Genomic DNA, 55,351 nt, shown 5'->3' on the forward strand with positions numbered 1-55,351 from the left:
GCAGCTGAAGGCCGCCCTCGATGCGCGCAAACAGCACACGACCAGCCTGTTCTCGGCCCTGATCGACACCACCATCGAGTTCGAGGCCGCCCCGAACACCTCGACCGAGTCCGCCTTCGACAAGGTGCTGGCCAAGTTCTCGGCCCTGATCGACGGCAAGAAGCCCGAACCGGAACCGAAGCCGCAGAATCCTGCGCAGGGCGCTGACGGCAACGCCGCGCTGATCCAGGGCTTCACCGCCTTGGTCGGCGACATGGCCTCGGCCATGAAGGCCGATCGCGAGGCCATGGCGACCCAGCACCGCGCCGAAATGACCCGCCTTCAGAGCGAGTTCGCCGGCCTCACGGCCCAGATCGAGAACACTCCGTCGGCCGGCTATTCGCAGCGCCCCGCCGCCACGGGCAGCGAAACCGGCAGCCAGCTAGCCGACTGCTGAAGCCACCCGTCCGTCCCTTAACGCCCTCCGGCACCGCCCCTCTGATCATCGCCCGACTGGAAACCCGACATGCGCAACGCCCTCAGCAACGCCGCCCGCCTGCAGTTCAATCAATACCTCGCTCAGCAGGCCACCCTGAATGGCGTTGACCCCGACGTTGTTCGCGCGGGTCAGAGCTTCACCGTCACCCCGTCGGTTCAGCAAACCCTGATCGAGCGCCAGCGGGAATCGTCCGAGTTCCTCACCCGCATCAACATCGTCCCGGTGTCCGAACAGCAGGCCGAGAAGCTGGGCCTCGGCATCGGCTCGACCCTGGCCAGCCGCACCGACACCGATGCGGCCGATCGTGCCACCCAGGACCCGACCACGCTCGACAACGATCTGTACACCTGCAAGCAGACGAACTCGGACACCCACGTCAAATATTCGAAGATCGACCTCTGGGCCAAGTTCAAGGATTTCCAGCTGCGCATGCGCAACCAGGTCATCCAGCAACAGGCCCGCGATCGCATCATGATCGGCTTCAACGGCGCCTCGGCCGCGACCGTCACCAATCGCGTGGCCAACCCGCTGCTGCAGGACGTCAACATCGGCTGGCTGCAACAGATCCGCGCCAACAAGCCGACCCACGTCTTCGCGGAAGGCGCCAAGGAAGAGGATCTGATCATCATCGATCCGACCGCCGGCGTCGGCGACTACCGCAACCTCGACGCCCTGGTGTTCGACGCCGTCCACTCCTTCCTGCCCGCCTGGGCCCAGGGTGACACCGGCCTGGTCGCCATCGTCGGGGGCGGTCTGCTGCACGACAAGTACTTCCCCTTCGTCGATCGCGAGGAGAAGCCGACCGAAAAGCTGGCCCTCGACGTCATTCTGTCCAAGCGCGAGCTCGGTGGCCATGGCGCGGTCAAGGTGCCCTTCGTGCCGGACAACTCCATCCTGATCACCCGCTTCGACAACCTGTCGATCTATGAGCAGGAAAACACCCGTCGCCGGACCATCGTGGACAACGCCAAGCGCGACCGGATCGAGACCTACGAGTCGGTCAACGAGGCCTATGTGGTCGAGGACTACGACTACGCCCTGCTGATTGAGAACATCCAGTTCGGCCTGACGCCGGAGGAATAACCCGCGCGCCATCGTCCTCGCCTCTCATCCACCCAGGAGCCTGATCCGTGAAGTCCGTCGCCACCCTTGCCCGTGAAAAGGCCGAAGCCCGCAAAGCGGCCGAGGCCGAGGCGGCTAATCAGGCGGCCGAAAAGACGCGTGGCCGCAAGAAGGCCCGGCCCGCTCCGTCTGTCCTGGCCGACATGGATCCGCCGCTTCCCCGCGCGGGGCGGCGCCAGCCTTCCCCTGCGGCCCGTCGCAAGCATTTCCTGATCGCGGCCAGCGCCGGTCGCATACTGGCGGCCAGCGGCGTCGATCTGCAGGCCATGGGCGACAATGACAACGGCGCCAATCAGCGCGAGCTGGAAAGCGCGGCCGCGAAGATCATGCTGCAGCTGCAGGAGGACTCGCGTCGCCTCAAGGACATCCAGTCCATCGAGCGCAAGATCGAGCTCAAGGCCGAACTTCTGCCCACCTATGGCGGCTGGATCGACGGCGTGATCAAGGCGGGCAAGGTCGCGCCGGGCCCGCTGGACCAAGTCTTCACCACCCTGATGGCCTGGCGCATCGATGTCGGCGACTTCGAGGGCGCCATGCCCATGGTCGAGCATGCACTGCTGTTCGGTCTCACGATGCCGGATCGCTTCAAGCGCGCGACCCCGTCCTTCGTGGTCGAGCAGATCGCCGACGCCGCCATCCGCGCCTATGAGACCGGCGAGGACGCAGCCCGGAACTTCCCCGCAGCGGTCCTGCCCGAGCTCGAGGATCTGATCGAGCTGGTTGATGCCGACATCCACGACGAGATCACGGCCAAGCTCCACCGGGCGCTCGGCCTGGCGGTTCTGGCCGGCGCCAGAGATGACGATGCCGAGGATCTGACCGCGCGTCAGGGCCAGGCGCTGCGCTGCTACCTGCGCGCGCTTGAGCTCAACGAGCGCGTTGGCGTCAAGAAAGACATCGAGAAGCTGCAGCGCGCCCTGAAAAAGGCCGGTGCCGAAGCCGACACACAGCCTCCGGCTGCCGAGACGTCCGCACAGGACGGCCAAGGCAGCTGACACCTTCGCCCCCCGGCGCTCGGCGGCGGGACCGGCAGACGACGGCGTCCCAATCCGCCGGGCGTCGCGCCGGTCCCCCACCGCCGTAGGCCGGTCCATCTTTCCGCCTCTGGGACGCCATGTCCGGAATCGTCTTCAATCCTCCAAACACTGACGGCACGCCCCCGGTCGAGCCCCCGGAGGCGGATACGGTCGTGTTCGACGGCTGGTGGCCGAATATGAACATCACCGCCGTGCGCGAGGCCATCCGGGTCGACACCAATGTCACTGCCGGCCGCCTGCGGGATGCGGTGTCTCAGGCCATGCTGGACATCGCGACCGCGCTGGCCGACTGGCGCGCGGAGCAGGTCGAGCTGGGCCACGCCGGTCTGCAGGACGTACCGGCGCGCATGCAGATCGACGGCGTCAGTGACTATGTGCTGCGCTTCAATCGCGCGGTCTATTCCGTCGTCGGCGCGGATCTGGCCGAGCGTCAGATCGGCTCGCGCCTGACCTCGGCCGGCGCCGATCGCGCCGAAGAGCTGTCGGCCGACATCTGCATCCACACGCGCAACGTCACCTGGGCTGTCCGGGACTTCCTCGGCCGCACCCGCGTCATCGCCGAGGCGCTCTGATGGCCCGGCTCACATCCGCAATTCGCGTCGAGGCCGAAGCCGGCGAGACCGTCGACGCCTTGGTCTATCGCACCCTGGGCAAAGGATCGCCCGCGGTCGAACAGGTCATGACGGCCAACCCGAACCTCGCGGATCAGGGGCCCTTCCTTACGGCCGGCCAGCGCGTGGTCATCCCTGCCGCCGCCACGACCCCGGCGACCCCGCCCACAATCAACCTGTGGGACTGACATGACCGCCCATCACACCCTTCCGATCAATCCGCCGATCAACTGGTCAAAGGTCGCCTTCCTCTGGGCCGCCTCGATCACGGTCGCGGGCTGGGTCTTCTTCGGTGCCCAGGGCGAGCAGCGCCTCAAGACGCTCGAGGACCGGACCCAGCCCCTCGCCAATGGGGATCTGGTCGCCGTGCAGCGCGACGTGGCGTGGATCCGCGACCGCCTCGAGAGGGACGCATCATGATCCGCCTCAAATCCGGTCAGCTGTTCGGCCTGCTGAAGGCCCTGCCCATGATCCGCTTCGCCCTGATGCTCGGCGGCGGAATGGTGGCCACGGCGCTGGCCGCGCACGTCCAGTGGTGGCTTCAGCACGGGCGCTTTCCCGAGGCCGAAAGCGTCTGGCTGGCCCGCATTCAGGGCGCTACCTGGATGGGCCTGGCCAGCACCTTCATCGTCGCCCTGGTCATGGTCACCCTGGCCTTCGGCCGCGCCGGACGCCTCGGCGTCAAGGCGGGCGGCATCGAACTCGACGTCGACTTCGACAAACCCGAGGAACCGGAATTATGAATCGCATCGCCCTGCTGGTCGTCCACTGCTCAGCCACCCCCGCCAACCGCGACATCGGCGTCGCCGAGATCCGCGCGATGCACACGGCCAGGGGCTGGCGCGACGTCGGCTATCACTATGTCATCCGCCGCGACGGCACTGTCGAAAAGGGGCGCGCCGACAGCGTCATGGGCGCGCACGTGGCCGGCCACAATGCGAACAGCCTGGGCATCTGCATGGTCGGCGGCGTCAAGCCCGACATGACGGTCGAGACCAACTTCACCGCCGAACAGTATGCCGCGCTCGAGCAGCTGCTCGGCACCCTTGCGGCGCGCCATGCCGCGGCCCGCGTCTGCGGACACCGCGACCTGTCCCCTGACCGCAACGGCAACGGCAAGGTCGAGCCGGGCGAGTGGGTCAAGGCCTGCCCGACCTTCGACGTCGCCAGCTGGTGGGCTGGCCGCAAGGGAGCACGCTGATGCCGGATTTCATGGGGGATTGGCTGGGGCTGGCCTTGCTGCTTTGCTGCGCCCTTGTTCTGGTGGCCATCAGTGGTGCCGCAACGGTCTGGTTCGGGTTCGCCTGGGCCTTCATCATCACTGTCGTCGTTGGCGCCCTGATCTATCGCTGGATGCCGATCGGCACCTATGGCGAAGGCGCTCACGTCATCATCATCGCATGGATCCTTCTGGCGATCGGCCTGGTGATCGGCCTCCTGATCGGGCTGGCCCCGTCGTGAAATTCCGCGACGTCTCCCGCTTCACCCCGGTCCACTGGATCCTGATCGCCGGCGCGCTGATCTGCTTTGCCGTGGCCGGCGTCCAGGTCCTGGGCTCGCTCGGCTTCCGCTGGGATCCTTTCAACGCGGCCGAGCACCGGGCCGAGGTGGCCGAGGGCAAGGCGGCCGTCGCCACGGCCGACGCCGGCGCCCGATCGGCCGAGGCCTCGGGGGCCCGCCAGACCACGCGCCTGGTTGAACAGGCGGCCGCTGACCGCGAGGCCGCCGATGCGGTCGCCCATGATTTTGCCCTGCAACGAGAGGCCCAGGCCGATGACTCGATCCCTCTTCCTGACGATGGCGCTGCTTTGCGCGATTCCTGGCAGCGGTTGTGCGACCTTCGCACGTCCGTCTGTGCCGGTCACGGTGACGCCGCCCCGGCGCGAGATGCCGGAAAGCGCGATCCAGCCGTGCCGCCTGCTCGAGCTGCCGAGCAAGCTGTCCGCTGACACCCTCGAGCAGCTGCTGGTCGATCAGGCCGTCGCCCTCGTCCACTGCGACATCGCCCGTCAGACCGCCGTCGACGTCCATGTCGGCGAACATGCCGACGAGGATGAGTGGCTGCGCGCGCTCGGGGTCGAGCCGTGAAAAAGCCGCACGCCATTCGCGCCGCCCTGACTGCGGCCCTCGACCCTCGCCATGGCCTCAAGACGGATCCCTACCGCCTGCAGATGGCGGCGACCAAGCTGGGCCTGTTCGCCTCGGCCCGGCCGGGTCAGGCGTTCGAGTACCGCTACACGCTCGAGATCGCCATGCTGGACTTCGCCGGCGACCCGGCCGAGGTCTCGGTTCCGCTCCTGCTCTGGATCCTGCGCTGGCAACATGACCTGATCTCTAGCCCGGAGGCCACGGCCCGCGGCATGGATCTGACGTTCGAGCTGCTTGACGAGGATAAATACGACATCCACATCGACCTCAGACTGACCGAGGCCTACCGGTTCGAACCCCGCCCGGGCGGCGGCCACGACCTGATTTACCTGGAACCGCCCGAGCCGCTCGCCATGGAAGACGGCCCGCCGCTGCATATCGTCTATCTGGACGACGCGGTGATCGCCCGCTGCGATGAGCATCCCGAGGTCACCTGATGGCCGAGGATCTGGCCCAGCTGCACGAGATCGCCGCCGCCTGCCTGGCCGCGCTTGAGGCGCCGGCGCGCACCCGGCTGCTCAGGCGGATGTCCGGCGACATCCGCCGCGTTCAGCAGCGCCGCATGGCGGCCCAGCGTGCGCCCGATGGATCCAGCTGGCCCAAGCGCAAGCCGCGACGCACCGCCAAGCCCGCGACCCGGCCCGTCCGATTCCTCTATCCATCTGGCGGGTCCGGCCCGCCGCGTCTGGTCGATATGCGCAGCTGGCGCCAGCAAGGCCAGATGATGGTCGGCTTCGACCGTGAGGCCGACGGCCTGCGCACCTTCAAGAAGTCCCGCGTGATCCGCTGGCTGCCGCCCGAGGGGCAGGCTGACACCTCGGTCGATGCCGCCGGCGCTCGCGGCGTAAGGGGCAAGGTGCGCCGCAGGTCCGAGCCCATGTTCCGGGGCCTGCGCTCCAGCCGCTGGCTCAAGGCCGGCGCGGACAGCGAGTCCGCCTGGGTCGAGTTCACCTCGCGCGCGTCCCGCTTCGCCCGGGTCCACCACTATGGCGAACGCGACCAGGTCGCCCCGGACGGCCCCGAGATCGACTATCCGCAGCGCGAGCTGATCGGTTTCGCACCCTCCGACGAGGCGCTGCTGCTCAACGCCTTCATCGATCATGCCGGCGACGCCCTCGGCTGGGGCCGCAGGGCAGGGCGCTAGCCCGCCACGGCCGCCGCGCGGCGGGATGAGGCAGCGACCCGCCCCTCAAGTCGTGAGCGACCGCGTCGCGAACATAGGGGCAAGACAATTTGTCAGCACCGCACGGCACAACAGCCCTTGGTCGCCAGCGAGACGCTCGGGCGGTGACAACGGGGCCCCCGCTCGTGACGTAGAGGTTCCCGACTGTGTCCGTCCTCGCCGGCCAGGCCAGCGGCTCGACCGCCGTCAACCTGTCCAAGCTGCCCTTTCCGAAAGTCGTCGAGGCCCTGTCCTTTGACGCCATCGTGGCCGAGGCCAAGCAGCTGCTGATCGACGCCATGGCCGAGGACAGCCCCGAGGCCGGTGCCGCCATGGCCCAGGTGCTGACCCTGCCGTCCGAGCCTCTGGTCAAGATCATCCAGATTTTCGCCTATCGCGAGCTCGGTCTGCGCCAACGGGTCAACGACGCGGCGCGCGCCGTGACGATTGCCTATGCCGTCGGGTCCGACCTTGATCACCTCGTCGCGCTGCTGGGTGTGGAGCGGCTGGTCATCGTCCCGGAGTCCGTCGACGGCCTGACACCTGCCGTCATGGAAGATGATGACGCGCTGCGCCGGCGCGCCCTGCTGGCGCCCGAGGCCTATTCCGTGGCCGGTCCCGAAGGCGCCTATGTGTCCAAGGCGCTCGACGCCTCCGGCGATGTCCTGGACGCCAGCGCCACCAGCCCGGCCCCGGGTGAGGTTCTGGTCACCGTCCTGTCGCGCCTCGGCAATGGTGTGCCCGACCAGGCCCTTCTGGACACCGTCGAGGCCTATGTCTCGGCCGAAGACGTCCGCCCCTTGACCGATCAGGTGACGGTGGCCGCGGCCGAGGTGCTCACCTTCGAGGTCGATGCTACCCTGACCACCTTCGCAGGGCCGGATGCATCCGTCGTCATCGCGGAGGCCCTGGCCCGACTGGATGCCTATCTGGCCGCATGTTTCCGGCTCGGCCGCGACGTCACGCGCTCCGGGATCATCGCCGCGCTATCGCCCGAAGGCGTCCAGGACGTCGACCTGGTGTCACCCGCCGCCAATGTCGTCGTGACCCGCACCCAGGCGGCCCGCTGCACGTCGATCGACGTCACCCATGCCGGTCTCGGGGAATAGCCATGCCCCTGGTCCGAGACAGCCAGTGCCTGGCGCCTGAGAACTCCACTGCGCTCGAGCTGGCGCTCGAGCGCCTGACGCGCCGCCTTGAGGACGTGCCGGTCCCGCTACGGGATCTGTGGCGGCCTGACACCTGCCCGATCGAGCTCCTGCCCTGGCTGGCCTATGCCCTGTCGATCGACAGCTGGAATCCAACCTGGTCCGAGAGCGTCAAGCGCAACGTGGTGGCGGCTGCCATCGAGATCCAGCGCAAGAAGGGCACTGCCGCCTCGGTGCGTCAGGTCGTTGCGGCCTTCGGCGGCCAGATTGCCTTGCGCGAATGGTGGCAGCTGGACCCGCCCGGCGAGCCCTACACCTTCGACCTGGTCCTGACCCTGAACGGGGAGGGCGGTCAGCCGGCCACGGCCCGCTTCGTCGAGGAGGTCATCGATGAGGTGATCCGGACCAAGCCCGTTCGCGCCCACTTCACCTTCACCCAGGGCCTCGCGGCCCAGGGCGGTCTCGGCCTGGCCGCCGCCGCGCGCGCCGCCGACTTCTACCGCCTGCAGCTTGAGGCCGCCTGATGCCTGGATTGCCGATCACCATCACCAATGTCGGGCGCGCTGCCCTGATCAATGCCCAGAACACCGGGACCAATGCGCTGACGATCAGCGAGGTGGCCCTGACGTCGGCCAATATGACGGGCGCAAACTTCGCGGCCATGACGGCGCTGCCAAGCGAGCTCAAGCGGCTGACGACCTTCGCCGGCGACGTCGTCGCGGATGACACCCTGCACCTGACGATCCGTGATGAAACGATCCAGTCCTACAGCATGCGCGGCTTCGGCCTGATCCTTTCGGACGGCACGCTGTTCGCTGTCTACGGCCAGGCGGCGCCGATCGTCCAGAAGTCCTCGGCCTCGATCATGCTGCTCGCTGTGGATGTGGTGCTGGCCAGCCTGACTACGGCCATGATCGAGTTCGGTGATACGGACTTCGTCAATCCGCCGGCGACGGTCGATCGACCGGGTGTGATCGAGGTCGCCGATCAGGCCGAGGTGGACGCCGGAATTCGGGGCGACGTCGCTGTCCCTCCGTCGCGGCTCAAGGTACTGCTGGCGGCCCTGCTCGGCGGCAAGGCAGACTCGGCGCACAGCCACGACGCTGGCCATGTCACGACGGGCACCTTCAACGTCCTGCGGATCCCCGATCTGGCCATGGCCAAGATCACCGGGTTGGCGACCGCGCTTGCGGAGAAGGCCAGCTTGGCGGGGGCGACCTTCACGGGGACTGTCTCGATTGCAGTGGCATCGGGCGGACGCTTGGATATCAGGGGCAATGTTGGCTCCGGTCGCGAGATCAACTTCAAGACCGACGCCCTTGATCGGTGGCGCATTCGGGCCAACGGCTCGGCCGAGAGTGGCGCGAACAACGGCACCCTGCTCGAGTTCATGCGCTTTGCCGACAATGGCAGCTACCTGGGCATCCCCCTCGCCATCATTCGCGCGACGGGTCAGGTTGCGTTTGAGACGGTGCCCCGCGTCGGCACTCAGCAGCTCTGGTTCGAAGGCAACTTCGACCCCAACAGCAAGGCGGCGGCGATCCACTCCCACGACTGGGCCCAGGTCACGGGCAAGCCGGTCCTGCTGCAGTTCGTCAGCTCCCTCGCGGCCTCGGGCTCCGACCTCAACCTGTGTATCACGCCCGGCTTCTATCGCCAGCCGCTCGACGCCGGCGCAACGGACGGCGCCAACTATCCGGTCGGCGCGGCCGGGATGATCGAGGTGTTGGCTCATGGGAATGTGGTCGAGCAGCGCTACACCCGGCCCTCCAGCGGCGACGTCTTTCATCGCGGGTCGATCGGCGGGGCATGGTCGGCCTGGCGCAAGTTCTGGGACAGCGGCAACTTCGATCCGGCGTCCAAGGCCAATGCAGCTCACAGCCATGCGGGTGAGGATATCACCTCGGGGACGGTGCCGCTGGCGCGGATGCCCAGCCTGCCGGCCAGCCAGACGACCAGCGGCGTCTTCGATGCCGCGCGGATTCCGGCGCTGGCCATGTCGGCCATCACCGGCCTGGTCGCCGCACTGGCGGGCAAGTCCGACACGGGGCACATCCACTCGGGCGCGGACATCACCTCGGGCACGGTGCCGCTGGCGCGGCTGCCCAGCCTGCCAGCCAGCCAGACGACCAGCGGCGTCTTCGATGCCGCGCGGATTCCGGCGCTGGCCATGTCGGCCATCACCGGCCTGGTCGCCGCGCTGGCGGGCAAGTCCGACACGGGGCACGTCCACTCGGGCGCGGACATCACCTCGGGCACGGTGCCGCTGGCGCGGCTCCCCAACCTCCCGGCCAGCCAGACGACCAGCGGCGTCTTCGATGCCGCCCGGATCCCGGCGCTGGCCATGTCGGCCATCACCGGCCTGGTCGCCGCACTGGCGGGCAAGTCCGACACGGGGCACGTCCACTCGGGCGCGGACATCACCTCGGGCACGGTGCCGCTGGCGCGGCTCCCCAGCCTTCCGGCCAGTCAGACGAACAGCGGCACCTTTGACGCCGCCCGGATTCCGGCCCTCGACGCGAGCAAGGTCAGCACCGGCGCCTTCGACCCGGCGCGTATTCCGTCGCTGGACGCATCCAAGGTTGGCTCTGGCGTCTTCGACGTCGCGCGCATCCCAAACCTGTCGACGTCCAAGATCTCGGACCTGCTCGATCTCGTCTGGCCCGCGAACGAACTGCATCTCTTCGATCAGGCGGCGGTACCGGCCGGGGTGCGCTGCCTCGTCGCCAATGGCGCGGTTGTGTCGCGCACCACCTATGCCCGGCTGTTCGCCGCCATCGGCACCCGCTACGGCGCCGGCGACGGCGCGACCACCTTCCAGATCCCCGACTGGCGCGGCCTCTTTTTCCGCGCCCTCGACAACGGTCGCGGTCTCGACCCCGGCCGCGCGCTCGGCACCGGCACCTATCAGGCCAGCCAGAACCTGTCGCACCGTCACTCAGTGCCGACCCGAAGCTCCAACGGCACGGATGAGGGCTACGTCGAGGACACCGACTCCGGCGGCGTCATCCGGACGGTGTTCACGGCATATGAGGGTGGCAGCGAAGCGCGCCCGATCAACGAGGCCCTTCTGGCCTGTATCTCCTACTGAGGCGCGCCATGCTGATCTATCACTATGACCCCGCGACGGGCCTCTACAGAGGGGCAGGGATGGCCGAAGCCGACCCTATGGAGCTCGAGCTGGCGCGCCAGGCCGCCTCCGCGCCACTCGCAGCTGCCGCCCACGATACCTACGCGGCCGCTTACCAGCAGGCGCTGTCGGACTTTGCAGACGCCCCGCGCACAACGCTCGACCAACTGGCCCAGGCCGAACAGGATCTGGACGCCGCCATCGGTCAGGCCATGCAGATCCGCGACGCCGCTCTGGTCGACGCCTCCGCCGCCGCCGCCCGGGTGAGACCCGAGCACTGGCTGATCCCGGCCAACGCCACCACGGTAGCACCGCCTGCCTTCAGCTTCGACGAGGAGGCCGTCTTCGAGGATGGCGTCTGGAATGTCCGCCCGGCCGCTACCGGCGATGATGATCCCGACATCGAGCCCGACGAGGTCGTGCTGGCGCAGGCGGTCAGGTCCGACAGGGCCCGCCGCATCACCCGGGTCCGCTGGCTCATCGACCGGCACCGGGACGAGGTGGCGCTAGGCATCACGACCACACTGACGGCCGAGGACTATCAGACCGTGCTGCGCTACATCCAGGACCTGCGTGACGTGCCTGAGCAGAGCGGCTTTCCGCACACGATCAGCTGGCCCGAGATGGATGAAAGCCTGACCGCCATCGGCTGACCGCCTTTTGTGCCGTGCGGTGCTGACAACACCACGGCCCTGCGAACCGTCGCGGCCTGCGCCATCGTCCGCAGCCTATGACCCGGCCCGCCAGCACCCGTCAGGACTCCGATCCCGATCGCACGATCGGCGCGCTTTTGCGTGTCGGCACGGTCCAGTCCGTCGACCTCGAGGCCGGCAAGGTCATCGTCGCCATGGGCGACCAGACCACCCCGCCGATAGACTGGCTGATGCCGGTCGGCGACACCACGCTCTGGATCCCGCCGACCGTGGGTCAGCAGGTCCTGGTCCTCGCGCCCGAAGGCGACATCGAGCAGGCCATGGCGCTGAACGGCCTGCCGTCCTCGGCTTTCGCACCGCTGTTCCTCGGGCTGGTCAATGCCATCCGCTTCAAGGATGGAGCCCAGGTCGCCTATGACCCGGAGGCCGAGCGCCTCGAGGTCAACACTCCGGGCAGCGTGAGCATCACCGCGCCGGGCGGCGTCACCATCGTCGGCGATACCACCATCACCGGCAATGTCTCGATCGACGGCGACACCGCGATCACCGGCAACACCGTGGTCGACAAGAAGGTGACCGCCACCGAAGACGTCGTGGTCGCCGTTCCCGGCGCACCCAAGAGCCTCAAGGCGCACGTCCACACCGGCGGCACGATCTCCGGCAAGACGGGAGCGCCCGTATGACCGGGATGTCCCGCTTCACTGGTCAGGCCATCGACAGCCGCAGCACCGAGCACCTGGAGCAGTCGATCAGCGACATCCTGACCACGCCCGAGCGCAGCCGCGTCATGCTGCGGCCCTATGGCTCGCGGCTTCCCGATCTGGTCGACCAGCCAGACAACCCTCGCACCCGTCTGGCCATCTATGCCGCGACGGCCATGGCCCTGTTGCGCTGGGAGCCGCGCGTGCGCCTGACCCGCGTGACACTCGAGCGTCCACGGCCCGGCGCGCTTTACCTCCGGATCCTCGGCAAGCGCGTGGATCTGCCCCGGCCCCAGGGCTTCGACTTCGCCTATCCGCTGTCCCCCTCCCAATCCGCCGTCTGATCGCCCGCTTCTCAGCAAGGAAACCCCATGGCCCTGACCCCTCGCCCCCACGGTGTTACCCTCACCGCCGCCGCCCTCGGCGCGGTCGCCCTGATCGTCAATCCCCTGTCCGTCTGGGGCATTGTCGCCACCGCGCCTGATGCGGTCGGCCTTGACCTCAACACGCCCATCCTCGTCCAGGACCTGGAGGCGACGATTGCCGCGGCCGGCGCGGCGGGCACTGCTTCACGCGCCCTGCGTGCCATCGCCGACTTTGGCCGCTCGACCGGCGTCCTGATCCTAGTCGAGGAAGGGGAGGGCGTCGATCCCGAGGACATCGCCGCAGATCAGGCCGCCAATGTCATCGGTGGCCTTCAGGCCCTGCTCTTGGCCGAGCAGACCGTGGCCGTCCGCCCTCGCATCCTGGCCGCCCCGGGTTTGGATGATGCCGCCGTCACCGCCGCCATGGGCGTCGTCGCCACCCAGCTGAGGGCCATGGCCTATGCTCGCGCCGTCGGTGCCACCCCGGCCGAGATCCACACCTACCGCCAGACCTATTCGACCCGCGAACTGATGCTGATCGACGGCGACTTCGACGCCTTCGACGCCCTGGCCGAGGCCGAGGTGGTCAGCTTCGCCACCGCTCGCGCGGTTGGCGCGCGCGCCTGGCTGGACCGCGAGGTCGGCTATCACAAGACGATCTCCAATGTGGCCGTGCCGGGCGTACTCGGCCTGACCAATCCCCGCACCTGGGATCTGCAGTCGGCCGACACCGAGATCGGCCTGATCAACGGGGCCGACGTCACCGGCCTGATCCGCCGCAATGGCTTCCGCTTCTGGGGCAACCGCACCTGTTCGGATGATCCGCGCTACGCCTTCGAGAGCGCCGTCCGCACGGACCAGGTGCTGCGCGACACCATCGCCGAGGGCGTCTTCCCCTACATCGACCAGCCGCTCCGCCAATCCCTGGCGATCGACATCATCGAGAGCCTGAATGCGCTGGGCCGTCGCGAGGTCCTGGCCGGTCGCCTGATCGGGTTCGAGGCCTTCGTCGCCGAGAGCAACACGCCCGAGATGCTGGCCGCCGGCAAGCTGCGGATCGGCTACCGCTTCACGCCCTGCGCCCCGCTCGAGGAGCTCGGCATCGGGCCGGAGATCACGGACGAATTCTACGCCGACTTCGCCGAACTGGCCGGCGCCGCCTGATCCCCCTCGAAACCCTGAGCCCAAAACTGAGCACAGCCTAAACGCCCCTCGCGCCCCTTCATCCAGGAACACCCGCCATGCAACTGCCCCGTCAGCTCAAGGACATGAACGTCTTCAACGCCACCGGCTCCTTCGCCGGTCAGGCGGGGAAGTTCACCCGGCCGAAGCTGGTCATCAAGACCGAGGACTATCGCGGCGCCGGCATGCTGGGCACCGTTAAGCTGGACATGGGGCTGGAAGGCCTCGAGGTCGAGCACGAATACGGCGGCGACATGCCCGAGCTGAACCGCGAATTCGGTTCGACCGACATCGATGGCAGCCAGCTGCGCTTCGCCGGGGCCTATCAGAACGATGCGACCGGTCGCTATGACGATGTCCAGATCGTGGTGCGCGGCCGCCATATCGAGATCGATTCCGGCACGGACGAGGTCGGCGCCACATCGGGCACCAAGTACAAGACCGCCTGCACCTATTACAAACAGACCCGCAACGGCCGCGTCGAGTTCGAGATCGACATGATCGCCGGCACCTTCATCGTCGACGGCGTCGACCGCCGCGCCGAGCTGCGCCGCATCATCAACTGATGACGGCCGGGCGCTCCCTTCCCCCGATCGCGGTCGCGCTCCAGCGCCAGCGCCAGGATGACCTTGCCCGTCGTCAGGCCGCCGATCGTCACTTCGACCGCTTCCAGGCCGCGCTCACGCGGCGAACTCGCCGGGATCCTTCCAATGACCAAAGCCTCTGACATTCCGCCCGCCCCGCCGCTGGATGCCGAGAAGGCCGCCGACAAGCCCCGCTCGGGCGTGGACAAGAGCGGCCGCCCCTGGGCCCTGGTGACGCTCGACAATCCCGTTGAGCGCGGCGGCGAAAAGATCGTCGACGTGACCGTCCGCAAGCCGAAGGGGGGCGACCTTCGCGGCGCCAAGCTGACGGACCTCTACTCGGCCGACGTGGTGGCCATGTCGATCGTCCTGCCGCGCATCACCGAGCCGATGATCCACCGCCAGGAGTTCATGGACATGGACGGAGAGGACATCGCCCAGCTGGCGGGTGAGGTGATCAATTTTTTGCTGACGAAGTCGCAGCGTCGGGAAGCCTCCCTGGCCGAGTAGAGGACGCCTTCGCGGACATCATGTTCGTGACCCATGGCTGGACCCGGGCCGACCTGATGGCGCTGGATCTGGCCGAACTGGCCGAGGAACGCGACCGCGCGATCGCCCTGTGGAATCGGGTCAACGGCCCCAAGGAAGCCTGACCGGTGGACAAGAACCTTCGCCTCAACCTGATCTTCAAAGCCGCAGGAAACGCTAAGAGTTTTCTCAGCGGCGTGAAGGGCGAGAGCGACCGGACGTCCAGGGCTTTGGGTGCGGCCCGTGAGCGCGTCAGCGATCTGCAGAAGAGCGTCCGGAACATCGCCGCCTACAAGCGCCTGCAGGGTGAGCTCGGCCAGACGCGGTCGCGCCTGGCCGAGGCACAGAAGGAAGCCCAACGGCTGGGTCAGGCGCATGCTGCAGCTGACAGGCCGACCCGCCAGCTGACCCGCGCCATGGAGCTCGCCCGGGGCAAGGTCCGGGATCTGCAGGAGCAGGAGCAGCGCCGGCGGCGCGGCCTGCAGGATCTCCGGGGATCATTGGCAGAGGCCGGGATATCTACCAAGAACCTCAGCGGCCACGAAATGCGGCTCGCCCGCGAGCTGCGCGAGGCCAATGGTGAGCTGCGCGAACAGGCGCGACAGCTCGAGGTCGTGGCTGCCCGACAGCAGCGCCTGGACCGGGCCCGCACGCGCTACGACAACACCCAGCAGCTGGCCGGCACGATGCAGGGTGCCGGCATGTCGTCGATGGCCGCAGGCGGTGCGCTGGCAGCCCCCCTGTTCATGGGTGGCCAGGCGGCGATGTCATTCGAAGACGGCATGCTGGATGTGGCCAAGGTCGTCGACTTTGAGACGCCGCTTCAGTTCCGACAAATGTCGAATGATATCCTAGACCTGGCCACGCATATTCCGATTGCGTCAGAGGGGCTGACCCAGATTGTCGCGGCTGCAGGGCAGGCGGGCATCGCCCGGCGCGAGCTCCTCCCGTTCGCCGATGACGCGGCCAAGATGGGCATCGCCTTCGACACGACCGCTGACCAGGCCGGCACCATGATGGCCACATGGCGCACCGCCTTCCGCATGACCCAGCCCGAGGTCCGGGGGCTCGCCGACCAGATCAACTACCTGGGCAACACCGGGCCCGCCAATGCGATGCAGATCTCTGACATCGTCACCCGCATCGGCCCGCTGGGTGAAGTCGCCGGCATGGCGGCCGGCGAGATCGCGGCTCTCGGCTCTACGATTGCTGGCATGGGGGTCAGCGAAGAGATTGCCGCAACCGGGATCAAGAACACGGTGCTGGCCTTGACCAAGGGCGAAGCGGCGACCCGCATGCAACGGCAGGCTTGGAAGGCGCTGGGCCTCGACGCGGTGGCGGTCTCGAAACAGATGCAGGTCGATGCCGGCGGCACCATTTTGGATGTCCTGACGCGGGTCTCCAAGCTCGCGCCCGATCGCCAGAGCGCGATCCTGACCCAGCTCTTCGGATCGGAATCGGTGGGCGCCATCGCGCCCATGCTTACCAATCTGGAGCTCCTCGAGGAGAACCTCGGCAAGGTCGCCGACAGCAGCCTCTATGCGGGCTCGATGCAAAAGGAGTTCGAGTCCCGGGCCGCGGCCGCGTCAAACGCGGTCCAGCTGGGCAAGGAGGGTATCAAGGCGCTTGGTGTCGAGATCGGGAGCGCCTTCCTGCCCCAGATCAAGGCTGGGGCGCTGGCACTCCGTGACGGCGCGAACCGTGTGCGGGCGTTTGCCCAGCAGCATCCGGGAGCCGTAAAGGTCATTGGCACCTTGCTCGCGGTCCTGGCCGCCGGCCTGATCGTCTTCGGCGGCCTCGCCATGGCTGTCGCAGCCGTGCTCGGCCCGTTCGCGCTGCTGCAGCTGACCCTGACGCAAACGGCGGTCCTGTTCGGGCCGGTCCTCACCGGGCTGAAACTGATGACCATGGGGGTCTGGCGGTTCACCGCCGCCCTGCTGGCGAACCCCATGGTGCTGATCGCCACTCTCATCATCGCTGCGGTCGCGGCCGTGGCCTATGTGATCTATCGGAACTGGGGCAGGATCGGGCCGTGGCTCAAGGGTCTTTGGGACGGCATCACCCGTACGGTCAGTGGCGGGCTGGGCCTGATCAAGTCCTATATCCTGAACTTCACCCCGCTCGGCTTGGTCATTCGGAACTGGCAGCCGATCGTCGCCTTCGTTCGCGCCCTGTGGAACCTGACTGGCCAAGCCGTCGGCCTCGGCCTCGACTACGCCAAATACCTGCTCGTCCGGTTCTCGCCCATGCCGTGGGTCCGAAAGGCCTGGTCCGGCGTCACCGGCTTCCTCGGCGGCGTCTGGGGCGGAGCCAGGAAGGTTGTCGGCAAAGGCCTGGCGCTGATTGGCGACGGCCTGATGCGGTTCACGCCTCTCGGCTTCATCGTCCGCAATTGGGATCCGATCACCCGGTTCCTGCAGGCGGCTTGGGACCAGTACAGGAGCGCCGTCCAGACGGGCCTCGATGCTATCGGCGGATTGCTGATGCGGTTCGCGCCGCTGGCCTTCATCATCAACAACTGGGGCCCCATCTCCGGCTTCGTCATTGGCCTGTGGGGCAGGGTAAAGGGCGCTGTCAGCACGGGCCTGAGTGCCGTTGGTGCGCTGATCCGAGCCTTCAATCCGCTCGACGCTTTCAAGGCCACCTTCGCCAGCGTGTGGACCTGGCTGTCTGACCTCCCGGGAAAGCTGGCCAAGGCCGGCGCCGACGCAATGAGCGGCTTTGCACGAGGCATCCGGGGCAAGCGGGCGGAGGTTCAGGCCGCAACGGCGGAAGTGGCACGCGTGCCCGAGGCCACTACCCGGCGCGTGACGCAGACCCGCTCACCGTCGCGAGTCATGATGAACGTCGGCCGGGACGTCATGTCCGGCTTCACCCTCGGCCTCGGCCAGAACGGGCGCGGCCCGGCCTCGGTCATGGCCGGCGCCGCAGCCGCGCTGATCGCGGCGGGATCCGTGACCATGCCGGGCGTCCGGCCGGGGATCATCGATGGGTCCGAGCGGGACGGCGCCGCGGCATTCTCCCCCCGGGCCGCGGCCGACGGATCGGGCCTGGCGCGCCCGGTGTTCGATGCGGGGCCCCGGCTGGAAGCGCGTGCGGCCGCCACACAGGCCGCTTCTGGACCGGGATCCGCGGGGCTGACGATCGGCACGCTTCACATGACCATCATCCAGAAGCCGGGCGAGGACGCCGAGGCGCTGGCTCGCCGCGTGGCCGAGCTGCTCCGTAAGCCCGACCTATCGAGCCTCTCGGATGATTCCGACAGCTATGGAGAGGCCTGATGTCTGACACGGCCATGCTGATGTCGCTCGGGATGTTCGGATTCTCGATCGACAGCGCCCTGTTCGACCAGATGCGCCGGCGCAGATCCTGGCGTCATCCGACCAACGAGCGGGTCAATGCCCGCCCGGCCGGTCAGTTCGCGGGCCCGGGTGACGACATGATTGAACTGTCGGGCATCCTCGCCCCCGGCCAGATCGGCCGCAAGGATGCGCTCGAGGAGCTGGCGGCCATGGCCGACACGGGTCAGGCCTGGACCCTCGTGGACGGGGAGGGCTTCGTCTATGGCGCCTTCGTCATCGAGGGCCTCGATGAGGGCAAGCGGAACTTCATGGCGGGCGGCATCGCCCTGCAGACGGACTTCAGCCTGCAGCTGCGCCGCATGGACGACACCGAAGGCGAAGAAGCCCCGGCTGAGGCTACCTCGTGACCCAGGCGCCCGGGTATATCCACCGCCAGGCCGCCTACGACCTGGTGGTCGACGGCAACAGCATCAGCGGCGACGTCTATCCTCGCCTGATCAGTCTGGGCCTGTCAGAGCGAAGGGGCACAGATGCCGACGAGCTCGAGCTGGTCCTGGACGATTCAGACGGGCGGGTCGCCATCCCGTCACCCGGTGCGGAGATCTCGCTCAAGCTCGGCTGGCGAGACCTGGCCGATGGCGGCACCACCAGCCTGATCGACAAGGGCACCTTCAAGGTGGATGGCCGGCGCCACACGGGAACGCCCGACCGCCTGATCATCAAGGCCCGGTCAGCCGACCTTACGCGGGCCTTTCGAACCCGCCGCACCCAGACCTGGACCGATGCCACCCTCGGCCAGGTGCTGGCCGACGTTGCCGGCAGAAATGGCCTTCAGTCGCGCGTGGGGGCCGACAAGGCCGCGCTGACCATTTCTCATCTCGATCAGGACCGTGAGAGCGACAGCGCCTTCCTCGCGCGTCTGGGGCGCCTCCACGACGCCGTGGCCACCGTCAAGGCCGGCCATCTGCTGTTCGCGGCCGTCGGCTCCGGAGAGACCGCCGGTGGCACGCCCATTCCCCCCGCCACCCTGACCCGCCGCGACGGCGACCGTCACGATTGGGAAGCTCCGGAGCGGGAGAACTATTCGGGCGTCATCGCCGTCTGGCAGGACCGCGCGGCGGCGACCCGGCGCGAAGTCCTCGTCGGCTCGGCCAGCAACCCCAAACGGCTCGGCCGCGTCTACGGATCACAGGCCTCGGCCAAGCGCGCGGCGGAGACCAATTTCAAGCGACAGGGCCGCAAGGGTGCGACCTTCAACCTGTCGCTCGCCCGCGGCCGGCCCGATCTCTACCCCGAGCAGAAACTGACCCTGTCAGGATGGAAGCCCCAGATCGACGCGGCCGACTGGCTGATCGTCGAAGCGCGCCACACCCTGTCCGGCAACGGTGGCCTCACCACGTCGCTGCAGCTCGAGCTCGGCGGCTCGCCCTCGTCCTCGGGCTGAACAGCCCCGACTGCATAACTCACGGTTCTTTTACACTGATGTTTGGGAAGATTTCTGCTATGACATCCACAGGGGCAAAGTCGGGGTCATCCATGCAAGACACGGCCACTACGGCTGCCTCAAGTTCTGGTCGGTTCAGTTCTTCCCACCAGCCGGACGCCTTCAAGGAACCGGGCCGCCGCTTCGGCGGTCACATCCGCACCAAATGTCCTCACTGCCGGGCCCAGGCCAAGGTGCGAAGCAGCAAGGTCATCACGCCGCTCTACAAGGAGCTGCGATTCCAGTGCTCGGACATGGAGTGCGGCCACACCTTTGTCGCCAGCCTGACGATCGACCGCACGATCGTGGCGTCGGCCCGGCCTAATCCGACAATCCGTCTCCCGGTCGGCAACCCCCGGCCGACGACGCCGGCGAACGATCTCTGAGACCGCAGAGCTACCGATTCCGGAACATCCGGGCGACAAAAGTTGGAATGGGGATCAGGAGCGAGTTGGAATGGCCTCTCGCCCAAAAAGGCGGGCGCGCCACTTATTCCTGATTTTGCTGAGGAAAAAGTGGCGCGAGTGACGGGGCTCGAACCCGCGACCTCCGGCGTGACAGGCCGGCACTCTAACCAACTGAGCTACACCCGCGTTTCCCGTTCAGGCGTCGCCGCCCGAAGGAGGGCGTCGTTTAGGCGGGGCCTCGACCGACGTCAAGCGGGTCGAGGCCCCATTTTTTTCATCAACCCGCAGGAACGCTCTGGACCGGAGGTTCCGATGTCGCCGCTGCCTCTGCCGGAGCGGACGGACCGGTCAGGGCCTCGGGCTGTGCGGCCTCGATTGGCGGCGGCGGCTGGTACCGCACGCTTTCGCCGGGCCCCAAGGGAATCTGGAAGGCCGCCCACAGTCCCGTCAGAATCGCCCCTGTCACCGAGAAGGCGATCGAATAGGGCAACATGACAGCCATCAGGCTGCCGAGACCGAACTCCTTCACCCATCGCTGGGCGAAGGTCAGAATCAGCGGGAAGTAGACCATCAGCGGCGTGATGATGTTGGTGGTCGAATCGCCCATCCGGTAGGCGGCGGTGGTCATATAGGGGCTGACACCGACGAGCATCAGCATCGGCACCAGAATGGGCGCGAGGAAGGCCCACTTGGCCGAGGCCGAGCCGACGAAAATGTTGACGAGTGCGGCCACTACCACGATCGACACCAGCAGGATGAACAACTGCATTGCCCCGATCGGCTCGGTGGAGCCTGCCTCGATGCCCGACAGCAGCCGGATCTGCTCGGCGCCCGCCACGGCCATGATGGGGCCGAGGCCCGACCAGTTGAACAGGGCGACAAAGTGGGCGGCGACAAAGGCCAGCACGATATAGGGGCCCATGTCGGCCATGGCCTGTGAGGTCATGCGGACGATGTCACGATGGCTCCTGATGGTCTTGGCCGCGATCCCGTAGGCCGTACCCGTCAGCAGGAACATCAGGAAGAAGGCCGCGACCAGCGAATGGTAGAAGGGCTGAAGCCGCGCGGCCTGGGTTTCGCCTTCGGGATCGATGAGGGGCGCCGAGGGCGACAGGACCAGCCAGGCGAACAGGCCGATGACCAGCAGGGCCGCAAGGCCGGCCCAGACGAGGCCCGCACGCTCACGGCTCTCAAGCGGCTTTTCGGCGTCCTCGATGGGCGCACCGGCAATCGGGGTCCAGGTACCGAGGCGCGGCTCGACGATCTTGTCGGTCACCCACCAGCCGACCGGCACGAACAGCAGGGTCATGCCCGCGATGAACCACCAGTTGCCGGCGATGTTGATCGAGAAGGACGGATCGACCAGCTGCGCCGCCGGCTCGGTCAGGCCCAGCAGCAGCGCATCCAGCTGACCGGGGAAGATGTTGGCCGAGAAACCGCCGGACACCCCGGCAAAGCCCGCCGCGATCCCGGCGATCGGGTGACGCCCGGCAGCGGCATAAATGGCCGCCGCCAGCGGGATCAGGACCACATAGGCCGCATCGGCCGCGTGGTTGGCGACGATCGCCACGAAGATCACGATCGGCGTCAGCAATGCCCGGGGAGCTTTGGACACGCCGGCCTTCATCGCCGACGAGAACAGGCCGGTCCGCTCGGCCACGCCCGCGCCCAGCATGACCACGAGCACATACCCCAACGGGGCAAAGCCGGTCAGGGTCTTCGGCATGTCTTCGAACAGGCGACGAAGATTCTCTCCGGAGAACAGACTCTGTGCCGCGATCACATCGCCTGTGATCGGATTCAGCGCCTGCCAGCCCTGGGCCGAGGCGAAGACGCTGAAGCCCATCAGCCCCAGGATGAGCCAGACGAAAATGAAGACGGGGTCGGGCAGGCGATTGCCTGCCTTTTCCACCCCGTTCAGCAACCAGTTGCCGATACCCATGTGCGAGATTCCCTCAGCTATGCCCCAACCTTGAGCGGAGACCTTGGCAAAGGCCGGGAACCCTGTCGATTCCCCAGTGTGAACTGCGAACCGTTCTCAAGAAAAACCTTTTGCCGCATGGGTTTGAACCCGGGACGGCTTGGGTCTAGAAAGCGCCGAATCCGCCGTCTCCCCGGTGCGCGAGGCCTCATCTGATGAATGCATTCCTGCTCGAATATCTGCCGGTCGTGATTTTCCTCGCGATCGGGGCGGTGATCGGCATCCTGTTCATGGTCGGAGCCTGGGCGCTTGCCCCGTCCAATCCGGACTCCGAGAAGCTTTCCGCCTATGAGTGCGGGTTCAACGCCTTCGACGATGCACGCATGAAGTTCGACGTGCGCTTCTATCTGGTGTCGATCCTGTTCATCATTTTCGACCTCGAGGTCGCCTTCCTGTTCCCGTGGGCGGTGTCGATGTTCGATCTGTCGACGGGCGGAATGGTCTTCGCCTTCTGGTCGATGATGGTGTTCCTGGGCGTGCTGACCGTCGGCTTTATCTACGAGTGGAAACGAGGAGCCCTGGAATGGGAGTGATCGTCACCCCGGACGGCCGTCCCGCCAGCACCGCGTTTGGCCAGGGCGCCCGATCGACGGTTCAGGGCTATGACCCCAAGATCCACGACAAATTCTTTGAGGCCGTGAACACCGAGGTCGGCAAGGAGGGGTTCATGACCGCCTCGCTGGATGACGTCATCACCTGGGCGCGCACCGGCTCGCTGATGTGGATGACCTTCGGCCTGGCCTGCTGCGCCGTGGAGATGATGCAGGCCTCGATGCCGCGCTTCGACATGGAGCGCTTCGGCATGGCCCCGCGCGCCAGCCCGCGTCAATCGGACCTGATGATCGTGGCTGGCACACTGACCAACAAGATGGCCCCGGCGTTGCGCAAGGTCTACGACCAGATGCCTGACCCGCGCTATGTCCTGTCGATGGGCAGCTGCGCCAACGGCGGCGGGTATTATCACTATAGTTACAGTGTTGTACGCGGTTGTGACCGGATCGTGCCGGTGGACGTTTACGTGCCGGGGTGCCCGCCGACGGCGGAGGCGCTGCTCTACGGCCTGCTGCAGCTGCAGAAGAAGATCCGTCGCACGGGGACCATCGACCGATGAGCGCTCTGGAAGCCCTGACCGCCATTGAGACGGCGCTGACCCCGCTGGGCACCGAAATGGTCGCCGAGCTGGGCGTCGAGGCCTGGGTCGCGCACGGCGAGCTGAACCTGGTCGCAGACCGGGACGGGATCGTCGAGACGCTGGCAGTCCTGCGCGACCGTTTCGGCTTTCAGCAACTGATCGACCTGTGCGGCGTGGACTATCCGGACCGCGAGGCGCGGTTCGAGGTGGTCTATCACCTGCTGTCGATGACCCGGAACGCGCGCATCCGCCTCAAGGTCGCCACGGACGAGACCACGCCCGTGCCCAGCGTCACGTCGGTCTTCCCCTGCGCCGACTGGTTCGAGCGCGAGGCGTTCGACATGTACGGCATTCTGTTCTCGGGCCACCCGGACCTGCGCCGCATCCTGACGGACTATGGGTTTCAGGGGCACCCGCTGCGCAAAGACTTCCCCATGACGGGCTATGTCGAGGTCCGCTATGACGAGGCCGAGAAGCGGGTGGTCTATGAGCCCGTCAAGCTGAACCAGGAGTTCCGCAACTTTGACTTCCTGTCACCGTGGGAAGGGGCCGATTATCCGGCGCCGGTCCTGCCGGGCGACGAGAAGGCAGTGGCCGGGGACAAGGCATGACTCTCATGACCCGCACCGCCATCCGGTCAGCTTCATCCTTCTTTCTGGTGACGTTTTCGACCGCTTTCCTGTTCACGCTGGGCGCCCGGCTGACCGGCTGGTTCACGCGTGCGCCGGAGATCCCGCAGGGCCAGCTGCAGGCGCTGGGCGTGTCGATCATGATCGCGGTGGTGTGCCTGGCGGTCGGAGCCGGTATCCGCCGTTTGTCGGCGGGTGAGCTGCAAAGCGCCCTGCTGGGGGCTTCGGCGGTGCTGCTGTCGACGCCGCTGGCGATTGCCGTCCTGACCGGCGACTGGGAGATTTCAACGGCGGCCGTGTCAGGCATGGGCGTCCTGACCCTGGCGCTGGGCTGGCTGGTGGCCCTGACCCGCAAGACCGTGACCCGCGACGAGGATATGTCGGATGGCTGACGACCTGAGAACCACGGCGCCCGCGACGGTCGGCACGACTGTCTTTGACGACATGCCCGTCGAGCATGATGGCCGTACGGCCCATGCGCGCGAGATGGACGAGCGCAAATTCACGATCAATTTCGGCCCCCAGCACCCGGCCGCGCACGGCGTGCTGCGTCTGGTGCTGGAGCTGGACGGCGAACTGGTGACGCGGGTCGATCCGCACATCGGCCTGCTGCACCGCGGCACCGAAAAGCTGATGGAAGCGCGGACCTATCTTCAGAACGTGCCCTATCTGGACCGGCTGGATTACGTCGCGCCGATGAACCAGGAGCACGCCTTCTGCCTGGCCATCGAAAAACTGCTGATGCTGGATGTGCCGTATCGGGCCCAGCTGATCCGGGTGCTGTATTCCGAGATCGGCCGCGTCCTGTCGCACCTGCTGAACGTGACGACCCAGGCCATGGACGTCGGCGCCCTGACCCCACCACTGTGGGGCTTTGAAGAGCGCGAAAAGCTGATGGTCTTCTATGAGCGGGCCAGCGGCTCGCGCATGCATGCCAACTATTTCCGTCCGGGCGGCGTCCACCAGGACCTGACGCCCCAGCTGATCGACGACATCGACCGCTGGTGCAAGGAGTTCCCGCGGGCGCTGAAGGACATCGACTCGCTCGTCACCGAGAACCGCATCTTCAAGCAGCGCAACGTCGACATCGGCGTCGTGACCAAGGCGCAGGCGCTGGAGTGGGGCTTCACCGGCGTCATGCTGCGCGGGTCGGACATCGCCTGGGACCTGCGCAAGTCGCAGCCGTACGAATGCTACGCCGAGCTGGAGTTCGACGTGCCGGTCGGCAAGAACGGCGACTGCTGGGACCGGTATCTGTGCCGCATGGAAGAGATGCGCCAGTCGGTGCGGCTGATGGAGCAGTGCATCCACCGGCTGCGCAACTGTCCGGGTGAGCCGGTCATGGTCGAGGACCACAAGATCGTGCCGCCGCGCCGGGGCGAGATGAAGCGCTCGATGGAAGCGCTGATCCACCACTTCAAACTCTACACTGAAGGCTTCCACACCCCCGAGGGTGAGGTCTATGCGGCGGTCGAGGCGCCCAAGGGCGAGTTCGGCATCTACCTGGTCTCCGACGGCACCAACAAGCCGTACCGCGTCAAGATCTCGGCCCCCGGCTTCCGTCACCTGCAGGCCATGGACTGGATGAACCGTGGTCACATGCTGGCGGACGTTTCGGCCATCCTTGGCTCGCTCGACATCGTGTTCGGCGAGGTGGATCGCTGATGCAGGCCTTTGCCGTCCAGCCGGTCTTCACGACGACGCAGGCGATCTGGTTCGCGGCGCTGCTGACGCTGGGCGTCGCGGTGCAGCTGGCCTTTTCGCCGCGCCGCCGGGCGATCATAGGCGGTCTGACGTTTGCGATGGCCTCGGCCGTGGTTGCGACCCCTGCGGTGGCGGGCATCACCCTGGTGCGCGGCGCTTACCGGCTGGGCTATCTGGAAGAGGGCAGGGGATTTCTGGAGGCCAATCTGCGCTCTGTGGTGTGGATGAGCGGCGCCATCATGCTGGGCCAGCTGGTCATGCGGTTCCTGCCGCCCTTCTCCCTGCTGACGCGTGCGCTGCGCGATGCCGGACGGGATGTGTGGAAAGCGCGCGTCGGGCGCTGGATGGGGCGCGTGCGATGAGCCATACCCCCCTGAGCGATCTGGTTCGGCAGGGCTGGCAGGTGGTCAGCTATTCCGTCACCGACTCGAGCGGTGAGACCTGGCACCACAACTTCCTGTTGACTCGAAACAGTCAGCACAAGGTTCTGACGGTGCGAAAGAAAATGCTGGGTGACGGTGTCGTCGCCACGGAAATGGAAGTCTGATGAGCGTTCGTCGTCTCGCCAAGGAACAGCCCGCCTTGTTCGCCTTCTCGAAGGCGACGAAGGCCAAGTGCGACTGGTGGATCGCCAAATATCCGGCCGACCGGAAACAGTCGGCGGTCATCCCGATCCTGTGGCTGGTCCAGAAGCAGGAAGGCTGGGTGTCCGAGCCCGCCATCCGTGCCATCGCCGAACTGCTCGACATGCCGACCATCCGGGTGCTGGAGGTCGCGACCTTCTACACCATGTTCATGCTGGAACCGGTCGGCACCAGCGCCCTGATCCAGGTGTGCGGCACCACGCCCTGCATGCTGCGCGGGGCCGGTGACCTTATGGCCGTCTGCAAGAGCAAGATCGGGCCCAAGGACAAGCTGTCCGCCGACGGACGCTTCACCTGGCAGGAGGTCGAGTGCCTGGGCGCCTGCGCCAATGCGCCGATGGCCCAGATCAACGACTACTATTTCGAGGACCTGACCGCCGACAGCATGACGCAGATCATCGATGATTTTGCCGCCGGCAAGACGCCCAAGCCGGGCAGCCGCGTGGGCCGCACCAGCTCCGAGCCCGAGGGCGGGGCGCTGACCCTGACCGATCCCAAGCTGTATGACGGCTCGGCCGCCAAACCCATCAAGAAGCTCCCCAACTCCGAGCAGGAGAAGGCGCCGGCATGACCCAGGCCCCTGATCTGGAAACGGAAGCCGGGCGGGCCGCCTATCGCAAGGAGTCGCGGGGCGTAGCCATGCCGGTGCGCACGACAGGTCTGGCGCTGATCCTGCTGGCCGCCGTGTTCGTGGTCGTGGCTTCGCGCGAGATGTTTGGCCTGACCGAGGGCGCGATCGTCGTCGGCTATGGCATGCTGGCCTTCGGCTGGGTGCTGGTGATCACCGCCGTCTTCATGCGCACCCGGCATCACCGGCACCGTATGCAGACCCTGAACCGCGAGACGTCCTCCTGATGGTCGGTATTCTTCAAGACAAAGACCGCATCTTCACCAACCTGTACGGCCTCCACGACTGGACGCTGGACGGGGCGAAGAGCCGTGGCTGCTGGAATGCCACCAAGGACATGCTGGACCTTGGCCGCGACTGGGTGATCACCAACGTCAAGAATTCGGGCCTGCGCGGCCGGGGCGGCGCGGGCTTTCCGACCGGTCTGAAGTGGTCCTTCATGCCGAAAGAGGTGAAGGACCGGCCGCACTATCTGGTCGTCAATGCGGATGAGTCGGAGCCCGGGACCTGCAAGGACCGGGAGATCATGCGCCATGATCCGCACCTGCTGATCGAAGGGTGCCTGATCGCCAGCTTCGCCATGCAGGCCCACGCCTGCTACATCTATCTGCGCGGCGAATATGTGCTGGAACGCGAGCGCATGGAGGCCGCCGTCAAGCAGGCCTATGACGCGAAGCTGATCGGCAAGAACAACATCCACGGCTGGGACTTTGATGTCTACATCCACCACGGCGCCGGCGCCTATATTTGCGGCGAGGAGACCGCCCTGCTGGAGTCGCTGGAGGGCAAGAAGGGCCAGCCGCGGCTGAAGCCGCCGTTCCCGGCGGGCGCGGGCCTGTATGGCTGCCCGACCACGGTCAACAATGTGGAATCGATCGCGGTGGTGGGGACGATCCTGCGCCGGGGGGCCGAGTGGTTCGCGGGCTTTGGCCGGCCGAACAACACCGGCACCAAGATCATGTCGATCTCGGGCCATGTGAACCGCCCGTGCAATGTCGAGGAGGCGATGTCGATCCCGCTGCGTCAGCTGCTGGAAGACCATTGCGGCGGCGTGCGCGGCGGCTGGGACAATCTGAAGGCCATCATCCCGGGCGGATCGTCGGTGCCGATGATCACGCGCGAGATGTCTGAGTCCGCGCTGATGGATTTCGACAGCCTGCGCGACATGAAGTCGGGCCTCGGCACGGCGGCGGTGATCGTTATGGACCAGTCGACCGATCTGGTGAAGGCGATCGCCCGCATCGCCTATTTCTACAAGCACGAAAGCTGCGGCCAGTGCACGCCGTGTCGCGAAGGCACGGGCTGGATGTGGCGGGTGCTTGAGCGCATGGCCGTCGGTGAGGCCGACCCGACCGAGATCGACCTGCTGCTCGACGTCAGCAAACAGGTCGAGGGACACACCATCTGCGCGCTCGGCGATGCTGCCGCCTGGCCTGTCCAGGGCCTGATCCGCCATTTCCGCCACGAGATCGAGGACCGCATCTCGCAATACCGCAGCCGCCGCGCGAATTTCGCCGGCCATGCGATCGCGGCGGAGTAGGGGATGCGCGCAGTCGTTACCCTGTTGATCGGAGCGTTCGCCCTCACCGCCTGCGGTGAGCCCGCGAGCGAGCCTGCGGATGCGCCGGCTGCTGTGGCGCCTGCCGCGTCGCAGGCCGCAGCCGGCCCCTCGGCCACGCCGGTGACGCTGAGCGAGGCCATGGTGGCGGATGTTTGCCGGGCAGGGGTGGGTGCGGTCTATGGTCAGCCGGGCGCCGATGTTACGGTGCTGGACCGGGCTGGCGGCCTGATCACCGTGGGTTGGCGCGCGCCGGTCGATGGTGGGCAGTTGACGGCCGAGTGCCGGGTTGAGGGCGACCGGGTGCTGTGGCGTCCGCTGGACCGCCCGGTCGCCGGTGAAAACCGCTGGATGGATCAGTCGGGTGATCCGGTGGTCACCTATTCGCTGGACGGCTCGACCCTGACGGTCAGCCAGAGCCTGCCCGATGGAACGAGGACGACGACCGTCGAGGCCGTCACGACTGAAGAAGAGGCCCGCTGATGCCCGTCGCCAAGGTCAACGGCGTAGACGTCGAATTCGAGCCCGGCATGACCGTGCTGCAGGTGGCGGAGCGCGCCGGGGAAGAGATTCCGCGCTTCTGCTATCACGAGCGGCTGTCGATCGCCGGCAACTGTCGCATGTGCCTGGTCGAGGTGAAGCCCGGACCGCCGAAGCCGCAGGCGTCGTGCGCCCTGCCGGCTGCCGACGGGCAGGAGATCTTCACCGACACGCCGATGGTCAGGAAGGCCCGCGAAGGGGTGATGGAGTTCCTGCTCATCAACCACCCGCTGGACTGCCCGATCTGTGACCAGGGTGGCGAGTGCGACCTGCAGGATCAGGCCATGGGCTATGGCCGCGACGGCTCCCGCTATGCCGAGAACAAGCGCGCGGTCGAAGAAAAGCACATGGGTCCGACCATCAAGACCTATATGACGCGCTGCATCCAGTGCACGCGCTGTGTGCGCTTCATCACCGAGGTGGCGGGCGTCCCGGACATCGGCATGATCTCGCGCGGCGAAAGCGCCGAGATCACCACCTATCTGGAAAGCTCGGTGAACTCGGAGCTGTCGGGCAATGTCAACGACCTGTGCCCGGTCGGCGCCCTGACGCACCGGCCGTGGGCCTTCCACTATCGCCCGTGGGAACTGAAGAAGACCGAGACCATCGACGTCATGGACGCCCTGGGCTCGAACATCCGCGCCGACGCGCGCGGGTCCGAGGTCATGCGGGTGCTGCCGCGCGTGCATGAGGGCATCAATGAGGAATGGCTGTCCGACAAGAGCCGCTATGTCGTCGACGGACTGACCACGCGCCGGCTGGACCGGCCGTTTGTGCGCGAGAACGGCAAGCTGCGCGCCGCCAGCTGGGATGAGGCGCTGGGCGTCGTCGCCGACAGGCTGAAGGCAGCTTCTGCGGACCGGATTGGCGTGGTCGCCGGCGATCTGCAGGATGCCGAGTCGATGAAGGCGGCGCTGGACCTGTTCCGCGCGCTGGGCTCGGCCCACACGGATTGCCGCCAGGACGGATCGCCGCTGGGCGGCGAGGCCCGCGAAGGCTGGCTGTTCAACTCGGGTCTGGCCGGGATCGAGGCGGCGGACGCCGTGTTGGTCGTGGGGGCCGACCCGCGCGTCGAGGCGCCGCTGCTGAACACCCGCCTGCGCAAGATCTGGCTGAGCGGGCAGGCCGAGGTCGCCCTGATCGGCGAACAGGTCGATCTCAGCTATGATTACAACTGGTTGGGCGCGGGATCGAAGACCCTGTCGAAGCTGCCCAAGGGGGCCACCGACATGCTGTCCAGGGCCGAGCGTCCGGCCATCATCGTCGGCGCGGGCGCGCTGGCGGGCGAGACGGGACCGGCGGTGCTGAACGCGCTGGGGGCCCTGGCCAAGAAGTACGGCGTCATTGCCGACGGGTGGAACGGCTTCAACGTCCTGCACACGGCGGCCAGCCGCGTGGGCGGGCTCGACATGGGCTTTGTGCCGGGCGAGGGCGGTCTGTCGGCCACCGACATGGTCAAGAAGGGTCAGCTGGACGTGCTGTTCCTGCTGGGCGCCGACGAGATCGACGCCTCGGCCTCGGGGGCCTTCACCGTCTATCTGGGCAGCCACGGGGACCGGGGCGCGCACGGCGCCGACGTCATCCTGCCGGGCGCGGCCTATACGGAGAAGTCCGGCCTGTATGTGAACACCGAGGGCCGGGTGCAGATGGCCGAACGGGTCGTCTTCCCCAAGGGACAGGCCAAGGAAGACTGGGCCATCCTGCGCGCCCTGTCCGAGCGGGTCGGCCACACCCTGCCGTATGATACGCTGGATCAGCTGCGCGGGAAGCTGATGGCCGACCACCCGACGTTCGGGCGCATCGACTATCTGGCGCCCGCTGCGGCTTTTGATCCCTCGACGCTGGGGGCCAAAGGCGATCTGGGCGATGTCGCCTTCGCCAGCCCGATCCGCGACCCCTATCTTTCCAACCCGATCGCGCGGGCCAGCGCGACCATGGCCGAGCTGTCCGCCCAGCGGATCGCCCCGGTCGCGATGGCGGCGGAGTAAGCCATGGACAACGGTTTCTGGAACTCGCCCCTCGGCTGGACGCTGGCCTCGACCGGCGCGGCGCTGCTGATCAGCGTCGGCGTGCTGCTGGCCGTCGCCTTCCTGCTGCTGGCGGATCGCAAGATCTGGGCGGGCGTGCAGATGCGCAAGGGCCCGAACGTCGTGGGCCCGTTCGGCTTGCTGCAGTCGTTCGCCGACATGCTGAAGTTCGTGCTGAAGGAAATCGTCGTGCCGGCCGGGGCCGACAAGACGGTCTTCCTGCTGGCGCCGATCATCACCGTGATCCTGGCCTTCATGGCCTGGGCCGTTATTCCGTTCGCACCCGGCTGGGTGATGTCGGACCTGAACGTCGGCATCCTCTACATCTTCGCGGTGTCGTCGCTGGGCGTGTACGGCATCATCATGGGAGGCTGGGCCTCCAACTCGAAATACCCCTTCCTCGGCGCCCTGCGCTCGGCGGCGCAGATGGTGTCCTATGAGGTCTCCATCGGTCTGGTGATCATCAATGTCATCCTGCTGTCCGGGACCATGAACCTGACGTCGATCGTGACGCAGCAGGACGGCTGGATCTGGAACTGGTTCGCCTTTGGGGGCGGGGCCGGGACCTGGCCAACCGTGCTGATCATGTTCCCGATGGCCATCATCTTCTTCATCTCGGCCCTGGCCGAGACCAACCGGCCGCCCTTCGACCTGCCCGAGGCCGAGTCCGAGCTCGTCGCCGGCTATCAGGTGGAATACAGCTCGACGCCGTATCTGCTGTTCATGATGGGCGAGTACGTCAACATCGTCTTCATGTGCGCCATGATCAGCCTGCTGTTCTTCGGCGGCTGGAACCCGGGCTTTGACGTGGCCCTGATCGGCCTGCCGGACTGGCCGCAATGGGCCGCGAACCTGTTCTATCTGCTGGTCTTCAGCGTGAAGATCGTCTTCTGGTTCTTCATGTTCGCCATGGTGAAGGCCTTCGTGCCGCGCTATCGCTACGACCAGCTGATGCGGCTGGGCTGGAAGATCTTCCTGCCGACCTCGCTGGTGGCCGTCGTTTTTGTGGCGGGCTGGCGCGTCGCCTTGGAGGCGGGGCTGATATGAACCGAGCCGCTTTCCTGACCTGCTTGATCATGCTGGCCGGTCTCGGACTTGGGACGGGTGGCTGCACCTTTCCGGGCCATCTGGACGAGGTTGCCGTCCCCGGCAGCCCGGCCGAGCGGCTGGAGCGCCGCGAGCGCCGGGATCAGGCTGAGACCGACCGGATACTTCATTGCCAGCGACTGGATCGGGATGATCCCCGCTGGGACCGTGACTGCAAGAACCGCCGCTGAGCCCCTGCAAACAAAGATCGCTTTGACATGATTTCCCGTATCAAACAGACCGTGAAGGGGGCCCTGCTGGTTGACGCCGTGGGCGCCTTCTTCCTGACCTTCGGCTATCTGCTGAAGCCCAAGATGACGGTGAACTATCCGTTCGAGCGGAATCCGCAGTCGCCGCGCTTCCGGGGCGAGCATGCGCTGCGCCGCTATCCCAATGGCGAAGAGCGGTGCATCGCCTGCAAGCTGTGCGAGGCCATCTGTCCGGCCCAGGCCATCACCATCGAGTCCGAGCCCCGCGCCGACGGCAGCCGCCGTACGACCCGCTATGACATCGACATGGTCAAATGCATCTATTGCGGCCTGTGCCAGGAAGCCTGTCCGGTCGACGCCATCGTCGAAGGCCCGAACAGCGAGTTCGCGACCGAGAGCCGTGAGGAACTGTATTTCGACAAGGCGCGGCTGCTGGACAACGGCGACCGCTGGGAGCGCCAGATCGCCCGCAACCTCGAAATGGACGCGCCGTACCGGTGATGAGCACCCTGTCCCCTCATAGCTTGACCCGACCGGCCTGCGGCCTTGGCAATTCCGGACCCACAGGTCTAGAAGGGCGCCGCGCGTCCGAAGGGGGCGACTCGGTCCCCCACACCGCTTTTGTTTCAGCCGGAGCCGTCGAGTGATTGCATCGATCGCCTTCTACCTGATGGCCACCGTCACCGTGGTCGCGGCCCTGCTGGTCGTCACGGCCCGCAACCCCGTGCACTCGGTGCTGTGGCTGATCCTGGCCTTCTTCTCGGCAGCCGGCCTGTTCGTGCTGATGGGCGCCGAATTCCTCGCCATGCTGCTGGTCGTGGTCTACGTCGGCGCCGTCGCCGTGCTGTTCCTGTTCGTCGTCATGATGCTGGACGTCGATTTCGTGCGACTGCGTGAAGGCTATGCGCGCTATCTGCCGCTGGCGGCCATTGTGGCGGGCGTGCTGCTGGCCGAGATGATCATGATCACCCTGGCGGTCGTTCAGGGCGGGGTGGCCGCAGACGCTACCGCGCCCGTGGTGGCCACGGCGGACCGCACCAACATCGAGGCAATCGGTCGGGTGCTCTACACCGACTATGTCTACTTCTTCCAGGCGGCCGGGATCGTCCTGCTGGTGGCCATGATCGGGGCCATCACCCTGACCCTGCGCCACAAGCCGGGCATCAAGCGCCAGAATATCGCGACGCAGGTCGGCCGCGACGCGGGCAAGGCCATGGAGATCAAGTCGATCCCGACCGGCCAGGGCGTTTCCTCCGAGGAGCTTTCCTGATGGACATCACCCTGTCCCACTACCTCGCCGTGGGGGCCATGCTGTTCACCATCGGGGTGTTCGGCATCTTCGTGAACCGTAAGAACGTCATCATCATCCTGATGTCGGTCGAGCTGATCCTGCTGGCCGTGAACATCAATTTCGTCGCCTTCTCGACCCATCTGAACGATGTGGCGGGGCAGATCATGGCCATGTTCGTGCTGACCGTGGCGGCCGCCGAGGCGGCGGTGGGTCTGGCCATTCTGGTGACCTTCTTCCGTAACCGCGGCGACATCGCCGTGGACGACGCTTCCGTGATGAAGGGCTGATCGACGTGAGCTTCGAAACCCTGATCACTCTGGGGATTTTCGCCCCGCTGCTGGGTGCGGCGATCGCGGGTCTGACCGGACGCCGGATTGGCAACCTTGCGTCCCAGAGCGTCACCACCGGCCTGCTGTTCTTTGCCTGTGCCGTGGCCTGGACGGTCTTTGCCCGCCACACCTGGGGCGGGATGGACGCTTTCACCATCGAGCTTCTGCCCTTCATCAACGTCGGGGACTTCCAGTCGGTCTGGTCGATCCGCATCGATGCCCTGTCGGCTGTGATGCTGATCGTGGTGACGACGGTGTCGTCGCTCGTGCACCTCTATTCCTGGGGCTATATGGCCGAGGACCCCGACAAGCCGCGGTTCTTCGCCTATCTGTCGCTGTTCACCTTCGCCATGCTGGCGCTGGTGACCGCCGCCGACTTCATGCAGCTGTTCTTCGGCTGGGAAGGGGTGGGGCTGGCGTCCTATCTGCTGATCGGTTTCTGGTACAAGAAGCCCACGGCATCGGCCGCTGCCATCAAGGCCTTTGTGGTCAACCGGGTGGGCGACTTCGGCTTTGCCCTGGGCATCATCACCATCTTCTGGATGTTCGGCACGATCCAGTTCGCCGAGCTGTTCCCGATGATCGCGGACCGGGCCGGCACCGGCTGGAGCTTCCTGGGCCATGAGTGGTCGGCGCTGGATCTGGCGGGGGTGTTGCTGTTCATCGGCGCCATGGGCAAGTCGGCCCAGTTCTTCCTGCACACATGGCTGCCCGACGCCATGGAAGGCCCGACCCCGGTGTCGGCCCTGATCCACGCGGCGACCATGGTCACCGCCGGCGTCTATATGGTCTGCCTGCTCAGCCCGATCTATGAGTATGCGCCGACGGCGGCCATACTGATCGCCATCACGGGGGCGATCACGGCCCTGTTCGCGGCCACCGTCGGCCTGGCCCAGAACGACATCAAGCGGGTCATCGCCTATTCGACCTGTTCGCAGCTGGGCTATATGTTCTTTGCGGCGGGCATCGGCGCCTATCAGGCCGCCATGTTCCACCTGTTCACCCACGCCTTCTTCAAGGCCCTGCTATTCCTCGGTGCCGGTTCGGTGATCCACGGCATGCACCATGAGCAGGACATGCGGAAGATGGGCGGGCTGATGAAGCTGTTGCCCATCACCTATGGCGTCATGATGATCGGCACGATCGCCATCACCGGCCTCGGCATTCCCGAGCTCAAGTGGGGCTTCGCCGGCTTCTATTCCAAGGACTCGATCCTCGAGAGCGCCTTTGCCGCCGGGGCCGACAATCCGGTCGGGATGTTCGTCTTCTTCATCGGCCTGTTCGCGGCCGGGCTGACGGCCTATTACTCATGGCGTCTGGTGTTCATGACCTTCCACAACAAGCCGGTGTGGAAGGAAGAGGGCGCACATCACGCCGATGATCACGCGACAGACGCGCAGCTGGAAACCCATTCCGAGCCGATGGCTGATGGCCATGCTCATGACGATCATGCGCACGACGATCACCATCACCACGGCCCGCTGAAGCCGCACGAGAGCCCCTGGGTCATGATCGTGCCGCTGCTGGTGCTGGCGGTCGGCGCAGTTGCTTCCGGCTTCACCTTCTACGACCAGTTCGTCGGCTATCACGAGCACGACTTCTGGCGTGGCGCCATCTTCACCGGCCCGGACAATCACGTGATCCACGACAGCCACGAGGTTCCGACCTGGGTGCTGTGGGCGCCGCTGGTCGTGTCAGGTCTGGGCACCCTGATCGCCATCTATGTCTATGTGCTGAAGGAAGGCCTGGGCCGCCGGATGGCCGAACGGGGCGGGCCGCTGCACACCTTCTTCTACAACAAGTGGTTCTTCGACGAGCTTTACGACTTCGTCTTCGTCAAGGGGACCAAGGCGGTGGGCGACCTGTTCTGGAAGATCGGCGACGTGAAGATCATCGACGGGCTGGGCCCGAACGGGGCCGCCTGGGCCTCGCTGAAATCCGCGGCGCGACTGTCCAAAATCCAGTCGGGTTACGTCTATCACTATGCGTTCGTGATGCTGCTGGGCGTGGCCGCTCTGCTCGCCTTCGCCATCGCCACCTGGGGGGGCTGATCACGTGTCCCTGTTGATGTCTCACATCCTGAGCCTCGTCACCTTCCTGCCGCTCTTTGGGGCCGGGATGCTGCTGGCCGTACGCCTTCTGGGCAAGTCGGACGCCTCTGTCGCGCCGGCCGCGCGCCGTATCGCCTTCGTCACGACGCTGATCACCCTGGCGGTGTCGATCCTGCTGGTGGCGCGCTTCGATGCCTCGAGTGCCGCCTATCAGTTCGTCGAGCACTATCAGTGGTTTGCGGGCGCCGCCTATCACATGGGCGTGGACGGGATCTCGATCCTGTTTGTCCTGCTGACCGCCTTCCTTTTGCCCCTGTGCATCCTCGCCAGCTGGACGACGATCAAGGAGCGGGTCGCCGACTATATGATCGCCTTCCTGGTGCTTGAGACGCTGGTGATCGGCGTCTTCACCTCGCTGGACCTGTTCCTGTTCTACATCTTCTTCGAAGGCACTCTGGTGCCGATGTTCCTGATCATCGGCATCTGGGGCGGTCAGAACCGCATCTATGCGGCCTACAAATTTTTCCTCTACACCCTGCTGGGGTCGGTGCTGATGCTGCTGGCCATGCTGTGGATGGCGGCGGAAGCGGGCACCACCTCGATCCCGCTGCTCAAGGAATACGCCTTCAGCGAGAGCGTGCAGCCACTGCTGTGGCTGGCCTTCTTCGCCTCCTTCGCGGTCAAGATGCCGATGTGGCCGGTCCACACCTGGCTGCCCGACGCCCACGTGCAGGCGCCGACGGCGGGCTCGGTCATTCTGGCCGGCATCCTGCTGAAGCTGGGCGGCTATGGCTTCCTCCTGTTCAACCTGCCCATGTTCCCGCAGGCGTCGGAGATGTTCCGGCCGCTGGTGTTCGCCCTGTCGGCCATCGCCATTGTCTACACCTCGCTGGTCGCCTTCCGTCAGACCGACATCAAAAAGCTGATCGCCTATTCGTCGGTCGCCCACATGGGCTTTGTCACCATGGGCATCTTCGCCGGCAATGATCAGGGCGTGCAGGGCGCGGTCTTCCAGATGCTGAGCCACGGCCTGATCTCGGGCGCGCTCTTCCTGTGCGTCGGCGTGGTCTATGACCGGATGCACACGCGTGAGATCGCCTTCTACGGCGGGCTGACGTCGAAGATGCCGTGGTTTGCGGCCATCTTCCTGATGTTCACCATGGCCAATGTCGGCCTTCCGGGCACCTCGGGCTTCATCGGGGAAATCCTGACCCTGACGGCGGTCTATGAGGTGTCGACCTGGACGGCGCTGTTTGCGGCCTCGGGCGTGATCTTCTCGGCGGTCTATGCGCTGACGCTGTACCGCAACGTCATGTTCGGCGAGATCACCAACCCGGCGCTCAAGGCCATCACCGACATCGACCGGCGCGAGCTGATCGTCTTCGTGCCCCTGATTGTGGGGACCCTGTGGCTGGGCGTCTATCCGGCGGCTGTGCTTGACCTGACCTCGACGTCCGTCGAGGCCCTGACTGCCGGCTTCCGCGCCGCGATCGGTGGATGAGATCCGATATGCCTGACCTGTCCTCCGCCCTCCAACTCGCCGCCTCTGAAGTGACCCTTGCGGTCGGGGCCATGGTCCTGCTGCTGCTCGGCGCCTTCATGGGCGAGAAGTCGACCCGACTGATCTCGATCCTGTCTGTGGCCCTGCTGGTGGGCGCCTCGGCGCTCGCGATCAACGCCCCGCTGGGCCAGGCCTTCAACGGCGCCTTCGTGGCCGACCCGCTGGCCGTCTATGCCAAGGTCGCCATCTATCTGCTCAGCGCGGTGGCCGTGGTGCTGGGAGACGGCTGGATGGCGCGCACGCGCATCGCCCGGTTCGAATATCCGGTACTGATCGTGCTGGCCTCGGTCGGCATGGCCATGATGGTGTCGTCCGGCGACCTGATCTCCCTCTATGTCGGGATCGAGCTGCACTCGCTGGCCCTCTATGTGCTGGCCGCCTTCCATCGTGATGACCTCAAGGCCTCCGAGGCGGGGCTGAAGTATTTCGTGCTGGGGGCGCTGTCCTCCGGCCTGCTGCTGTATGGCGCCAGCCTGATCTATGGCTTCTCGGGCTCGATGCGGTTCGAGGACATCGCCCTGTCGGCGCGCTCGGTCGCGGACGGTGGCTCGGCGGGTCTGATCTTTGGTCTGGTGTTCCTGATCTGCGGTCTGGCGTTCAAGGTCTCGGCGGCGCCGTTCCACATGTGGACGCCCGACGTCTATGAGGGCGCGCCGACACCGGTCGTGGCCCTGTTCGCGACCGCACCCAAGATGGCCGCCATGGTCCTGGTGGCCAGGGTGCTGAGCGAGGGCTTTGGCGCCATCCACGACCAGTGGGCCCAGGTGCTGGTGCTGATCTGTCTGGCGTCGTTTGTGGTGGGCGCCATTGGCGGCCTGGCCCAGCGCGATCTGCAGCGACTGCTGGCCTATTCCTCGATCGCCAACATCGGCTACGCCCTGCTGGGCATAGTCGCGGGAACCGAGGCGGGCCTGCAGGCCATGCTGATGTTCATGACCCTGTATGTGATCGACCAGATCGGCTTCTTTGCCGTGCTGCTGTCGCTGTCGCGGGGTGGCAAGCCGATCCGTCGGATCGCCGATCTGGCCGGGCTGAAGAAGACCCGTCCCCTGACGACCGTGGTCCTGACGATCCTGTCGCTGTCGGTGCTGGGCATGCCGCCCTTCTCGGGCTTCTGGGGCAAATACTATGTGTTCGGGGCGGCTGCCGATGCCGGCTACTGGATGGTGGCTGCCGCCGGTCTGGTGGCCTCGGTTGTGGCGGCCTTCTACTATCTGCGGATCATCAAGCTGATGTGGTTCGACCCGCCGCTGGATGAGCAGGCCACGACCGACGCCCAGCCGGTCGAGGCGCGCACCCTGGCCCTGGCCTCTGCGGCCTTTGCCTTCCCGGTCGTGATTATCGGTCTGACCTGGCTTGAGCCGCTGACCGCCATCGCAGCATCCGGTTTCGGAGCCGGGTAGGGCGGTGTCGCCCGCCGAACTGCTGGTCCTCGACGACATCGACTCCACCAATGCCGAGGCTCGCCGACAGGCCGAGGCCGGAAATTCCGGCCCGATCTGGATCGCAGCACGCCGGCAGTCGTCCGGTCGTGGCCGACGCGGCCGAGCCTGGTCCAGCCAGATCGGCAATCTGGCCGCCACATATCTCTGCGTGACACACGCTCCGCCGACCGAGGCCGCGCAGACCAGCTTCATCGCTGCGCTCGCGGTCGCGGATCTTCTGCACCGCTACGTCCCGCCAGCCTGTGTCACGATCAAATGGCCGAATGATGTGATGATTGAGGGGATGAAGGCCTCGGGCATTCTCGTCGAGTCCGGCCCCGCACCCGCCGGCGGGCTGTGGCTGGCGGTCGGCATCGGCGTCAATCTGGCCAGTGCCCCGCAGGACGTGGAGCGGCCGGCGACCGCCGCTGCGGCCCATCTGGCGGCAGGCGTGTCACGGGCGCCGACCCTGGACGAAGCCCTGCCGGTTCTGGCCGAGGCCTTTGGCGCCTGGACAAAGCGGCGCGAGGCTTTGGGGTTCGAGGTGATCCGCGATGCCTGGACCCGCCGGGCCCACGGTCTGAACGCCCCCGCTGTCGCCCGGCTGGGACATGAGACCGTCGAGGGTGTGGCCGAAGGTCTCGCTGACGACGGCGCACTGCGACTGAGGCTGGCCGATGGCTCACTTCGGCTTATATCCGCAGGCGACGTCTTTTTTGGAGAGAGCGCCTGATGCTGCTGGCGATCGAACAGGGCAACACCAATACGCTGTTCGCGGTCCATGACGGCGAGCGCTGGATCGCCCAATGGCGCACGGCCACCGCCGCCAGCCGCACGGCCGACGAATACGCCGTCTGGCTGACGCAGTTGCTGGCGATGCGCGGGCTGGACCTGAAGGCCCTGCACGCCTGCATCATCTCCAGCGTCGTGCCGCAGTCGATCTTCAATCTGAGGAACCTGTCGCGGCGCTACCTGGACGTCGAGCCCATGGTGATCGGCCAGAATGTCGATCTGGGCATGCAGGCGCGGATCGAAAAGCCGTCCGAGGCCGGGGCCGACCGGCTGGTCAATGCGATCGGCGCGCACCTGAAATATCCGGGCGATCTTATCGTCATCGATTCCGGCACCGCCACCACCTTTGACGTGATCGCGGCGGACGGCGCGTTCGAGGGCGGGGTCATCGCGCCCGGCATCAACCTGTCGCTGCAGGCCCTGCACGAGGCGGCCGCCATGCTGCCCCGGATCGCCATACAGAGACCCGATCGCGTGATCGGCAAGGACACGGTGACCAATATGCAGGCCGGCGTGTTCTGGGGCTATATCTCGCTGATCGAGGGCCTGGTCGAGCGGATCAAGGCCGAGTGGGGCAAGCCCATGACGGTCATCGGCACCGGCGGCGTGGCCTCCCTGTTCGAGGGCGCCACCGACCACATCGACCATTTCGACCCTGACCTTACCCTTCGCGGCCTGCTGGACGTCTGGCGTCGCAACTCCGGAAAGACGGCATGAGTAAATCCAAAACCGACGAACTGGTCTTCCTGCCGCTGGGCGGGTCGAACGAGATCGGCATGAATCTGAACGCCTACGGCTTTGGCCCGGCGAATGACCGGAAATGGATCCTGGTCGATGTCGGGGTGACCTTCGGCGACCACACCACGCCGGGTGTCGATGTGATCGTGCCGGATCCGACATTCCTCGAGGGCGAAAACATCCTCGGCATCGTGCTGACCCATGCGCACGAGGACCACATCGGCGCGCTGGGCTGGTTGTGGCCACGTCTGAAGGCGCCGCTCTATGCCACCCCGTTCACCGCCTATCTGATCCGGGAAAAGCTGCGCGATGCGGGCCTCGGCGACCGGGTGAAGATCCATGAGGTGCCGCTGGGCGGGACCATCAATCTGGACCCGTTCCACATCGAGATGGTGACCATCACCCATTCGACGGCCGAGCCGAATGGTCTGGCCATCACCACCCCGCTGGGGCTGGTGCTGCACACCGGCGACTGGAAGATCGATAATGACCCGGTTGTCGGCGAACGCACCGACATCGACACGATCCGCCGCCTCGGCGACGAGGGCATCCTCGCCATGGTGTGCGACTCCACCAATGTGTTCGTCGAGGGTACGGCGGGGTCTGAGGGCGAGGTGCGTGATGCCCTGGCCGAGCTGATCGGCAGCCTGTCAGGCCGGATCGCGGTCGGGTGCTTCGCTTCGAACGTCGCCCGTCTGGACAGCGTGGTGCGCGCCGCCGAGGCCGCAGGTCGCCGCGTGGCGCTGGCCGGGCGGTCGATGCACCGGATCACGGCGGCGGCCAAATCGGTCGGCATGCTGTCGGACATCAAGCCCTTCCTGAGCGAGGAAGAGGCCCGGCGCTGGCCCGCTGATCAGTTGCTGTACCTTTGCACCGGCAGCCAGGGGGAGTCGCGCGCCGCCCTGTCGCGCGTGGCCGAGGGCAATCACCCCTTCATCAAGCTGGGCAAGGGCGATCACTGCATCTTCTCGTCGCGCATGATCCCCGGTAATGAGCTGGCCATCGGCCGGCTGCAGGACGCCCTGTCGGAGCGCGGCGTGCGCATCTACACCGACCGGGATCACCCGGGCATTCATGTCTCGGGCCACCCGTGCCGCGACGAACTGCGCCAGATGTACCAGTGGGCGCGCCCGCAGATCGCCATACCGACCCACGGCATGCGCCGCCACATCGCCGAGCACGCCCTGCTGGCCAAGGAGATGCAGGTGCCCGAGACCGTGACGCCGCGAAACGGCGACATGGTGCGGCTGGCTCCTGGTCCGGCGGCCATCATTGACGAAGTGCCCTCGGGCCGGCTGTTCGTCGACGGCGGCATGCTGGTCGAGGAGATGGGCGAGGCCCTGCGCGAGCGTCGCCACGCGGCCTCAAACGGTCTGATCCTGGTCAGCTTTGCGCTGGATCGTAAGGGCAAGCTGGCCTCCAGCATCGATGTGCGGGGTATTGGCCTGCCGGGCGATGAAGATCAGCCGCTGGGTGATCTTCTGGACGAACTGGCCGAGCGAGCCGAGGATGCCGTCCGCAAGCTGAAGGGCGAGGCGCTGGAGGACGAAATGGTCATCGAACAGGCTGTCGCCCGTACGCTGAAGAAGGCCAGCCAGGGCATCTGGGACCGTCGGCCCATCGTAGAAACCATCGTGCTGAGGGTCTGATGATCGGACGTCTGAACCATGTCGGGGTCGCTACGCCGTCCATTGACGCAAGTGTGGCCATGTACCGGGACCTGCTGGGCGCGACGAAGGCGCATGCACCGTTCGATCTACCGGCGCAGGGCGTGCGGGTCTGTTTCATCGACCTGCCCAACAGTCAGATCGAATTGATCGAGCCGCTGGGCGACGACAGCCCCATCCATGGGTTTCTTGCCAAGAACCCGAAGGGCGGGCAGCACCACGTCTGCTTCGAGGTCGAGGACATCCTGGCCGCGCGTGATGCCCTCCGGGCGAAGGGTGCGACAATTCTGGGGACTGGCGAACCGCGCATCGGGGCGCATGGTACGCCCATCCTGTTCGTCCATCCCAAGGACATGGGCGGGGTGCTGGTCGAACTGATGGAAACGCCGAAAGACGGAGCACACTGATGCCGATCGGTCCGATCACAATGTTTGCCATCTATATCATCTGCTGGTGGGTGGCTTTGTTCACGATCCTCCCGCTGGGCATGAACCAACAGGATCAAGCACCCCCGACAGACGGGGCCCAGTGGGGCGCACCGGACAAACCGGACCTGAAGAAGAAGTTCATCACCACCACCTGGGTCGGCGCCATCCTGTGGGCGGTGATCATGGCGGTCATCTTTCTGGGGCTGGTTCCGATCCCGGAAGTCAGCGGGACCTAAGCTTGGCCACAGACTGGTCTAGCTTTTGGGCCAACGTCCCGGCTAAAGCACAGCGAGACCCTGCTGCTTCATTCCGGATGTGCCCATGCGCCTGTCGCGCTATTTCCTGCCCACACTGAAAGAGGCGCCCGCCGACGCCCAGATCGTCTCGCATCAGCTGATGCTGAGGGCGGGTCTGATCCGTCAGGAAGCGGCGGGCATCTATGCCTGGCTGCCGCTGGGGCTGCGTGTGCTGCGCCGGATCGAGCAGATCGTGCGCGAGGAACAGGAGCGGGCAGGGGCGGTCGAACTTCTGATGCCGACGTTGCAGCTGGCCGACCTGTGGCGCGAGTCGGGCCGCTATGACGCCTATGGCCCCGAGATGCTGCGCATCAAGGACCGCCACGAGCGCGAGCTGCTGTATGGCCCGACCAATGAGGAGATGATCACCGACATCTTCCGGGCCTATGTGAAAAGCTACAAATCGCTGCCGCTGAACCTGTTTCACATCCAGTGGAAGTTCCGGGACGAGCGGCGTCCGCGGTTCGGGGTGATGCGCGGTCGCGAATTCCTGATGAAGGACGCCTATTCCTTCGATCTGGACGAGGCCTCGGCCCGCAAGGCCTATAACCGTATGTTCGTGGCCTATCTGAACACCTTCGCCCGCATGGGCCTGAAGGCGGTGCCCATGCGCGCCGACACCGGCCCGATCGGCGGTGACCTCAGTCACGAGTTCATCGTTCTGGCGGATACCGGCGAAAGCCAGGTGTTCTGCGACCGCAAGCTGGTCGAGATGCCGGCGCCGGGCGGAGATGTCGACTGGAACGACCTTCAGTCCATCGTGGACCAGCGGACCGCCCTCTATGCCGCGACCGAGGAGATGCACGAGTCTGAGCGTTTCGAGGCCGAGACCGCCGAGGACGACCGCCTGACCGCGCGCGGGATCGAGGTCGGGCACATCTTCTACTTCGGCACCAAATATTCGACGCCGATGAAGGCCCGTGTCCAGGGGCCTGACGGGCGAGACGCAGACGTTCACATGGGCAGCTATGGCGTGGGCGTGTCGCGCCTGCTGGGCGCCATTATCGAGGCCAGCCATGACGCCTCCGGCATCATCTGGCCCGATGCTGTGGCGCCGTTCGATGTCGTGGTGATCAACCTGCGGGCCAGCGACGAGGGTGTCTGCAATGCGTGCGAAGATGCCGTGAACCGGCTGGAAGCGCTCGGCAAGGAGGTGCTCTACGACGACACCGACGAGCGCCCGGGTGGCAAGTTCGCCACGGCAGACCTGATCGGCATCCCGTGGCAGCTGACCATCGGGCCCAAGGGCGTCGCCGAGGGCGTCGTCGAGCTTAAGCGCCGGGCGACGGGCGAGAAGCTGAGTGTGCCGCTGGACGAGGCCATCGCCCGGTTGACCGCATGACCGATACCGTCGGCAAGACTCCGAAGCCCGCCGGGCCGTTCTCTGCCTGGGAGATCGGACTGGCGCTGCGCTACCTGCGGGCCAAGCGCAAGGAGGGCGGCATCGCCCTGATCGCCATCATCTCCTATGTCGCGGTGGCGCTGGCCGTCATGGCCCTGATCGTGGTGATGAGCATCATGGCGGGCTTCCGCGCCGAACTGCTCAGCCGGATGCTGTCGTTCAACGGTCATATGTACGTTCAAGGGCAGGTGCTGAACGACCCCGAGCGCGATCTGGCGCTTGAACGACTCCGCGAGATTCCCGGGGTGGTCAGCGTGACGCCGCTGGTCGAGTCGCCCGCCATGTTCCAGGCCTCGGGCCGGGCAACCGGCGGTCTGGTGCGCGGCATCCGTCCCGAGGACCTGACCTCGATGACCTATGTCTATGACAGCCTGTCACAGACCGCGCGCGACATGTTCGGCAAGGGCGACTACGGCGGTGACTATGTGCTGATCGGCAAGTCCCTGTCCGAGGAACTGGGCATCGGAGTCGGCTCGCCCATCACCCTCTATTCCCCGACCGGGGCCGACAGCGCCTTCGGCAATCTAGGGGGGCTGTCCAAGACCTATGTGGTCGGCGGCATCTTCAGCTCGGGCACGGCGGACTACGACCGGGCCTTCGTCTTCATGCCATTGGAACAGGCGCAACTGTTCTTCGGCAAGGAAGGCCTGTGGGACATCATCGAGATGAAGACCGCTGAACCCGACCGGGTCGAGACGCTGAGAGAGCCAGTCCGAACGGCAGTCGGTGACGGCAATCTGGTCAGCGACTGGCGCGACCGTCTGGCGGCCTTCTGGGGCGCGTTGAAGGTCGAGCGCGTGGCCATGAGCATCATCCTGGGACTGGTCGTCGCGATCGCCGCGCTCAACATCATTTCCGGCATCGTCATGCTGGTGAAGAACAAGACCCGCGACATCGCCATCCTGCGGACCGTGGGGGCCAGCCAGTTCTCCATGCTGCGGATATTCTTCATCTCCGGCGCGGCCATCGGCATTGCCGGAACGGTCACGGGTCTGGTGCTGGGCCTGCTGTTCTGCCTGAACATCGGGGCGATCCAGCATTTCCTGGAGTGGGTCTTCCAGGTCGAGCTGTTCAATGCCGACGTCTATATGCTGGACGCCGTGCCGGCCCTTGTGGACCCCATGGACGTGTTCTGGGTGGCGATGTGGTCCTTCTTCATGAGCTGTGTCGCCGGGCTGATCCCGTCCTGGCAGGCCGCCAAGCTCGATCCGGTGGAGGCGCTTCGCTATGAATAGTCTCGCCCCGGCCGTGCTGTCGGTTCACGACCTGACCCGGACGTATGACACCGCCGCCGGCGGGCTGACGGTGCTGCGCGGCGTCAATCTGGACGTCCGTCCCGGCGAAATCGTTGGTCTGATCGGGCCGTCGGGCTCGGGCAAGTCCAGCCTGCTGCATGCGGCGGGTCTGCTGGAACATCCGACCTCGGGCGAGGTCCGGATCGATGGAGAGGCCGTCGGTGGCCTGCCCGAGCGAGCTCGCACTCATATCCGTCTGGCGCGCATCGGATTTGTCTATCAATTCCACCACCTGCTGCCGGAATTTGACGCGCGGGATAATGTGGCCCTGCCGCTCCGCATCGCGGGGCACGCGCTCGGCGCGGCGCGTGCGCGGGCTGAAGAACTGCTGGTCGCCCTGGGGCTCGCCGACCGGCTGACCCATCAGCCGTCGCAGCTATCGGGCGGAGAGCGTCAGCGGGTGGCCGTGGCCCGGGCCTTGGCCAACCGGCCGCGCCTGCTGCTGGCCGATGAGCCGACCGGCAATCTGGATCCTGCGACCAGCCAGACCGTGTTCGAGGCCCTGCACGATCTGGCCAAGAAGTCCGGCGTGGCGGCCCTGATCGCGACCCACAACATGGAACTGGCCGGCCATATGGACCGCGTCTTTGCCCTCAAGGACGGCCATCTGGAAGAACGCCCGGCGGAGAGCCAGGCCTACTGAGCGCTCAGGGTTTGGGCAGGGGCTTCAGGTCCACAAACGTCGGCGTGCTCTTCGTGGCGCGGGCCTGAATGGCGCCGAGGATGTCGGCGGTGTTCCAGATGGAACCCTGCATGACGGCGGCCCATTCCAGGCCGTCGGCGACGGTGTGGTCGCGGGCGTAGGTGATCGCGGCCTTCGACCCCGAGATCGCCAGAGGCGCCTTGGCGGAGATGGCGTGCGCCATCTCCAGGGTGGCAGCCAGTAGGGTATCGGCGTCCGGCAGCACAGCATTGACGAAGCCCAGACGCTCGGCGCGGTCGGCCATGAGACTGGTGCCCAGATAGGCAAGCTCTCGCACCACACCTTCGGGCAGCAGCAGGGGCAGGCGTTGCAGGCTGCCGACATCCGCCATCATGCCGATGTTGATCTCCTCGATGCGGAAGTACGCGTCGGCCGAAGCGAGCCGCAGGTCGCAGGCGGCAATCATGTCCAGCCCGGCCCCGACGCAGGCGCCCTGCACGGCAGCGATCACCGGGAAGCGGACTCGCTCCAGCATCGACAGGGCGTCCTGAAGTTCGCGGGCCGCCTGATGGAAGGCCTGCCGCTCGGCGGCGGTGTCCGTGCCCATGATAGCGCCGCCGGTGAAGACTGAGGTGTCCATTCCCGCGCAGAAATTCCGGCCCTCGCCCGACAGGACCAGCGCCCGCACATCCCCTGCTGCGTCCAGACCCCTCAAGGCCGGCCCCAGCCCCGTCCAGAAGCGCATGTCCAGCGCATTGGACACTTCGGGCCGTGACAGTCGCAGGTGGGCGACGGCTCCGTCACGGGTGATCTGGAAGGGTTGGGTCTCGGTCATCTCGGCGCCATCGCGATTGGTGGTAAACCCATGCTATCGGTTTTCCATCGAAATGCACTGGAGGACCGCGGCGATGTCGCTCAACGGAAAAACGCTCTTCATCACGGGGGCCAGTCGGGGGATCGGGCTGGCCATCGGCCTGCGCGCGGCCCGGGACGGCGCCAATGTCGTGATCGCCGCCAAGACCGCCGAGGCGCACAAACACCTGCCCGGCACCATCTATTCCGCCGCCGAGGAGATCGAGGCCGCAGGGGGCAAGGCCCTGCCACTGGTCGTCGATGTGCGCAGCGAGGACTCGGTGATGGTCGCGGTCGAGGCCGCCGTCGCCCGGTTCGGCGGGATCGACATCTGCGTCAACAATGCCTCGGCCATCCAGCTGACGGGCACGCTCGCCACCGACATGAAGCGGTATGACCTGATGCATCAGGTCAACGGGCGTGGCACCTTTCTGGTCTCCAAGGCCTGTATTCCGCACCTTAAACAGGCGACCAATCCGCATGTGCTGGCTCTGTCACCGCCGCTGGATCTATCTCCCCACTGGTTCGGCTCGCACGTCGCCTATTCGATGGCCAAGTACAATATGAGCCTGGCGATGCTGGGCATGGCCGAGGAATTCAAGGGCGACGGCATTGCCTTTAATGCCCTGTGGCCCCGCACGGCGGTAGCGACTGCGGCCATCGAATTCGCCCTGGCGGGTAAGGAGGGCCTGGCCCATTGCCGCACGCCCGAGATTCTGGCCGATGCGGCCCATGCCCTGTTCTGCCTGCCGGCGAGAGAGAATACGGGCCGGTTCCTGATCGACGACAGCTTCTTGTACGAGCAGGGCGTGCGCGACTTTGACGTCTATCGCGTCGATCCGACGAAAACGCTGATGCCCGACTTCTTCGTCCCGGCGGACAGCGTGCCGCCGCCCGGTGTCAAGATCGGCTGAGGTCCTATTCGACCGCGGCATCGCCCCAGACCCGGCGCAGGGCCGGGCTGCGGCGACAGCCGATGCGATAGGCCTCGTAGCGGCCCGGATTGCGACGCGCGTAGTCCTGATGTTCGTTTCCGGCCGGCCAGAAGCGGGCGGCCGCAATCACCGGCGTGGTGAAGCTCTGGCCGAGGGCTCGCTCGGCTGCCGCGCGCGAGGCATTGGCGGCGGGGCGCTGCTCGGCGGTGGCAAAGACGGCGGTCTCATAGCTGGGGCCGCGATCACAGAAGGCGCCGCCGGGGTCGGTCGGGTCGATGGTCCGCCAGAACCGGTCGACCAGCGCGCGGTAGCTCACGACGTTGGGGTCGAAGGTCACCTGGATGGCTTCCCGGTGGCCCGTGCCGCCCCGAACGACCTGGGCATAGGTCGGATTGGCGACGGTACCGCCCGCAAAGCCGGAGACTACAGACGACACGCCCCGGACGTTCTCGAACGCCTTTTCCGCCGACCAGAAACAGCCGCCGGCAAAGACGGCGATCTGGCTGCCCGGAGGCGGGGCCTCGGCGGGCGCGGGCGGGGCGGGGCTGCAGGCGGCGATGAGGGCGGCAAGCGCGATCAGGAAACGGGTCATGACTCTGGATACGATGCCGGACGACGAAAGGTTTCAAGCCCCGCTGTTGACACGGAACGTAAACAGAACATAGAACAGAAACGGAACATAATCACGGAGGCTGATCATGGCGCGTTGGGTTCGGGAAATGTTGTCGCTGGCGTCGTGCGGCGGTTTTGTCTGGATGGCGTGGCAGGCCGCCCTGCTGGCCTATTGATCCACCGGAGCGTCGCGCGGCTGGGGATGGATTGGAACGGACGGGGTGTCTGAGGCCAGAATCCTTCCATAGTCATTGCGTGTGCGGGCCGCAGGGCAGGGAGACAGTCGGTGACAGAGGCGTTCGGCGACAGTTTCGTCCACCTGAGGGCCCGTTCCGCCTATTCCTTGCTGGAAGGGGCGATCAAGGCCTCGGCCCTTGGCAAGCTAGCCGCCGAGGCCAGAATGCCGGCTGTGGCCATCGCCGACCGCACCAATCTGTTCGGCGCCCTCGAATTCAGCCAGGCGACCAAGGCGACCGGTGTTCAGCCGATCATCGGGTGCGCCCTGCCGGTCACCGGCATCGGCGGGCAGCGGTCCGAGCGCTGGGCCCGGCTGTCGACCGTGGTTCTGCTGGTCCAGAGCGAGCTCGGCTGGCGCAATCTGTCGGCCCTGTCGTCGCTGGCCTATCTGGAAACCGGAGATCTGGCCGAGCCGGGCGTTCCCTGGGAGCGGGTCCGCGACCATGCCGAGGGCTTGATCCTGTTGTCGGGCGGTCCGGATGGCCCGGTCGATCCCCTGTTTGTGCAGGGCAGGGATGGTGAGGCGCATGAAGCGCTGGCCGAAATGGCCCGGGTGTTCGGTGACCGCTTTTATGTCGAGTTGCAGCGCCACGATCTGGCCGAAGAGCGGCAGGCCGAGGCCGGGCTGGTGGCCTGGGCCTATAAATCCGAAGCCCCGCTGGTTGCGACCAATGACGTCTATTTCGTCCGGGCCGACCGGGCCAAGTCGCATGACGCCCTGTTGTGCATCGCCGACGGCGCCTTCACCGGTCAGGACGATCGCCGGCGGGTGACATCGCACCACTGGTTCAAGTCGGCATCCGACATGCGGACCTTATTCGCGGACCTGCCCGAGGCCTGCGACAACACGCTGGAAATCGCGAAGCGCTGTGCCTTTCTGGTGCCGACGCGGGCGCCGATCCTGCCCCGGTTCGACACCGGCGCAGGGCGAGACGAGGCTGACGAACTGGCATTTCAGGCGCGAGAGGGGTTGAAGGCCCGGCTGGCGGCGGTCGAGGCGGCCGCCCCGGAGCAGGCCTATTGGGACAGGCTCGAGTTCGAGGTCGGCGTCATCCAGCAGATGGGCTTCCCCGGCTACTTCCTGATCGTGTCGGACTTCATCAAATGGGCCAAGCTACAGGGTATCCCGGTCGGGCCGGGCCGGGGCTCCGGTGCCGGCTCTCTGGTCGCCTGGGCGCTGACCATCACCGACCTCGACCCGCTGCGGTTCGGCTTGCTGTTCGAACGGTTCCTGAACCCAGAGCGGGTCTCCATGCCCGACTTCGACATCGACTTCTGTCAGGAGCGGCGGGAAGAGGTGATCGCCTATGTGCAGAAGCACTATGGCGAGGATCGCGTCGCCCAGATCATCACCTTCGGCACGCTTCAGGCGCGGGCCGTGCTGCGCGATGTGGGTCGGGTGCTGCAGATGCCGCTGGGCCAGGTCGACCGGCTGGCCAAAATGGTGCCGGCCAACCCCGCCAACCCTGTCACCCTGGCGCAGGCCATCGAGCTGGAACCCCGCCTGAAACAGGCGCGTGACGACGAACCCGCGGTCGCCACCCTGCTGGCCACGGCGCTGGAACTCGAGGGGCTGTATCGCAACGCCTCGACCCACGCGGCGGGCATCGTCATCGGCGACCGGCCCCTGGTCGAGTTGACGCCGCTGTACAAGGATCCCCGCTCCGACATTCCGGCCACCCAGTTCAACATGAAGTGGGTCGAGCCCGCCGGTCTGGTGAAGTTCGACTTTCTGGGCCTGAAGACGCTGACGGTTCTGGATCGGGCGCACGGCTATCTGGAGCGGCGCGGTGCGGCGGTCGACTTCTCGCTGCTGCCGCTCGACGACCGGGCCACCTATGAGCTGATGGCCTCGGGCCAGACGGTCGGCGTGTTCCAGCTGGAATCCCAGGGCATGCGCGACACCCTGCGCAAGATGCGCTGCGAGTCGATCGAGGAAGTCACCGCCCTGATCTCGCTCTACCGGCCGGGGCCGATGGAGAACATCGACGTCTATATCGACCGCAAATTCGGCCGGGCCGAGGTCGATACCCTTCACCCCTCGCTCGCCGAGGTCCTGAAGGAGACCTACGGCGTCATCATCTACCAGGAACAGGTGATGAAGATCGCCCAGATCCTGGCGGGCTACAGTCTGGGGGAAGCCGACCTTCTTCGCCGCGCCATGGGCAAGAAGAAGAAGGAGGAGATGGATTTCCAGCGGGCGCGCTTCATTGCGGGTGCCTCGGAACGCGGCGTGTCCGAGGAGCAGTCGGGCGGCATCTTCGATCTGGTGGCCAAGTTCGCCGGCTATGGCTTCAACAAGTCACACGCCGCCGCCTATGCCATGATCAGCTACCAGACGGGCTGGCTGAAGGCGAACCACCCGGTCGAGTTCTTCGCCGCCTCCATGTCGCTGGACATCTCCAACACCGACAAGCTGGCCATCTTCTATCAGGACGCCCGCAAGGCCGGGGTGACGCTGCTGGCACCGGACATCAACCGCTCGACGGCCGACTTTGACGTGGCGTACGATGATGAGGGCAAGGGCGCGGTCCTGTATGCCCTCGGCGCCATCCGCAACGTCGGGCTTGAGGCCATGCGCCACGTGGTTCAGGTGCGCGAGGAGGGCGGTCGTTTTGCCGACCTGTTCGACTTCCTTGAGCGGGTCGACCCGCGGGCGGTCAACAAGCGGGCGCTTGAGGGGCTGGCCAAGGCGGGGGCGCTGGACAGTTTGCACCCGAACCGTCGCCAGATCATCGACCAGGCGGATACGCTGATGGCCTATTGCCAGAGCGTGGCCGCCGAGCGCGCCTCATCCCAGGTCAGCCTGTTTGGCGCGGATCAGGCGCATGCCGCGCGGCCCCGGCTGAAGTCGGTGGAGCCCTGGGTCGGGCCCGAGCGGCTGGACCAGGAACTGGCGGCGGTCGGCTTTTATCTGTCAGGCCACCCGCTGGAGGACATGGAGGCCGCCCTGCGCCGCAAGCGGGTGACCTTCGCCGCAGAGGCCCTGTCGCTGGCCGAGGGCGGGCACGAGGCCTTCCTGATGGCCGGGGTGGTGCGCCGCCGTCAGGAACGGACCAGCGCCAAAAGCGGCGAGAAATTCGCCTTCGTCAATTTCTCGGACCCGACGGGCGAGTTCGAATGCCTGTTCACGCCCGATGCGCTGCGCCGCTATCGCGATGTGCTGGAGGTGGGTGCGGCCCTGATGGTCAAGGTGCGGGCCAAGGCCAGCGATGGCGAGGTGCGCTTCTTCGGCGATGAGGCCAGCCGCATGGATACGGCTATCGAACAGTCCGATGTGAATCTGCGGGTCCACGTGTCGGGCCGGGGGTCGGACCCGGCTGCGCTGAAGGCCCGGCTGGACCGGTCGGCGCTCAAGGGTGGCGGACGCGGCGGCGAGGTCAGCCTGATCGCTACCCTGGAGGGCCGGCGCGAGGTCGAGGTGAAATTGCCGGGGCGGTACCGGCTGGATGCGGCCCTGCGCGGCGCGCTCAAGACCGTCCCGGGCGTGGTTCTGCTGGAGGAAGCGTGATGAGCGAGACGGCGACGCACAAAGGGTCCTGTCACTGTGGGGCCGTGGCTTTCGAGGCGGACCTGGACCTGTCCGGGGTGATCGAGTGCAACTGCACCCACTGCTACCGTAAGGGGCTGATGCTGGGCTTCGTTTCACCGGATGCCTTCCGTCTGATCCGGGGCGAGGACCGGCTCAGCGAATATCTGTTCAACCGCCACGTTATCAGTCACCGGTTCTGCCGGGTGTGCGGCGTCGAGCCGTTCGGGGCCGGCAAATCCCCGGACGGCCGCGACATGATCGCGGTCAATGTCCGCACCCTCGATGACGTCGAGCCGTGGACGATCGAGACGATCCGTTTCGACGGCCTCAACAAGCTCTGACCCATACGGCGTCGCCGGGGCAGGGCGCTTGCCCTTTCCGGTGATCTCGCCTATATGCCCGCGCACTTCACACGCAGGCGTGGCGCGTTCCGGGGAGACATCCCGGTCGAGCCGTTCCGAGGGACCCGTCGGTCCTTTTCACCGTCTGCGGCGGATTGAATCGGAAAAAGGACTACACGATCATGGCTCTGCCTGAATTCTCGATGCGTACCCTGCTGGAAGCGGGCGCCCACTTTGGCCACCAGACCCACCGCTGGAACCCGAAGATGGAGCGCTACATCTTCGGCTCACGCTCCAACATCCACATCATCGACCTGTCGCAGTCGATCCCGCTGCTGCATCAGGCGCTGGTCGCCGTGCGCGACGTGGCGGCCAAGGGCGGCCGCGTGCTGTTCGTCGGCACCAAGCGTCAGGCGTCGGATCCCGTGGCCGAGGCGGCCAAGCGCTGCGCCCAATACTATATGAACAACCGCTGGCTCGGGGGCACCCTGACCAACTGGAAGACCGTGTCCGGTTCGATCCAGCGCCTGCGTGAACTGGATGCCCTTCTGGAAACCGGTGGCGACGGCCGCCAGAAGAAAGAACTGCTGACACTGACGCGCGAGCGCGACAAGCTTGAGCTGTCGCTGGGCGGCATCAAGGACATGGGCGGCCTGCCGGACATCATGTTCGTGATCGACACCAACAAGGAAGCGATCGCCATCCTGGAAGCGCGCAAGCTGAACATTCCGGTCATCGCGATCCTGGACACCAACTGCGATCCCGACGGCATCACCTATCCGATCCCGGGCAATGACGACGCCGCGCGCGCCATCCAGACCTATTGCGATCTGATCGCCGACGCGGTCCTGGACGGTCTGGCCGCCGGCCAGTCGGCCTCGGGCGTCGACATCGGTGCCTCGGAAGCGCCCCCGGTCGAGCCGGCCCTGAAGACCAAGGCCCCCAAGGCTGAAGCCGAGCCGGCTCCGGCCGGTGCCGAGGCCATCGCCGAGGAAATGATTGCCGCCGACGAAGCCCCCGCTGCTGAAGCCACCGCTGCTGAAACGGAGGCGCCCGCCGCCGAGGAAGCCGCGCCGGAAGCTGCCGAGACGGACAAGGCCGAGGCCTGAAGCCCGGCGGTTCACCGCGACCGCCAAACTGTTACGCGGCCGGGCTAAACCAGCCCGGCCGTTCCCGCATTATGAATATCAGGAGATTGAACATGGCCGAGATCACCGCTGCCCTCGTGAAGGAACTGCGCGAGCGTTCGGGCGTGGGCATGATGGACTGCAAGAAGGCCCTGCAGGAAACCGACGGTGACATCACCGCCGCCATCGACTGGCTGCGCGCCAAGGGCCTGTCCAAGGCCGCCAAGAAGGCCGACCGTGTCGCCGCTGAAGGCCTCGTGGCCGTCGCCACCCGTGAAGACGGCAAGGGCGAAATCGGCGCTGCGATCGAGTTCAACGCCGAGACCGACTTTGTGGCCCGCAATGACCTGTTCCAGGACGCGGCCAAGTCGTTTGCCCAGCTGGGCCTTGAGCACCACACCGTGGAAGCCATCCACGGCGCAACGCTCGAGAACGGCTCGACCGTCCAGGACGAAGTGACCCGCCTGATCGCCACGATCGGCGAGAACATGCAGCTGCGCCGCGCCGCCCGCCTGTCGGTCGACGAAGGCGTCGTTGCCTCCTACGTCCACAATGCCGTGTCGCCGGGTGTCGGCCGCATCGGTGTGCTGGTGGCTCTGGAAGGCGCGGGCGACAAGGCAGCCCTGCGTGAAGTGGGCCGCAAGATCGCCATGCACGTCGCCGCCACGGCGCCGCTGTCGCTGAACACCGACGATCTGGACCCGGCCGCCATCGAGAAGGAACGCGCTGTCCTGACCGAAAAGGCCAGGGAAGAAGGTCGCCCGGAGAACATGATCGACAAGATCGTGTCCGGCCAGATTGCCAAGTTCCAGAAGGACGTCGTGCTGTCCAAGCAGCCCTTCGTCATGAACCCGGATGTGACGGTCGAGCAACTGGTTGCCGATACGGCCAAGGAACTGGGCTCGTCGAACCTGAAGCTGGCCGGATTCGTCCGTCTGGCCCTGGGTGAAGGCGTCGAGAAGGTCGAAGGACCGGACTTCGCTGCTGAAGTCGCCTCGATGACGGCCGGCTAAGGCCGCATCCACCAAATACCGTTCGGATCTGTGATCGGACCGTTGCATACGGGGGCGCGTTGGGCTTTGAAGGCCCACGCGCCCCTTCTTTATGGCCGCCTGTCCGACGGGCGGTCGCTTGCTGACGGAACCGACATGCCCAACCCCTCATCCGGATATCGATACAAGCGCGTCCTGCTGAAGGTGTCGGGCGAGGTCCTGATGGGCGATCAGGGATTCGGCATCGATATCGGCACGGTCGAATCGGTGGCTGAAGCGGTCGCCCGCGTCGCGCGCCAGGGCGTCGAAATCTGCCTCGTCATCGGTGGCGGAAACATTTTCCGGGGCGTGTCCAAGGCCGCTGCCGGGCTGGAGCGCACCACCGCCGACTATATGGGCATGCTGGCGACCGTCATGAATGCGCTGGCCATGCAGGGCGCGCTCGAGAAAATGGGCGTCCAGACGCGGGTCCAGAGCGCCCTGACCATGAATGCGGTCGCCGAGCCCTATATTCGCCGCCGCGCCCTGCGGCACCTCGAGAAGGGCCGGGTCGTGATCTTTGCCGCCGGCGTCGGCGCACCCTTCTTCACCACCGATTCGGGGGCCGCGCTCCGCGCTGCGGAAATG

The 55,351-nt window shown here is 66.3% G+C and carries 64 protein-coding genes and 1 tRNA gene (2 of these 65 running past the window's edge); 61 read left to right on the top strand and 4 right to left on the bottom strand.

The window, feature by feature from the left end; genetic code table 11:
- The 27 genes from B4K74_RS01075 to B4K74_RS01205 all read left to right on the top strand — a co-directional run.
- Window positions 1-436: the 3' end of a GPO family capsid scaffolding protein gene (locus B4K74_RS01075; protein ID WP_286691382.1), read on the top strand. It extends 479 nt beyond the left edge of the window; only the last 436 of its 915 coding nucleotides appear in the window; its start codon lies off the left edge, out of view; the stop codon is at window positions 434-436.
- Window positions 437-505: 69 nt separating this feature from the next.
- Window positions 506-1,561 (top strand): phage major capsid protein, P2 family, encoded by a 1,056-nt coding sequence (locus B4K74_RS01080; RefSeq protein ID WP_286691383.1) that lies wholly within the window; start codon window positions 506-508, stop codon window positions 1,559-1,561.
- Between the two features lie 47 nt (window positions 1,562-1,608).
- Entirely contained in the window at window positions 1,609-2,595 is a 987-nt protein-coding gene (gene gpM, locus B4K74_RS01085) for a phage terminase small subunit (RefSeq protein ID WP_286691384.1), read from the top strand.
- A gap of 119 nt (window positions 2,596-2,714) precedes the next feature.
- Window positions 2,715-3,209, top strand: coding sequence for a head completion/stabilization protein (locus B4K74_RS01090; protein WP_286691385.1), 495 nt, complete (start codon window positions 2,715-2,717; stop codon window positions 3,207-3,209).
- Window positions 3,209-3,436 (top strand): tail protein X, encoded by a 228-nt coding sequence (locus B4K74_RS01095; protein ID WP_286691386.1) that lies wholly within the window; start codon window positions 3,209-3,211, stop codon window positions 3,434-3,436. Before B4K74_RS01090 ends, B4K74_RS01095 begins: the two co-directional genes overlap by 1 nt.
- A 1-nt stretch (window position 3,437) precedes the next feature.
- Window positions 3,438-3,668, top strand: a complete 231-nt coding sequence (locus B4K74_RS01100; protein WP_286691387.1) for a hypothetical protein — start codon at window positions 3,438-3,440, stop codon at window positions 3,666-3,668.
- On the top strand, window positions 3,665-3,991 hold the full coding sequence (locus B4K74_RS01105; RefSeq protein ID WP_286691388.1) for a hypothetical protein: 327 nt from the start codon (window positions 3,665-3,667) through the stop codon (window positions 3,989-3,991). The genes B4K74_RS01100 and B4K74_RS01105 overlap by 4 nt, the downstream gene beginning before the upstream one ends.
- Window positions 3,988-4,449, top strand: a complete 462-nt coding sequence (locus B4K74_RS01110; protein WP_286691389.1) for an N-acetylmuramoyl-L-alanine amidase — start codon at window positions 3,988-3,990, stop codon at window positions 4,447-4,449. Before B4K74_RS01105 ends, B4K74_RS01110 begins: the two co-directional genes overlap by 4 nt.
- Window positions 4,449-4,709 carry a hypothetical protein gene (locus B4K74_RS01115; protein ID WP_286691390.1) on the top strand — a complete coding sequence of 87 codons (261 nt, stop codon included), beginning with the start codon at window positions 4,449-4,451 and terminating at the stop codon, window positions 4,707-4,709. The genes B4K74_RS01110 and B4K74_RS01115 overlap by 1 nt, the downstream gene beginning before the upstream one ends.
- The gene (locus tag B4K74_RS01120) at window positions 4,706-5,197 is read left to right on the top strand and encodes a hypothetical protein (protein ID WP_286691391.1); all 492 of its coding nucleotides are present in this window, start codon (window positions 4,706-4,708) and stop codon (window positions 5,195-5,197) included. Before B4K74_RS01115 ends, B4K74_RS01120 begins: the two co-directional genes overlap by 4 nt.
- A complete protein-coding gene (locus B4K74_RS01125; protein ID WP_286691392.1) occupies window positions 5,136-5,336 on the top strand; it encodes a hypothetical protein in 201 nt (66 codons plus the stop codon). The genes B4K74_RS01120 and B4K74_RS01125 overlap by 62 nt, the downstream gene beginning before the upstream one ends.
- Window positions 5,333-5,833, top strand: coding sequence for a phage tail protein (locus tag B4K74_RS01130; RefSeq protein ID WP_286691393.1), 501 nt, complete (start codon window positions 5,333-5,335; stop codon window positions 5,831-5,833). Before B4K74_RS01125 ends, B4K74_RS01130 begins: the two co-directional genes overlap by 4 nt.
- Window positions 5,833-6,540, top strand: coding sequence for a phage virion morphogenesis protein (locus B4K74_RS01135; protein ID WP_286691394.1), 708 nt, complete (start codon window positions 5,833-5,835; stop codon window positions 6,538-6,540). Before B4K74_RS01130 ends, B4K74_RS01135 begins: the two co-directional genes overlap by 1 nt.
- Window positions 6,541-6,725: 185 nt before the next feature.
- Window positions 6,726-7,667, top strand: a complete 942-nt coding sequence (locus tag B4K74_RS01140; protein ID WP_286691395.1) for a baseplate assembly protein — start codon at window positions 6,726-6,728, stop codon at window positions 7,665-7,667.
- Between the two features lie 2 nt (window positions 7,668-7,669).
- Entirely contained in the window at window positions 7,670-8,230 is a 561-nt protein-coding gene (locus B4K74_RS01145) for a phage tail protein I (RefSeq protein WP_286691396.1), read from the top strand.
- Window positions 8,230-10,797, top strand: coding sequence for a tail fiber protein (locus B4K74_RS01150; protein WP_286691397.1), 2,568 nt, complete (start codon window positions 8,230-8,232; stop codon window positions 10,795-10,797). The genes B4K74_RS01145 and B4K74_RS01150 overlap by 1 nt, the downstream gene beginning before the upstream one ends.
- An 8-nt stretch (window positions 10,798-10,805) precedes the next feature.
- Window positions 10,806-11,489 carry a phage tail assembly chaperone gene (locus B4K74_RS01155; RefSeq protein ID WP_286691398.1) on the top strand — a complete coding sequence of 228 codons (684 nt, stop codon included), beginning with the start codon at window positions 10,806-10,808 and terminating at the stop codon, window positions 11,487-11,489.
- 77 nt (window positions 11,490-11,566) lie between these two features.
- A complete protein-coding gene (locus B4K74_RS01160) occupies window positions 11,567-12,172 on the top strand; it encodes a phage baseplate assembly protein V (protein WP_286691399.1) in 606 nt (201 codons plus the stop codon).
- Complete coding sequence (locus B4K74_RS01165; protein WP_286691400.1) at window positions 12,169-12,534, top strand: GPW/gp25 family protein; 366 nt, start codon at window positions 12,169-12,171, stop codon at window positions 12,532-12,534. The genes B4K74_RS01160 and B4K74_RS01165 overlap by 4 nt, the downstream gene beginning before the upstream one ends.
- 27 nt (window positions 12,535-12,561) lie before the next feature.
- Window positions 12,562-13,719, top strand: coding sequence for a phage tail sheath subtilisin-like domain-containing protein (locus B4K74_RS01170; RefSeq protein WP_286691401.1), 1,158 nt, complete (start codon window positions 12,562-12,564; stop codon window positions 13,717-13,719).
- Between the two features lie 77 nt (window positions 13,720-13,796).
- A complete protein-coding gene (locus tag B4K74_RS01175; RefSeq protein ID WP_286691402.1) occupies window positions 13,797-14,303 on the top strand; it encodes a phage major tail tube protein in 507 nt (168 codons plus the stop codon).
- 144 nt (window positions 14,304-14,447) lie between these two features.
- Window positions 14,448-14,831 carry a phage tail assembly protein gene (locus B4K74_RS01180; RefSeq protein WP_286691403.1) on the top strand — a complete coding sequence of 128 codons (384 nt, stop codon included), beginning with the start codon at window positions 14,448-14,450 and terminating at the stop codon, window positions 14,829-14,831.
- A 20-nt stretch (window positions 14,832-14,851) separates the two neighbouring features.
- On the top strand, window positions 14,852-14,974 hold the full coding sequence (locus tag B4K74_RS01185) for a hypothetical protein (RefSeq protein ID WP_286691404.1): 123 nt from the start codon (window positions 14,852-14,854) through the stop codon (window positions 14,972-14,974).
- Between the two features lie 3 nt (window positions 14,975-14,977).
- Entirely contained in the window at window positions 14,978-18,130 is a 3,153-nt protein-coding gene (locus B4K74_RS01190) for a phage tail tape measure protein (protein WP_286691405.1), read from the top strand.
- Entirely contained in the window at window positions 18,130-18,558 is a 429-nt protein-coding gene (locus B4K74_RS01195) for a phage tail protein (protein ID WP_286691406.1), read from the top strand. The genes B4K74_RS01190 and B4K74_RS01195 overlap by 1 nt, the downstream gene beginning before the upstream one ends.
- The gene (locus B4K74_RS01200) at window positions 18,555-19,595 is read left to right on the top strand and encodes a contractile injection system protein, VgrG/Pvc8 family (protein WP_286691407.1); all 1,041 of its coding nucleotides are present in this window, start codon (window positions 18,555-18,557) and stop codon (window positions 19,593-19,595) included. Before B4K74_RS01195 ends, B4K74_RS01200 begins: the two co-directional genes overlap by 4 nt.
- A 92-nt stretch (window positions 19,596-19,687) precedes the next feature.
- Entirely contained in the window at window positions 19,688-20,020 is a 333-nt protein-coding gene (locus B4K74_RS01205) for an ogr/Delta-like zinc finger family protein (protein ID WP_286691408.1), read from the top strand.
- Between the two features lie 130 nt (window positions 20,021-20,150).
- Here B4K74_RS01205 and B4K74_RS01210 read toward each other — a convergent pair.
- Together B4K74_RS01210 and B4K74_RS01215 are read right to left on the bottom strand one after the other, a co-directional pair.
- Window positions 20,151-20,227: transfer RNA gene (locus B4K74_RS01210), tRNA-Asp, on the bottom strand.
- A 91-nt stretch (window positions 20,228-20,318) separates the two neighbouring features.
- Window positions 20,319-21,983 carry an AbgT family transporter gene (locus B4K74_RS01215; protein ID WP_286691409.1) on the bottom strand — a complete coding sequence of 555 codons (1,665 nt, stop codon included), beginning with the start codon at window positions 21,981-21,983 and terminating at the stop codon, window positions 20,319-20,321.
- 194 nt (window positions 21,984-22,177) lie between these two features.
- On the opposite strand from B4K74_RS01215, the gene B4K74_RS01220 reads away from it, so the two are divergent.
- The 28 genes from B4K74_RS01220 (at window position 22,178) to B4K74_RS01355 (ending at window position 46,096) form a co-directional block, all read left to right on the top strand.
- Window positions 22,178-22,555, top strand: a complete 378-nt coding sequence (locus B4K74_RS01220) for an NADH-quinone oxidoreductase subunit A (protein WP_123286763.1) — start codon at window positions 22,178-22,180, stop codon at window positions 22,553-22,555.
- A complete protein-coding gene (locus tag B4K74_RS01225) occupies window positions 22,546-23,133 on the top strand; it encodes a NuoB/complex I 20 kDa subunit family protein (RefSeq protein WP_286691410.1) in 588 nt (195 codons plus the stop codon). The genes B4K74_RS01220 and B4K74_RS01225 overlap by 10 nt, the downstream gene beginning before the upstream one ends.
- Before the next feature lie 23 nt (window positions 23,134-23,156).
- Window positions 23,157-23,765 (top strand): NADH-quinone oxidoreductase subunit C, encoded by a 609-nt coding sequence (locus B4K74_RS01230; protein WP_286691443.1) that lies wholly within the window; start codon window positions 23,157-23,159, stop codon window positions 23,763-23,765.
- Window positions 23,762-24,175 carry a hypothetical protein gene (locus tag B4K74_RS01235; protein WP_226634308.1) on the top strand — a complete coding sequence of 138 codons (414 nt, stop codon included), beginning with the start codon at window positions 23,762-23,764 and terminating at the stop codon, window positions 24,173-24,175. Before B4K74_RS01230 ends, B4K74_RS01235 begins: the two co-directional genes overlap by 4 nt.
- Before the next feature lie 52 nt (window positions 24,176-24,227).
- Window positions 24,228-25,448 carry an NADH-quinone oxidoreductase subunit D gene (locus B4K74_RS01240; protein ID WP_286691444.1) on the top strand — a complete coding sequence of 407 codons (1,221 nt, stop codon included), beginning with the start codon at window positions 24,228-24,230 and terminating at the stop codon, window positions 25,446-25,448.
- Window positions 25,448-25,849: a hypothetical protein gene (locus B4K74_RS01245; protein ID WP_286691411.1), complete on the top strand. Its 402-nt coding sequence runs from the start codon at window positions 25,448-25,450 to the stop codon at window positions 25,847-25,849. The genes B4K74_RS01240 and B4K74_RS01245 overlap by 1 nt, the downstream gene beginning before the upstream one ends.
- A complete protein-coding gene (locus tag B4K74_RS01250) occupies window positions 25,846-26,034 on the top strand; it encodes a hypothetical protein (protein WP_286691412.1) in 189 nt (62 codons plus the stop codon). Before B4K74_RS01245 ends, B4K74_RS01250 begins: the two co-directional genes overlap by 4 nt.
- Window positions 26,034-26,702, top strand: coding sequence for an NADH-quinone oxidoreductase subunit NuoE (gene nuoE, locus B4K74_RS01255; RefSeq protein ID WP_286691413.1), 669 nt, complete (start codon window positions 26,034-26,036; stop codon window positions 26,700-26,702). Before B4K74_RS01250 ends, nuoE begins: the two co-directional genes overlap by 1 nt.
- Window positions 26,699-26,986: a hypothetical protein gene (locus tag B4K74_RS01260; protein WP_286691414.1), complete on the top strand. Its 288-nt coding sequence runs from the start codon at window positions 26,699-26,701 to the stop codon at window positions 26,984-26,986. The genes nuoE and B4K74_RS01260 overlap by 4 nt, the downstream gene beginning before the upstream one ends.
- Window positions 26,986-28,299, top strand: a complete 1,314-nt coding sequence (nuoF, locus tag B4K74_RS01265; protein ID WP_286691415.1) for an NADH-quinone oxidoreductase subunit NuoF — start codon at window positions 26,986-26,988, stop codon at window positions 28,297-28,299. Before B4K74_RS01260 ends, nuoF begins: the two co-directional genes overlap by 1 nt.
- Window positions 28,300-28,302: 3 nt before the next feature.
- The gene (locus B4K74_RS01270; protein WP_286691416.1) at window positions 28,303-28,800 is read left to right on the top strand and encodes a hypothetical protein; all 498 of its coding nucleotides are present in this window, start codon (window positions 28,303-28,305) and stop codon (window positions 28,798-28,800) included.
- Window positions 28,800-30,845 carry an NADH-quinone oxidoreductase subunit NuoG gene (gene nuoG / locus B4K74_RS01275; protein WP_286691417.1) on the top strand — a complete coding sequence of 682 codons (2,046 nt, stop codon included), beginning with the start codon at window positions 28,800-28,802 and terminating at the stop codon, window positions 30,843-30,845. The genes B4K74_RS01270 and nuoG overlap by 1 nt, the downstream gene beginning before the upstream one ends.
- A gap of 3 nt (window positions 30,846-30,848) precedes the next feature.
- Window positions 30,849-31,931 carry an NADH-quinone oxidoreductase subunit NuoH gene (nuoH, locus tag B4K74_RS01280; RefSeq protein WP_286691418.1) on the top strand — a complete coding sequence of 361 codons (1,083 nt, stop codon included), beginning with the start codon at window positions 30,849-30,851 and terminating at the stop codon, window positions 31,929-31,931.
- On the top strand, window positions 31,928-32,161 hold the full coding sequence (locus B4K74_RS01285) for a hypothetical protein (protein ID WP_286691419.1): 234 nt from the start codon (window positions 31,928-31,930) through the stop codon (window positions 32,159-32,161). The genes nuoH and B4K74_RS01285 overlap by 4 nt, the downstream gene beginning before the upstream one ends.
- A gap of 27 nt (window positions 32,162-32,188) precedes the next feature.
- Entirely contained in the window at window positions 32,189-32,680 is a 492-nt protein-coding gene (gene nuoI, locus B4K74_RS01290; protein ID WP_123286751.1) for an NADH-quinone oxidoreductase subunit NuoI, read from the top strand.
- 142 nt (window positions 32,681-32,822) lie between these two features.
- Window positions 32,823-33,449, top strand: coding sequence for an NADH-quinone oxidoreductase subunit J (locus B4K74_RS01295; RefSeq protein WP_286691420.1), 627 nt, complete (start codon window positions 32,823-32,825; stop codon window positions 33,447-33,449).
- Window positions 33,449-33,757 carry an NADH-quinone oxidoreductase subunit NuoK gene (gene nuoK / locus B4K74_RS01300; RefSeq protein ID WP_286691421.1) on the top strand — a complete coding sequence of 103 codons (309 nt, stop codon included), beginning with the start codon at window positions 33,449-33,451 and terminating at the stop codon, window positions 33,755-33,757. Before B4K74_RS01295 ends, nuoK begins: the two co-directional genes overlap by 1 nt.
- Window positions 33,758-33,762: 5 nt before the next feature.
- On the top strand, window positions 33,763-35,850 hold the full coding sequence (gene nuoL, locus B4K74_RS01305) for an NADH-quinone oxidoreductase subunit L (RefSeq protein WP_286691422.1): 2,088 nt from the start codon (window positions 33,763-33,765) through the stop codon (window positions 35,848-35,850).
- Window positions 35,851-35,866: 16 nt separating this feature from the next.
- Window positions 35,867-37,351 (top strand): NADH-quinone oxidoreductase subunit M, encoded by a 1,485-nt coding sequence (locus B4K74_RS01310; RefSeq protein WP_286691423.1) that lies wholly within the window; start codon window positions 35,867-35,869, stop codon window positions 37,349-37,351.
- Between the two features lie 8 nt (window positions 37,352-37,359).
- Window positions 37,360-38,814 carry an NADH-quinone oxidoreductase subunit NuoN gene (gene nuoN, locus B4K74_RS01315; protein ID WP_286691424.1) on the top strand — a complete coding sequence of 485 codons (1,455 nt, stop codon included), beginning with the start codon at window positions 37,360-37,362 and terminating at the stop codon, window positions 38,812-38,814.
- A 4-nt stretch (window positions 38,815-38,818) separates the two neighbouring features.
- Window positions 38,819-39,568: a biotin--[acetyl-CoA-carboxylase] ligase gene (locus B4K74_RS01320; RefSeq protein WP_286691425.1), complete on the top strand. Its 750-nt coding sequence runs from the start codon at window positions 38,819-38,821 to the stop codon at window positions 39,566-39,568.
- Window positions 39,565-40,344, top strand: coding sequence for a type III pantothenate kinase (locus B4K74_RS01325; protein WP_286691445.1), 780 nt, complete (start codon window positions 39,565-39,567; stop codon window positions 40,342-40,344). Before B4K74_RS01320 ends, B4K74_RS01325 begins: the two co-directional genes overlap by 4 nt.
- Window positions 40,341-42,014: a ribonuclease J gene (locus B4K74_RS01330; RefSeq protein WP_123286743.1), complete on the top strand. Its 1,674-nt coding sequence runs from the start codon at window positions 40,341-40,343 to the stop codon at window positions 42,012-42,014. The genes B4K74_RS01325 and B4K74_RS01330 overlap by 4 nt, the downstream gene beginning before the upstream one ends.
- Complete coding sequence (gene mce, locus B4K74_RS01335) at window positions 42,014-42,439, top strand: methylmalonyl-CoA epimerase (protein WP_123286742.1); 426 nt, start codon at window positions 42,014-42,016, stop codon at window positions 42,437-42,439. Before B4K74_RS01330 ends, mce begins: the two co-directional genes overlap by 1 nt.
- Window positions 42,439-42,696 carry a DUF1467 family protein gene (locus B4K74_RS01340; RefSeq protein ID WP_286691426.1) on the top strand — a complete coding sequence of 86 codons (258 nt, stop codon included), beginning with the start codon at window positions 42,439-42,441 and terminating at the stop codon, window positions 42,694-42,696. Before mce ends, B4K74_RS01340 begins: the two co-directional genes overlap by 1 nt.
- A gap of 85 nt (window positions 42,697-42,781) precedes the next feature.
- The gene (proS, locus tag B4K74_RS01345; protein ID WP_286691427.1) at window positions 42,782-44,098 is read left to right on the top strand and encodes a proline--tRNA ligase; all 1,317 of its coding nucleotides are present in this window, start codon (window positions 42,782-42,784) and stop codon (window positions 44,096-44,098) included.
- Window positions 44,095-45,393 (top strand): lipoprotein-releasing ABC transporter permease subunit, encoded by a 1,299-nt coding sequence (locus tag B4K74_RS01350; RefSeq protein WP_286691428.1) that lies wholly within the window; start codon window positions 44,095-44,097, stop codon window positions 45,391-45,393. The genes proS and B4K74_RS01350 overlap by 4 nt, the downstream gene beginning before the upstream one ends.
- Complete coding sequence (locus B4K74_RS01355; protein WP_123286738.1) at window positions 45,386-46,096, top strand: ABC transporter ATP-binding protein; 711 nt, start codon at window positions 45,386-45,388, stop codon at window positions 46,094-46,096. The genes B4K74_RS01350 and B4K74_RS01355 overlap by 8 nt, the downstream gene beginning before the upstream one ends.
- A 4-nt stretch (window positions 46,097-46,100) precedes the next feature.
- Here B4K74_RS01355 and B4K74_RS01360 read toward each other — a convergent pair whose 3' ends face one another.
- Complete coding sequence (locus B4K74_RS01360) at window positions 46,101-46,931, bottom strand: enoyl-CoA hydratase-related protein (RefSeq protein ID WP_123286737.1); 831 nt, start codon at window positions 46,929-46,931, stop codon at window positions 46,101-46,103.
- Between the two features lie 73 nt (window positions 46,932-47,004).
- Here B4K74_RS01360 and B4K74_RS01365 point away from each other — a divergent pair, with 73 nt between their 5' ends.
- Window positions 47,005-47,862 (top strand): SDR family oxidoreductase, encoded by an 858-nt coding sequence (locus B4K74_RS01365; RefSeq protein ID WP_286691429.1) that lies wholly within the window; start codon window positions 47,005-47,007, stop codon window positions 47,860-47,862.
- 4 nt (window positions 47,863-47,866) lie between these two features.
- Here B4K74_RS01365 and msrA read toward each other — a convergent pair whose 3' ends face one another.
- Window positions 47,867-48,475 (bottom strand): peptide-methionine (S)-S-oxide reductase MsrA, encoded by a 609-nt coding sequence (gene msrA, locus B4K74_RS01370; protein ID WP_286691430.1) that lies wholly within the window; start codon window positions 48,473-48,475, stop codon window positions 47,867-47,869.
- Between the two features lie 306 nt (window positions 48,476-48,781).
- On the opposite strand from msrA, the gene dnaE reads away from it, so the two are divergent.
- The 5 genes from dnaE to pyrH form a co-directional block, all read left to right on the top strand.
- Complete coding sequence (gene dnaE / locus B4K74_RS01375) at window positions 48,782-52,243, top strand: DNA polymerase III subunit alpha (protein WP_286691431.1); 3,462 nt, start codon at window positions 48,782-48,784, stop codon at window positions 52,241-52,243.
- Window positions 52,243-52,605 carry a GFA family protein gene (locus B4K74_RS01380; RefSeq protein WP_123286733.1) on the top strand — a complete coding sequence of 121 codons (363 nt, stop codon included), beginning with the start codon at window positions 52,243-52,245 and terminating at the stop codon, window positions 52,603-52,605. The genes dnaE and B4K74_RS01380 overlap by 1 nt, the downstream gene beginning before the upstream one ends.
- 182 nt (window positions 52,606-52,787) lie before the next feature.
- Window positions 52,788-53,714: a 30S ribosomal protein S2 gene (gene rpsB / locus B4K74_RS01385; protein ID WP_123286732.1), complete on the top strand. Its 927-nt coding sequence runs from the start codon at window positions 52,788-52,790 to the stop codon at window positions 53,712-53,714.
- A 92-nt stretch (window positions 53,715-53,806) separates the two neighbouring features.
- Window positions 53,807-54,745: a translation elongation factor Ts gene (tsf, locus tag B4K74_RS01390; protein WP_286691432.1), complete on the top strand. Its 939-nt coding sequence runs from the start codon at window positions 53,807-53,809 to the stop codon at window positions 54,743-54,745.
- A 135-nt stretch (window positions 54,746-54,880) separates the two neighbouring features.
- A protein-coding gene (gene pyrH / locus B4K74_RS01395) for a UMP kinase (RefSeq protein WP_123286730.1) crosses the window boundary here: on the top strand, window positions 54,881-55,351 show its 5' portion. 276 nt of this gene lie beyond the right edge of the window; only the first 471 of its 747 coding nucleotides appear in the window; the start codon lies at window positions 54,881-54,883; the stop codon falls past the right edge of the window.

The sequence above is a fragment of the Brevundimonas sp. UBA2503 genome (assembly GCF_002341485.1).
GTDB lineage: Bacteria > Pseudomonadota > Alphaproteobacteria > Caulobacterales > Caulobacteraceae > Brevundimonas > Brevundimonas halotolerans.

Coding starts and splice junctions, on each gene's coding strand:
- B4K74_RS01080 (WP_286691383.1), top strand. CDS start 506: ATGCGCAACGCCCTCAGCAACGCCGCCCGCCTGCAGTTCAATCAATAC.
- B4K74_RS01090 (WP_286691385.1), top strand. CDS start 2,715: ATGTCCGGAATCGTCTTCAATCCTCCAAACACTGACGGCACGCCCCCG.
- B4K74_RS01095 (WP_286691386.1), top strand. CDS start 3,209: ATGGCCCGGCTCACATCCGCAATTCGCGTCGAGGCCGAAGCCGGCGAG.
- B4K74_RS01100 (WP_286691387.1), top strand. CDS start 3,438: ATGACCGCCCATCACACCCTTCCGATCAATCCGCCGATCAACTGGTCA.
- B4K74_RS01105 (WP_286691388.1), top strand. CDS start 3,665: ATGATCCGCCTCAAATCCGGTCAGCTGTTCGGCCTGCTGAAGGCCCTG.
- B4K74_RS01110 (WP_286691389.1), top strand. CDS start 3,988: ATGAATCGCATCGCCCTGCTGGTCGTCCACTGCTCAGCCACCCCCGCC.
- B4K74_RS01115 (WP_286691390.1), top strand. CDS start 4,449: ATGCCGGATTTCATGGGGGATTGGCTGGGGCTGGCCTTGCTGCTTTGC.
- B4K74_RS01125 (WP_286691392.1), top strand. CDS start 5,136: ATGCCGGAAAGCGCGATCCAGCCGTGCCGCCTGCTCGAGCTGCCGAGC.
- B4K74_RS01135 (WP_286691394.1), top strand. CDS start 5,833: ATGGCCGAGGATCTGGCCCAGCTGCACGAGATCGCCGCCGCCTGCCTG.
- B4K74_RS01145 (WP_286691396.1), top strand. CDS start 7,670: ATGCCCCTGGTCCGAGACAGCCAGTGCCTGGCGCCTGAGAACTCCACT.
- B4K74_RS01150 (WP_286691397.1), top strand. CDS start 8,230: ATGCCTGGATTGCCGATCACCATCACCAATGTCGGGCGCGCTGCCCTG.
- B4K74_RS01155 (WP_286691398.1), top strand. CDS start 10,806: ATGCTGATCTATCACTATGACCCCGCGACGGGCCTCTACAGAGGGGCA.
- B4K74_RS01160 (WP_286691399.1), top strand. CDS start 11,567: ATGACCCGGCCCGCCAGCACCCGTCAGGACTCCGATCCCGATCGCACG.
- B4K74_RS01165 (WP_286691400.1), top strand. CDS start 12,169: ATGACCGGGATGTCCCGCTTCACTGGTCAGGCCATCGACAGCCGCAGC.
- B4K74_RS01170 (WP_286691401.1), top strand. CDS start 12,562: ATGGCCCTGACCCCTCGCCCCCACGGTGTTACCCTCACCGCCGCCGCC.
- B4K74_RS01175 (WP_286691402.1), top strand. CDS start 13,797: ATGCAACTGCCCCGTCAGCTCAAGGACATGAACGTCTTCAACGCCACC.
- B4K74_RS01180 (WP_286691403.1), top strand. CDS start 14,448: ATGACCAAAGCCTCTGACATTCCGCCCGCCCCGCCGCTGGATGCCGAG.
- B4K74_RS01185 (WP_286691404.1), top strand. CDS start 14,852: ATGTTCGTGACCCATGGCTGGACCCGGGCCGACCTGATGGCGCTGGAT.
- B4K74_RS01195 (WP_286691406.1), top strand. CDS start 18,130: ATGTCTGACACGGCCATGCTGATGTCGCTCGGGATGTTCGGATTCTCG.
- B4K74_RS01205 (WP_286691408.1), top strand. CDS start 19,688: ATGCAAGACACGGCCACTACGGCTGCCTCAAGTTCTGGTCGGTTCAGT.
- B4K74_RS01215 (WP_286691409.1), bottom strand. CDS start 21,983: ATGGGTATCGGCAACTGGTTGCTGAACGGGGTGGAAAAGGCAGGCAAT.
- B4K74_RS01220 (WP_123286763.1), top strand. CDS start 22,178: ATGAATGCATTCCTGCTCGAATATCTGCCGGTCGTGATTTTCCTCGCG.
- B4K74_RS01225 (WP_286691410.1), top strand. CDS start 22,546: ATGGGAGTGATCGTCACCCCGGACGGCCGTCCCGCCAGCACCGCGTTT.
- B4K74_RS01235 (WP_226634308.1), top strand. CDS start 23,762: ATGACTCTCATGACCCGCACCGCCATCCGGTCAGCTTCATCCTTCTTT.
- B4K74_RS01240 (WP_286691444.1), top strand. CDS start 24,228: ATGCCCGTCGAGCATGATGGCCGTACGGCCCATGCGCGCGAGATGGAC.
- B4K74_RS01245 (WP_286691411.1), top strand. CDS start 25,448: ATGCAGGCCTTTGCCGTCCAGCCGGTCTTCACGACGACGCAGGCGATC.
- B4K74_RS01250 (WP_286691412.1), top strand. CDS start 25,846: ATGAGCCATACCCCCCTGAGCGATCTGGTTCGGCAGGGCTGGCAGGTG.
- nuoE (WP_286691413.1), top strand. CDS start 26,034: ATGAGCGTTCGTCGTCTCGCCAAGGAACAGCCCGCCTTGTTCGCCTTC.
- B4K74_RS01260 (WP_286691414.1), top strand. CDS start 26,699: ATGACCCAGGCCCCTGATCTGGAAACGGAAGCCGGGCGGGCCGCCTAT.
- nuoF (WP_286691415.1), top strand. CDS start 26,986: ATGGTCGGTATTCTTCAAGACAAAGACCGCATCTTCACCAACCTGTAC.
- B4K74_RS01270 (WP_286691416.1), top strand. CDS start 28,303: ATGCGCGCAGTCGTTACCCTGTTGATCGGAGCGTTCGCCCTCACCGCC.
- nuoG (WP_286691417.1), top strand. CDS start 28,800: ATGCCCGTCGCCAAGGTCAACGGCGTAGACGTCGAATTCGAGCCCGGC.
- nuoH (WP_286691418.1), top strand. CDS start 30,849: ATGGACAACGGTTTCTGGAACTCGCCCCTCGGCTGGACGCTGGCCTCG.
- B4K74_RS01285 (WP_286691419.1), top strand. CDS start 31,928: ATGAACCGAGCCGCTTTCCTGACCTGCTTGATCATGCTGGCCGGTCTC.
- nuoI (WP_123286751.1), top strand. CDS start 32,189: ATGATTTCCCGTATCAAACAGACCGTGAAGGGGGCCCTGCTGGTTGAC.
- nuoK (WP_286691421.1), top strand. CDS start 33,449: ATGGACATCACCCTGTCCCACTACCTCGCCGTGGGGGCCATGCTGTTC.
- B4K74_RS01310 (WP_286691423.1), top strand. CDS start 35,867: ATGTCTCACATCCTGAGCCTCGTCACCTTCCTGCCGCTCTTTGGGGCC.
- nuoN (WP_286691424.1), top strand. CDS start 37,360: ATGCCTGACCTGTCCTCCGCCCTCCAACTCGCCGCCTCTGAAGTGACC.
- B4K74_RS01330 (WP_123286743.1), top strand. CDS start 40,341: ATGAGTAAATCCAAAACCGACGAACTGGTCTTCCTGCCGCTGGGCGGG.
- mce (WP_123286742.1), top strand. CDS start 42,014: ATGATCGGACGTCTGAACCATGTCGGGGTCGCTACGCCGTCCATTGAC.
- B4K74_RS01340 (WP_286691426.1), top strand. CDS start 42,439: ATGCCGATCGGTCCGATCACAATGTTTGCCATCTATATCATCTGCTGG.
- proS (WP_286691427.1), top strand. CDS start 42,782: ATGCGCCTGTCGCGCTATTTCCTGCCCACACTGAAAGAGGCGCCCGCC.
- B4K74_RS01350 (WP_286691428.1), top strand. CDS start 44,095: ATGACCGATACCGTCGGCAAGACTCCGAAGCCCGCCGGGCCGTTCTCT.
- B4K74_RS01355 (WP_123286738.1), top strand. CDS start 45,386: ATGAATAGTCTCGCCCCGGCCGTGCTGTCGGTTCACGACCTGACCCGG.
- B4K74_RS01360 (WP_123286737.1), bottom strand. CDS start 46,931: ATGACCGAGACCCAACCCTTCCAGATCACCCGTGACGGAGCCGTCGCC.
- B4K74_RS01365 (WP_286691429.1), top strand. CDS start 47,005: ATGTCGCTCAACGGAAAAACGCTCTTCATCACGGGGGCCAGTCGGGGG.
- msrA (WP_286691430.1), bottom strand. CDS start 48,475: ATGACCCGTTTCCTGATCGCGCTTGCCGCCCTCATCGCCGCCTGCAGC.
- B4K74_RS01380 (WP_123286733.1), top strand. CDS start 52,243: ATGAGCGAGACGGCGACGCACAAAGGGTCCTGTCACTGTGGGGCCGTG.
- rpsB (WP_123286732.1), top strand. CDS start 52,788: ATGGCTCTGCCTGAATTCTCGATGCGTACCCTGCTGGAAGCGGGCGCC.
- tsf (WP_286691432.1), top strand. CDS start 53,807: ATGGCCGAGATCACCGCTGCCCTCGTGAAGGAACTGCGCGAGCGTTCG.